52 protein-coding genes and 1 other RNA gene (2 of these 53 running past the window's edge) are annotated in these 56,249 nt (G+C 67.5%); 33 read left to right on the top strand and 20 right to left on the bottom strand.

What is annotated here, in order from left to right; all coding sequences use genetic code 11:
- Nucleotides 1-92, bottom strand: partial view of a hypothetical protein gene (locus tag Q8K84_RS14510; RefSeq protein ID WP_304753808.1) — the 5' portion only. It extends 70 nt beyond the left edge of the window; 92 of the gene's 162 nt are visible here — the first part of the coding sequence; it begins with the start codon at nt 90-92; its stop codon lies off the left edge, out of view.
- 95 nt (nt 93-187) lie between these two features.
- On the opposite strand from Q8K84_RS14510, the gene Q8K84_RS14515 reads away from it, so the two are divergent.
- A complete protein-coding gene (locus tag Q8K84_RS14515; protein WP_305283418.1) occupies nt 188-619 on the top strand; it encodes a PaaI family thioesterase in 432 nt (143 codons plus the stop codon).
- A 3-nt stretch (nt 620-622) separates the two neighbouring features.
- On the opposite strand, the gene Q8K84_RS14520 is transcribed toward Q8K84_RS14515, so the two are convergent.
- Genes Q8K84_RS14520 through Q8K84_RS14530 form a run of 3 tightly spaced genes read right to left on the bottom strand, consistent with a single transcriptional unit; the run spans nt 623 to nt 3,048 of the window.
- A complete protein-coding gene (locus Q8K84_RS14520) occupies nt 623-1,096 on the bottom strand; it encodes a molybdopterin-dependent oxidoreductase (RefSeq protein WP_305283419.1) in 474 nt (157 codons plus the stop codon).
- Nucleotides 1,093-1,710 (bottom strand): glutathione S-transferase family protein, encoded by a 618-nt coding sequence (locus Q8K84_RS14525; protein WP_305283420.1) that lies wholly within the window; start codon nt 1,708-1,710, stop codon nt 1,093-1,095. Before Q8K84_RS14525 ends, Q8K84_RS14520 begins: the two co-directional genes overlap by 4 nt.
- 60 nt (nt 1,711-1,770) lie before the next feature.
- Nucleotides 1,771-3,048 (bottom strand): NupC/NupG family nucleoside CNT transporter, encoded by a 1,278-nt coding sequence (locus Q8K84_RS14530; protein WP_305283421.1) that lies wholly within the window; start codon nt 3,046-3,048, stop codon nt 1,771-1,773.
- Between the two features lie 169 nt (nt 3,049-3,217).
- On the opposite strand from Q8K84_RS14530, the gene Q8K84_RS14535 reads away from it, so the two are divergent.
- The 3 genes from Q8K84_RS14535 (at nt 3,218) to Q8K84_RS14545 (ending at nt 4,926) form a co-directional block, all read left to right on the top strand.
- Nucleotides 3,218-3,637, top strand: a complete 420-nt coding sequence (locus Q8K84_RS14535) for an organic hydroperoxide resistance protein (RefSeq protein WP_305283422.1) — start codon at nt 3,218-3,220, stop codon at nt 3,635-3,637.
- Nucleotides 3,634-4,125, top strand: a complete 492-nt coding sequence (locus Q8K84_RS14540; RefSeq protein WP_305283423.1) for a MarR family winged helix-turn-helix transcriptional regulator — start codon at nt 3,634-3,636, stop codon at nt 4,123-4,125. The genes Q8K84_RS14535 and Q8K84_RS14540 overlap by 4 nt, the downstream gene beginning before the upstream one ends.
- 144 nt (nt 4,126-4,269) lie before the next feature.
- The gene (locus Q8K84_RS14545) at nt 4,270-4,926 is read left to right on the top strand and encodes a DedA family protein (RefSeq protein WP_305283424.1); all 657 of its coding nucleotides are present in this window, start codon (nt 4,270-4,272) and stop codon (nt 4,924-4,926) included.
- Between the two features lie 49 nt (nt 4,927-4,975).
- Here Q8K84_RS14545 and Q8K84_RS14550 read toward each other — a convergent pair whose 3' ends face one another.
- The gene (locus tag Q8K84_RS14550; RefSeq protein ID WP_305283425.1) at nt 4,976-7,048 is read right to left on the bottom strand and encodes a S46 family peptidase; all 2,073 of its coding nucleotides are present in this window, start codon (nt 7,046-7,048) and stop codon (nt 4,976-4,978) included.
- Between the two features lie 162 nt (nt 7,049-7,210).
- Here Q8K84_RS14550 and Q8K84_RS14555 point away from each other — a divergent pair, with 162 nt between their 5' ends.
- The 5 genes from Q8K84_RS14555 to Q8K84_RS14575 all read left to right on the top strand — a co-directional run bounded on the left by Q8K84_RS14555 (nt 7,211) and on the right by Q8K84_RS14575 (nt 12,678).
- A complete protein-coding gene (locus Q8K84_RS14555) occupies nt 7,211-8,353 on the top strand; it encodes an ABC transporter permease (protein ID WP_305283426.1) in 1,143 nt (380 codons plus the stop codon).
- Complete coding sequence (locus Q8K84_RS14560) at nt 8,350-9,099, top strand: ABC transporter ATP-binding protein (RefSeq protein WP_305283427.1); 750 nt, start codon at nt 8,350-8,352, stop codon at nt 9,097-9,099. Before Q8K84_RS14555 ends, Q8K84_RS14560 begins: the two co-directional genes overlap by 4 nt.
- A gap of 3 nt (nt 9,100-9,102) precedes the next feature.
- Nucleotides 9,103-10,077: an HlyD family secretion protein gene (locus Q8K84_RS14565; RefSeq protein WP_305283428.1), complete on the top strand. Its 975-nt coding sequence runs from the start codon at nt 9,103-9,105 to the stop codon at nt 10,075-10,077.
- Nucleotides 10,078-10,159: 82 nt separating this feature from the next.
- Complete coding sequence (locus Q8K84_RS14570) at nt 10,160-11,065, top strand: SDR family NAD(P)-dependent oxidoreductase (protein WP_305283429.1); 906 nt, start codon at nt 10,160-10,162, stop codon at nt 11,063-11,065.
- Nucleotides 11,066-11,235: 170 nt separating this feature from the next.
- The gene (locus tag Q8K84_RS14575) at nt 11,236-12,678 is read left to right on the top strand and encodes an MFS transporter (RefSeq protein ID WP_305283430.1); all 1,443 of its coding nucleotides are present in this window, start codon (nt 11,236-11,238) and stop codon (nt 12,676-12,678) included.
- Here the strand turns inward: Q8K84_RS14575 and Q8K84_RS14580 are convergent.
- Nucleotides 12,675-13,823, bottom strand: coding sequence for an Mrp/NBP35 family ATP-binding protein (locus Q8K84_RS14580; protein ID WP_305283431.1), 1,149 nt, complete (start codon nt 13,821-13,823; stop codon nt 12,675-12,677). The genes Q8K84_RS14575 and Q8K84_RS14580 overlap by 4 nt on opposite strands.
- Nucleotides 13,824-14,157: 334 nt before the next feature.
- Between Q8K84_RS14580 and hflK the strand changes: the two genes are divergently transcribed.
- Entirely contained in the window at nt 14,158-15,171 is a 1,014-nt protein-coding gene (gene hflK / locus Q8K84_RS14585) for an FtsH protease activity modulator HflK (RefSeq protein WP_305283432.1), read from the top strand.
- Nucleotides 15,168-16,064, top strand: a complete 897-nt coding sequence (gene hflC, locus Q8K84_RS14590; protein WP_305283433.1) for a protease modulator HflC — start codon at nt 15,168-15,170, stop codon at nt 16,062-16,064. The genes hflK and hflC overlap by 4 nt, the downstream gene beginning before the upstream one ends.
- Nucleotides 16,065-16,119: 55 nt before the next feature.
- Here hflC and Q8K84_RS14595 read toward each other — a convergent pair whose 3' ends face one another.
- Both Q8K84_RS14595 and serB read right to left on the bottom strand, forming a co-directional pair.
- Nucleotides 16,120-16,791, bottom strand: a complete 672-nt coding sequence (locus Q8K84_RS14595; protein WP_305283434.1) for an HAD family phosphatase — start codon at nt 16,789-16,791, stop codon at nt 16,120-16,122.
- Between the two features lie 49 nt (nt 16,792-16,840).
- A complete protein-coding gene (gene serB, locus Q8K84_RS14600; RefSeq protein WP_305283435.1) occupies nt 16,841-17,734 on the bottom strand; it encodes a phosphoserine phosphatase SerB in 894 nt (297 codons plus the stop codon).
- Here serB and miaA point away from each other — a divergent pair.
- The 5 genes from miaA to ssrA all read left to right on the top strand — a co-directional run bounded on the left by miaA (nt 17,733) and on the right by ssrA (nt 22,491).
- Nucleotides 17,733-18,653, top strand: coding sequence for a tRNA (adenosine(37)-N6)-dimethylallyltransferase MiaA (miaA, locus tag Q8K84_RS14605; RefSeq protein WP_305283436.1), 921 nt, complete (start codon nt 17,733-17,735; stop codon nt 18,651-18,653). The two genes, serB and miaA, sit on opposite strands and share 2 nt — an antisense overlap.
- Before the next feature lie 187 nt (nt 18,654-18,840).
- Nucleotides 18,841-20,643 (top strand): acetolactate synthase 3 large subunit, encoded by a 1,803-nt coding sequence (locus Q8K84_RS14610; RefSeq protein WP_305283437.1) that lies wholly within the window; start codon nt 18,841-18,843, stop codon nt 20,641-20,643.
- Nucleotides 20,644-20,732: 89 nt separating this feature from the next.
- Nucleotides 20,733-21,281, top strand: coding sequence for an acetolactate synthase small subunit (gene ilvN, locus Q8K84_RS14615; protein WP_305283438.1), 549 nt, complete (start codon nt 20,733-20,735; stop codon nt 21,279-21,281).
- A 24-nt stretch (nt 21,282-21,305) separates the two neighbouring features.
- Entirely contained in the window at nt 21,306-22,118 is an 813-nt protein-coding gene (locus tag Q8K84_RS14620; RefSeq protein WP_305283439.1) for a hypothetical protein, read from the top strand.
- 12 nt (nt 22,119-22,130) lie between these two features.
- Nucleotides 22,131-22,491, top strand: a transfer-messenger RNA (tmRNA) gene (gene ssrA / locus Q8K84_RS14625).
- Nucleotides 22,492-22,516: 25 nt separating this feature from the next.
- On the opposite strand, the gene Q8K84_RS14630 is transcribed toward ssrA, so the two are convergent.
- Nucleotides 22,517-23,617 carry a hypothetical protein gene (locus tag Q8K84_RS14630; protein WP_305283440.1) on the bottom strand — a complete coding sequence of 367 codons (1,101 nt, stop codon included), beginning with the start codon at nt 23,615-23,617 and terminating at the stop codon, nt 22,517-22,519.
- 12 nt (nt 23,618-23,629) lie between these two features.
- Nucleotides 23,630-25,030, bottom strand: a complete 1,401-nt coding sequence (locus tag Q8K84_RS14635; RefSeq protein WP_305283441.1) for an MBOAT family protein — start codon at nt 25,028-25,030, stop codon at nt 23,630-23,632.
- 141 nt (nt 25,031-25,171) lie between these two features.
- Between Q8K84_RS14635 and Q8K84_RS14640 the strand changes: the two genes are divergently transcribed.
- The 11 genes from Q8K84_RS14640 (at nt 25,172) to Q8K84_RS14690 (ending at nt 37,087) form a co-directional block, all read left to right on the top strand.
- The gene (locus Q8K84_RS14640) at nt 25,172-25,678 is read left to right on the top strand and encodes an SspB family protein (RefSeq protein WP_305283442.1); all 507 of its coding nucleotides are present in this window, start codon (nt 25,172-25,174) and stop codon (nt 25,676-25,678) included.
- Nucleotides 25,679-25,683: 5 nt separating this feature from the next.
- The gene (locus tag Q8K84_RS14645; protein WP_305283443.1) at nt 25,684-26,154 is read left to right on the top strand and encodes a PaaI family thioesterase; all 471 of its coding nucleotides are present in this window, start codon (nt 25,684-25,686) and stop codon (nt 26,152-26,154) included.
- A gap of 1 nt (nt 26,155) precedes the next feature.
- Nucleotides 26,156-26,941 (top strand): C13 family peptidase, encoded by a 786-nt coding sequence (locus Q8K84_RS14650; protein ID WP_305283444.1) that lies wholly within the window; start codon nt 26,156-26,158, stop codon nt 26,939-26,941.
- Between the two features lie 79 nt (nt 26,942-27,020).
- Entirely contained in the window at nt 27,021-29,183 is a 2,163-nt protein-coding gene (locus tag Q8K84_RS14655) for a serine hydrolase (RefSeq protein WP_305283445.1), read from the top strand.
- Nucleotides 29,184-29,383: 200 nt separating this feature from the next.
- Nucleotides 29,384-31,027 carry a flagellar basal-body MS-ring/collar protein FliF gene (gene fliF, locus Q8K84_RS14660; RefSeq protein WP_305283446.1) on the top strand — a complete coding sequence of 548 codons (1,644 nt, stop codon included), beginning with the start codon at nt 29,384-29,386 and terminating at the stop codon, nt 31,025-31,027.
- Nucleotides 31,024-32,070, top strand: coding sequence for a flagellar motor switch protein FliG (fliG, locus tag Q8K84_RS14665; RefSeq protein WP_305283447.1), 1,047 nt, complete (start codon nt 31,024-31,026; stop codon nt 32,068-32,070). The genes fliF and fliG overlap by 4 nt, the downstream gene beginning before the upstream one ends.
- Nucleotides 32,070-32,720, top strand: coding sequence for a flagellar assembly protein FliH (locus Q8K84_RS14670; RefSeq protein ID WP_305283449.1), 651 nt, complete (start codon nt 32,070-32,072; stop codon nt 32,718-32,720). The genes fliG and Q8K84_RS14670 overlap by 1 nt, the downstream gene beginning before the upstream one ends.
- Before the next feature lie 19 nt (nt 32,721-32,739).
- Nucleotides 32,740-33,075 carry a flagellar motor switch protein FliN gene (fliN, locus tag Q8K84_RS14675; RefSeq protein WP_305283450.1) on the top strand — a complete coding sequence of 112 codons (336 nt, stop codon included), beginning with the start codon at nt 32,740-32,742 and terminating at the stop codon, nt 33,073-33,075.
- Between the two features lie 27 nt (nt 33,076-33,102).
- Nucleotides 33,103-34,473 carry a sigma-54-dependent Fis family transcriptional regulator gene (locus Q8K84_RS14680; RefSeq protein ID WP_305283451.1) on the top strand — a complete coding sequence of 457 codons (1,371 nt, stop codon included), beginning with the start codon at nt 33,103-33,105 and terminating at the stop codon, nt 34,471-34,473.
- Between the two features lie 28 nt (nt 34,474-34,501).
- On the top strand, nt 34,502-36,583 hold the full coding sequence (gene flhA / locus Q8K84_RS14685; RefSeq protein ID WP_305283452.1) for a flagellar biosynthesis protein FlhA: 2,082 nt from the start codon (nt 34,502-34,504) through the stop codon (nt 36,581-36,583).
- Between the two features lie 108 nt (nt 36,584-36,691).
- Nucleotides 36,692-37,087 (top strand): DUF4282 domain-containing protein, encoded by a 396-nt coding sequence (locus Q8K84_RS14690; RefSeq protein ID WP_305283453.1) that lies wholly within the window; start codon nt 36,692-36,694, stop codon nt 37,085-37,087.
- Between the two features lie 5 nt (nt 37,088-37,092).
- Here Q8K84_RS14690 and Q8K84_RS14695 read toward each other — a convergent pair whose 3' ends face one another.
- From Q8K84_RS14695 to Q8K84_RS14710, 4 genes are all read right to left on the bottom strand, one after another.
- Nucleotides 37,093-38,163, bottom strand: a complete 1,071-nt coding sequence (locus tag Q8K84_RS14695; protein ID WP_305283454.1) for an endo-1,4-beta-xylanase — start codon at nt 38,161-38,163, stop codon at nt 37,093-37,095.
- The gene (locus Q8K84_RS14700) at nt 38,160-38,576 is read right to left on the bottom strand and encodes a flagellar FliJ family protein (protein WP_305283455.1); all 417 of its coding nucleotides are present in this window, start codon (nt 38,574-38,576) and stop codon (nt 38,160-38,162) included. The genes Q8K84_RS14695 and Q8K84_RS14700 overlap by 4 nt, the downstream gene beginning before the upstream one ends.
- Nucleotides 38,573-39,910 carry a flagellar protein export ATPase FliI gene (gene fliI, locus Q8K84_RS14705; protein ID WP_305283456.1) on the bottom strand — a complete coding sequence of 446 codons (1,338 nt, stop codon included), beginning with the start codon at nt 39,908-39,910 and terminating at the stop codon, nt 38,573-38,575. Before fliI ends, Q8K84_RS14700 begins: the two co-directional genes overlap by 4 nt.
- Before the next feature lie 93 nt (nt 39,911-40,003).
- The gene (locus Q8K84_RS14710) at nt 40,004-41,146 is read right to left on the bottom strand and encodes an SDR family oxidoreductase (protein WP_305283457.1); all 1,143 of its coding nucleotides are present in this window, start codon (nt 41,144-41,146) and stop codon (nt 40,004-40,006) included.
- A gap of 319 nt (nt 41,147-41,465) precedes the next feature.
- Here Q8K84_RS14710 and ctrA point away from each other — a divergent pair, with 319 nt between their 5' ends.
- The 5 genes from ctrA (at nt 41,466) to Q8K84_RS14735 (ending at nt 47,998) form a co-directional block, all read left to right on the top strand.
- Nucleotides 41,466-42,161: a response regulator transcription factor CtrA gene (gene ctrA / locus Q8K84_RS14715; protein WP_293316510.1), complete on the top strand. Its 696-nt coding sequence runs from the start codon at nt 41,466-41,468 to the stop codon at nt 42,159-42,161.
- Between the two features lie 157 nt (nt 42,162-42,318).
- Nucleotides 42,319-44,712, top strand: coding sequence for a M20/M25/M40 family metallo-hydrolase (locus Q8K84_RS14720; protein WP_305283458.1), 2,394 nt, complete (start codon nt 42,319-42,321; stop codon nt 44,710-44,712).
- A 43-nt stretch (nt 44,713-44,755) separates the two neighbouring features.
- On the top strand, nt 44,756-45,112 hold the full coding sequence (arsC, locus tag Q8K84_RS14725; RefSeq protein WP_305283459.1) for an arsenate reductase (glutaredoxin): 357 nt from the start codon (nt 44,756-44,758) through the stop codon (nt 45,110-45,112).
- A gap of 189 nt (nt 45,113-45,301) precedes the next feature.
- Entirely contained in the window at nt 45,302-46,672 is a 1,371-nt protein-coding gene (locus Q8K84_RS14730; protein ID WP_305283460.1) for a peptidoglycan DD-metalloendopeptidase family protein, read from the top strand.
- Nucleotides 46,673-46,765: 93 nt separating this feature from the next.
- Nucleotides 46,766-47,998, top strand: a complete 1,233-nt coding sequence (locus Q8K84_RS14735; RefSeq protein ID WP_305283461.1) for a TetR/AcrR family transcriptional regulator — start codon at nt 46,766-46,768, stop codon at nt 47,996-47,998.
- A 287-nt stretch (nt 47,999-48,285) separates the two neighbouring features.
- Here Q8K84_RS14735 and Q8K84_RS14740 read toward each other — a convergent pair whose 3' ends face one another.
- The 3 genes from Q8K84_RS14740 to ubiG form a co-directional block, all read right to left on the bottom strand.
- On the bottom strand, nt 48,286-49,371 hold the full coding sequence (locus tag Q8K84_RS14740; RefSeq protein ID WP_305283463.1) for a Zn-dependent alcohol dehydrogenase: 1,086 nt from the start codon (nt 49,369-49,371) through the stop codon (nt 48,286-48,288).
- A 144-nt stretch (nt 49,372-49,515) separates the two neighbouring features.
- Entirely contained in the window at nt 49,516-50,499 is a 984-nt protein-coding gene (locus Q8K84_RS14745) for an alpha/beta fold hydrolase (protein WP_305283464.1), read from the bottom strand.
- 66 nt (nt 50,500-50,565) lie between these two features.
- Nucleotides 50,566-51,324, bottom strand: coding sequence for a bifunctional 2-polyprenyl-6-hydroxyphenol methylase/3-demethylubiquinol 3-O-methyltransferase UbiG (gene ubiG / locus Q8K84_RS14750; RefSeq protein ID WP_305283465.1), 759 nt, complete (start codon nt 51,322-51,324; stop codon nt 50,566-50,568).
- 159 nt (nt 51,325-51,483) lie between these two features.
- Between ubiG and Q8K84_RS14755 the strand changes: the two genes are divergently transcribed.
- A complete protein-coding gene (locus Q8K84_RS14755; protein ID WP_305283466.1) occupies nt 51,484-52,734 on the top strand; it encodes an aspartate kinase in 1,251 nt (416 codons plus the stop codon).
- On the opposite strand, the gene Q8K84_RS14760 is transcribed toward Q8K84_RS14755, so the two are convergent.
- The 3 genes from Q8K84_RS14760 to Q8K84_RS14770 form a co-directional block, all read right to left on the bottom strand.
- Entirely contained in the window at nt 52,731-54,149 is a 1,419-nt protein-coding gene (locus tag Q8K84_RS14760) for an MFS transporter (protein WP_305283467.1), read from the bottom strand. The two genes, Q8K84_RS14755 and Q8K84_RS14760, sit on opposite strands and share 4 nt — an antisense overlap.
- Before the next feature lie 87 nt (nt 54,150-54,236).
- Complete coding sequence (locus Q8K84_RS14765; RefSeq protein ID WP_305283468.1) at nt 54,237-55,931, bottom strand: alpha/beta hydrolase; 1,695 nt, start codon at nt 55,929-55,931, stop codon at nt 54,237-54,239.
- 86 nt (nt 55,932-56,017) lie between these two features.
- Nucleotides 56,018-56,249: the 3' portion of a heavy metal translocating P-type ATPase gene (locus Q8K84_RS14770; RefSeq protein WP_305283469.1), read on the bottom strand. It continues 2,096 nt past the right edge of the window; 232 of the gene's 2,328 nt are visible here — the last part of the coding sequence; the start codon falls outside the window, past its right edge — the gene reads right to left on this strand; the stop codon is at nt 56,018-56,020.

A 56,249-nucleotide genomic window follows, 5' to 3' on the forward strand; every position in this document is an offset into this window, starting at 1 on the left:
TTGAGGGGCGCCGGGATGGGCAGGAGTCGCACCGCATAAAGGGCCAGGCCCAGCAGCACGAGAACGATGACGATCAGGATGAGCAATGACATGCCAACCTAACCTCTGCAGTGGGGAAAGGTTCCGGGCGCGACCTGTACAAAATCGCCCTCTGGTCGATCACCGGTTTCGGTTCTAGCGTCTGTCCATGGCCACCACCACGAACACCACCAGCCGCGAGCGCCTGAACGACGCCAATCTGGGCAAGCTGCCGGGTCATCTGGGGCTTGAGATTGTCGAGGTTGGTGACGGCAAGGTCGTAGGGACCTTCAAGGTTCGGCCTGACCTGGTGGCCCATACCGGCTTCCTGCTGGCTGGCTCGGTGCTCACCGTCGCCGACATCCTCTGCGCCTATGGCGTCTCCACCGCCTGGCCTGAGGGCGCCAACGGTTTCACCACCGCCGAGGTGAAGTGCAATTTCGTCGGCACCCTGCGCGAGGGCGAGGTGCGCTGCACCGCCACCCTGCTGCACGGCGGGCGCACCACCCAGGTCTGGGACGCCCGGGTTGAGGACGCCGCCACCGGCAAGCTGATGGCCGCCTTCCGCTGCACCCAGATCATCCTTTATCCGCGAGTCTGAGGACTACTCGGCGATCCGGTAGTCCATCGCCACCACCCGGCGGACGCTGCGCCAGGACTTGATGTCGTCGGCGATCACCAGGCGCCGCGGCCCTTCGCGCTCGGGCAGGGGCTGGCCGTCAAGGGTGTCGGCCAGGATCGCCACGTCCCTGTGCAGATCCTTGTCGGCCTCGACGGCGGAAACCACCGCGGCGTAGCCATCGGCGCCGCGGACCACGAGGTAGCCCTTCATCGGCTCACCATGGGCGCGCATGCCCACCGGCAGGCCGGCGGCGCGCATCACATAGGCCAGCGGCGGGCCTTCATAGAGGCTCGGTCCGGCGTCGTCGGGCACGCTTACCTGGGCGCGGGGAAGATCGGCCAGGGCGGCGGCGCTGAGCGTCACCTGCGTCCCGTCAGCCCGGGAAATCGTCACGTCCTGAGCGGCCGCAGGCGCGGCAAGGGCCAGGAGCAGGCCCGCGAACAACAGAGGCTTCATAGGGCGGTCTTTACCGAGTCACGGGCGCGCATGGCCTCAAGCCAGCGGTTTACATGGGTCAGTTCCTCGGGCGGGCGGAACTTGATCATGCGGGCGAAGTCGATGGAGGCGAAGGCGACGATGTCGGCGATGGTCAGCCGGTCAGTGGCGATCCACGCGCTCTCAGCCAGGCGGCGGTCGAAAAGTTTCAGCGCCCGGGTCCCACTCTCGGCATTGGCCTCGCCGATGGCCGGGTTCTGCTTCTCGAGCACGCCCAGCGCCGGATGGGTGTGGCGCACGGCCATCATCAGCGGCGTGGCGACCATCATCTCGGCCCGCCGCGTCCACATCTCGATGATCGCCGTCTCCTTGGGATCACGCCCCATCAGGTTCGGCTCAGGATAGACGCTCTCGAGGTAGCGGCAGATGGCCAGGGATTCGGTGATGCAGGTCCCGTCGTCCATCTCCAGCATCGGCACATTGGCCAGCCCCGCCTTGGCCAGATAATCGGGCTGCTTGTGGGCGCCTTCCAGCAGGCTGACCGGAACGATCTCGACGTCCTCGATGCCCTTTTCGATCATGAACAGGCGCACGCGGCGCGGATTGGGCGCGCGCTGGGTGTCGTAGATCTTCATGCTTGTTCCTCCGACTTTAGCGCCAGAGGTGGCGCCGTGACGCCCGGGCGGTCAAGGCGCCTACAGGCCAAACAGCTCCCGAGGCATGGCTCCGACCACGGCGGCGGTCATGCAGGTGGCCAGGAAGCCGGCCAGCAGCGCCTTCCAGACCATGCCGATGATCTCGGCCCGCCGCTCGGGCATGAGCACGCCCATGCCGGTGACGGTGATCCCGACCGAACCGATATTGGCGAAGCCGCAGAGCGCATAGGTCATGATCATGCGGGTTCGCTCGCTCATGGCCTCGGCCGGTACGCCGCCCAGCTGGATGAAGGCGATGAATTCGGTCAGCATCAGCTTGACGCCCAGGAGATAGCCCGCCTGGGGCGCCTCGGACCAGGGCACCCCGATCAGCCAGGCCAGCGGCGAAAAGACCACGCCCAGGACGCGCTCGATCGTCAGCGGCGCCCCCAGCACATCGGGAAAGATGGTGAGCAGTCCGTTGCCGATGGCGACGAAGGAGACGAAGACGATCAGGATGGCCGAGATGTTCAGGGCCACGGTCAGGCCGTCCATCGTGCCCTTTGAGATGGCGTCGATGGAGGAGTCGTATTTCAGCAGCGAGCCATAGTCGGCGAAGTAGCCCCCCTGCCCCTTTTTCTCAGGCACCATGATCCGGGCCAGCAGCACGCCGGCCGGCGCCGAGACAATGGACGCCACCAGTACATGGGCCGCCGCATTGGGCAGCACGTCGCGCAGGATGGTGGCGTAGGCGACCATAGTCGAGCCGGCCACGGTCGCCAGTCCCACCACAATCATCAGGAACACTTCAGAGCGGGTCAGCTTGTCGAGATAGGCGCGGATGACGATCGGGCTCTCGATCATGCCGAGGAAGATGTTGACCGCTACGGCCAGGGCCGAGGCGCCGCCCAGGCCCATGGTCTTCTGGAAGATGAAGCCGAAGCCCTGAGTGATCCATTTGAGGACCTTCCAATGCCAAAGCAGGGCGGAAAGCGCCGAGATCACCAGGATCAGCGGCAGCACCTGGAAGGCGAAGACAAACAGGGCGCCCGGATCGGTGACCGGATAGGGCTGGGCCCCGCCGGCCATATAGCCGAACACGAACTGGGTTCCCTGGGCCGTCGCCGCCGCCAGACCATCGACCCCGGCGTTGATCGCCCGGACCACGGATCTGGCGCCCGGCAGCCCAAACAGCCCCAGGACCAGCATCACCTGCACGGCCACGGCGCCCAGGGCCAGGCGCCAGGGGAAACGGGAACGATCCTCGGACAGGGCCCAGCAGACCACCAGGATCAGGCCAAGGCCCAGCAGGCTCTGGGCGTTTTCCAGTCGGAACATCAAGCCTCCCCGAGCCTGGCGCCTGAGTCGTGGCACCGTCGCCATGTCCTTGAAGAGCAAGGCCTTGTCCGGCGCAAGGGAGGACACGCTGAAGAAAGCCAGGCGCCTCCCCTTGATGCATTTTGTATTGCACACAATATAATAGCTTCAAATATGATTGGAGAGCCCCATGTCCGCCCTGTATGAAACCTCCGCCCGCGCCGTCGGCGGCCGCGAAGGCCATGTCGAAACCGATGATGGCCTGCTGAAGCTGGACCTGGCCCTGCCCAAGGCCCTCGGCGGCAAGGGTGATGGCGCAAACCCCGAGCAGCTCTTTGCGGCCGGCTATGCGGCCTGTTTTGAGAACGCCGTGCGTCATGTGGCCCGCCAGCAAAAGCTTGGCCTGACCGACGCCGCCGTGACGGCGACCGTACAGCTGCACCCCCGGGACGGCGGCGGCTTCGCCCTCGGCGTCGCTCTGGCCGTCGAGGTCGAGGGGCTGGACGAGGCGCAAGGGATCAAACTGGTGGAGACAGCCCACCAGGTTTGCCCCTATTCCAATGCGGTGCGCGGCAATATCGACGTGCAGCTGACCACGACGGTGCGGTGACGAACAACCAGACCCGATCCGATCAGGGCGCGAGCGGCGAAGGGGTCGATCCCCTTCGCCTGGATCTGCAGCTCTGCTTCGCCCTCTATGGCGCCAGCAACCGGGTGACCCGCCTGTACCGGCCCCTGCTGGCGCCGCTGGGCCTCACCTATCCGCAGTATCTGGTCATGCTGGTCCTTTGGGAGCGGGCGCCGCGCAGCGTGGGCGACCTGGGTCAGGCGCTCGACCTGGACTCCGGCACGCTCACTCCCCTGCTCAAGCGCATGGAGACCCAGGGGCTGGTGGGCCGCGCCCGCGATCCCCGGGACGAGCGTCGGGTGATCGTTTCCCTCACAGAAAAGGGGGCCGCCCTGCGGGGGCCGGCCGGCGCCGTGCCCGGACAGCTGGTCTGCCGACTGGGGGGAGATCTGGGCGATCTGGCCGCCTTGCGGACGGCCCTGCAGGCGCTGAATCGGCGCCTCGACGCCGCGGACGGGGCCCTGCCCTAGGGCGGAGCCGCCCTGCACGTCTGAACGGCGCCGGACGATGATCGATCCTCAGTCTGGGCGACCTTTAACTCACTGACAGATTTTGCCACTAGGATGCCACGACGTCGGGTCAAGCTGGATCCGAACGCCGACAGGAAACCACTGATGGACGCCATGCTCGAAACCGTCGCGGAGTTTATCCGCGTCAATCATGGCTGGGCGGGCCTCGTCCTGGGCCTTTTCATCATGCTTGAGTCCCTGGTCATTGTGGGGGCGCTCATTCCGGCCACGCCCCTGCTGGTGCTCACGGGGGGCCTGCTGGCCACGGGCGTGCTGGATCCCGTTTCGGTGCTGATCGGCTGCATCACCGGCGCCATTGTCGGGGACGCCATTTCCTTCTTCATCGGCCGCAAGCTTGGCATGCGGGTGCTGCGGCACCGCTGGCTGAAGCGCTACCGTCGCCAGTTCGCCCTGACGCGGCTCTATTGCCGACGTTATGGGGTGATTTCGATCTATGCCGGCCGCTTCATCGGCCCGATGCGCGCCTTCGTGCCCGCCGTGGTGGGCATGCTGCGGATGCCGGTCCGGGACTTCCAGATCGCCAATGTGATCTCGGCGGTCATCTGGGTCTTCGCCGCCCTGGCGCCGGGCTACCTCACCGCCAAGGGCCTGGAGCAACTGGATGTCTTCGACCAGTTTGATCCCCTGACGCTCGGGGTCATCGCCCTGGTGATCGCCGGCGGCGTGGGCACCATCGGCTGGCGGCTGCTGCGCAAGCGGGCCAAGCGCCGGGCGCCGATCCTGGACGTGCCCGGCCTCTGAGGCTGGAGACCCGCGGGCGAGGCCAGGGCCCCACCCGCAGGATCAGGCCTTAGCGGCCCATCAGCTCGTCGAGCAGGCCGGTCAGGCCATAGACCTTCTCCAGCGCCTCAGTGGCCGCCGATGAGGCCGCCACGACCGTGCGGTTGAGCGTTCCGTCATAGCCATAGTCGCCACCGAGGGAATGGATGTTGCCGTCAAAGGCCGCGCCCAGAACCTCACCTTTGGCGTTGACCACCGGCGAGCCGGAATTGCCGCCGATGATGTCGTTGGTGGTGACGAAGTTGTAGACCGTGTCCGGGTTCAGCTTGTCCTGCGCGGCGATCCAACGGGGCGCCAGGGCGTAGGGTTCGGCGCCGGTGGCCCGCTGATAGAGGCCCGAAAACGTCGTGGTGGCCGGGATGGTGACGCCCCGGTGGGCCCAGCCCTGAACCTGGCCATAGGACAGGCGCAGGGTGAAGGTGGCGTCGGGATAGACCGCGTCGCCGTAGGCCGCAAAGCGGGCGGCGGCGACCCGCTCGGCCGCCCGGGCGGTCGGCGCCTCCACATCGGTCTCCCAGGCCTCGCGGACCTCACGGGCCATGGGGTCCATGCGCAGGACGAGCTGGATCATCGGATCGTTCGAGGCCTGGACGGCGGCGAGACCGCCTTCCCACAGGGTCTTGCGAACCGCCGGGTCGTCGAGGCGCGAGGTGGCCAGGGCCTGGGCCAGCCCCTCGGGGCTTTGCTTGCCGAGCAACTGCTGGACGCCGGGGTGGTCGGTGGTCAGATATTCCCGGGTCTTGGACAACCAGAAGCGCAGGTAGAGCGCCTCCAGGCTCTTATCCACAGGCCGCTCATCGAGCAGGCGCTTCTCCACCAGGGGGAGCCGCGCCTCGGAGAATTCAGGCAGGCGCTCGGTGTTGGGCTTGGTGCGTTCCTGCGCCGCCCGCACCAGGGTCCGGGCGTAGCCGAACAGGTCCGAGGCGCCGCCGGCGGCGGCCTCGATCTGGCGATAGGGCAGATAGTGCTCGGCATAGGCGGCCTGGGCGGCCTCGATCTCGCTCCACGGATCGCCGATCTCACGGGCCAGGGCCGGGTCGGCGGCGACCTTGGCCTTCAGCTCCGCCTCGGCCGCCCGCTTGGCGTCCATGAAGGCCGGATCGTTCAGGGCGAACTGGCGGCCAAAGAAGACCTTGAAGCTGTTTTCGACCCCGAACAGCGGGTCGGTGGCGACGCGCTTGTTCTCAGGGCTGGCCTCGGAAAACGCGATCAGCCGACCGCGCAGTTCCGAGCGCTGCAGCTGGCCCACGGGGATGGCCAGATCCCGCTGAGTCTCCAGCTGGGCCACGGTCAGAAGCCGGCCGGTCGAGCCGGGATTGCCGGAGACGAAGGTCGCCTCACCCTCTTCCGGCGCCCGGGCGACCCAGGTCAGGTGCTGGGGCGTCTCGACCACCTTGTCGTCCTCGTAGAGGCGCAGGAAGGCCACATCGAGGTTGAAGCGGGGGAAGTTGAAATTGTCCGGATCGCCGCCGAAGAAGGCCGTGGCGATCTCCGGCGCGAAGACCAGGCGCACATCGGCGTAGCGGCGGTACTTGTAGAGCTTGAACTGGCCACCGCGATACAGGCTGACCACCTGACAGCGGTAGCGATCATCGCCAGCGCAGGTCTCCTGCTCCAACTTGGCCACCGCGGCGTCGCGGGCGCGGTTGAAGGCCTGGCCGGACAGTCCGGCGCCCGCGGCGCGGATGGTGTCAGTGACGTCGGTGATTTCGGCGAGGATCTCGGCCTGTTGCCCAGGGCACTTGCGTTCCTGCTCCCGGGCGCTGGTCAGGAAGCCATCCTGCACATAGTCGGTCTCCGCGCTCGACAGGTCCTGGACGCAGTCGACGACACAGTGATGATTGGTCAGCACCAGACCCTGGCCCGAGACCACCGAGGCTGAACATCCATTGGTCAGGCGCACCGAGGCGGCGCGAACCTTGTCCAGCCAGGGCTGATCGATCGTCACCCCATAGGCGGCCTCGACCTTGGCGGCGGGAAAGTTGTCGAAGGTCCACATGCCTTCGTCGGCCTGGGCGGCGCCGGCCGAAAGGCCGAACAGAAAAACGCCTGTGGCGGAGGCGGCGAGCAGGGCTGATTTCATCGATCAACACTCATGAAAATGGGGCCTGGGCCCTAAGGGGCCCACCTGTCACCGAGGTAACAGGCAGCGCGGCGGCTGGCTACGACGAGGCCCTCGCCTTACCTCGAATTAACTTGGGTTGCAGCCCCGCTCCGGCCACTTCTGGCGGCAGGAGGACCGGGGATGTCACTGGCTTTGGCCACATTGATCTACGAATGGCGCCGCTATCTGGCCGCGGTGATCGCGCTGGCCTTTTCGGGCCTGCTGATCCTGGCCCAGGTCGGCATGTTCACCGGCATCGTGCAGGCCGCCACCGCCACCATCGACCGTTCGCGCGCTGAGCTGATGGTGCTGCCCGCCAAGTCCGAAAGCCTGATCAATTCCGGCTCCAACGGCCTGCCGCGTCGCCTGGCGCCAGAGATGTACCTGCATCCCGAGGTGGTCCAGGTCGCGAGCCTGGACGGCTCTGGCGGCCGCTGGATGAACACCCCGGAGGACGGAGAAAAGCAGGTCACCCAGTGGATTCAGCTCGACATTGTCGATCCAATCCCGGGCGCGGTCACCCTGCCGGTGGACTATCCCGAGGACGTGCGCATCGCCCTGCTGGAGCCCTTCGCCGCGGTGATCGACCGCAGCACCCAGGCTCGGCTCGGCGTCACCCTGAACGATAAGGCGACGATCAACGGCAAGACCGTCACTGTCCGCGCCTTCCTCGATGGCTATCCCTCGATCAACCAGCCTGCGGTGGTCGTGTCCCGCGACACCCTGCGGCTGCTGGGCATGGCTGATGACGGCGAGAAGGTCGGACCCTTGATGGTCCAGATCAAGGACCCGGCCCGGGCCGTCCAGGTCCGCGACGACCTCAACGCCGTGGCCGAGGGACGCTACCGGGCCTGGACGCGCCAGGAGCTGGCCCAGGCCAATGAGGGCGCCCTGATGAAGGAGCAGATCATCGGCATCATGCTGGGGTTCTCGGTCTTCCTCGGCTTCCTGATCGGCGTCGGCATCACGTCTCAGACCCTGCGCGGGGCGATCATGGCCAACATCAAGGAGTTCGCCAGCCTGCGGGCGCTGGGCGTCTCCATGGGCGCCCTGCGGCTGATTGTGCTGGAGCTGTCCTTCTGGGTCGGCCTGGTGGGTCTCGCGGCCACGGCGATCTTCACCTTCCTGGTCTCGCTCCTGGCCAAAAGCGTGGGCCTCCCCATGGGCTTTCCCCTGGGCTGGGTGATCGGCGTGGCCATCCTGCTTCTCGTCATCTCGCTGGCCTCGGGGCTGATGTCCCTGGGCGTCCTGAAGAAGAGCCAACCGGCGGATCTGCTGCGATGACCTATGCCCCACACCGCGACGACGCCATCCGGGCCACCGGCCTGTCCAAGCGCTTCAAGACCGGCCGGACCTATATCGAGGTGCTGAAGTCAGTGGACTTCGACGCACGCCACGGGGACCTGACCATGGTCATGGGGCCGTCCGGCTCGGGCAAGTCGACCCTGGTGGCCTGCCTGTCTGGCCTACTGCGTCCGGACGAGGGTCAGGTCCAGGCTCTGGACCAGGATCTCTGGGACCTGCGCGCCGGACGGATCGACAAATTCCGGCTGGATCACTGCGGCTTCATCTTCCAGGGCTTCAACCTGTTCTCGGCCCTCACCGCCCTGGAACAGGTGACAACCGTGCTGAAGCATACGGGCCTGTCCAAGCGCGAGGCCCGGGACCGGGCGACGGTCTCCCTGGAGGAGGTGGGCCTGGGCCACCGGCTCAATCAGCGGCCCTCGGAACTCTCGGGCGGCGAGAAGCAGCGGGTGGCCATTGCGCGCGCGCTGGCCAAGGCCCCGCGCCTGTTGTTCGCCGATGAACCCACCTCGGCCCTCGACGGCGAGAACGGCCAGATCGTCATCAAGCTCCTGCAGCGGGCGGCCAAGGATCACGGGGCCGCTGTGATCTGCGTCACCCACGACCCGCGGCTGGAAGCCTATGCCGACCGCATCATCCATATCGAGGACGGCGCCATTCTCGACGACCGGCGCGTCACCTCCGGCGCGCAGACCGCGCCCCATTCCCATCTGATCGAGGCCTGACACATGCCCGCCCTGCTGCGCCGCCCCATCTTCTGGATCGTCATCGCCGGCCTTATCCTGCTGGTCGGCGGCGGTCTATTCCTCAACAGCCAGGCCCAGGCCCGCAAGGCCGAGGCGGCCAAGACCGCCGAAGCGGCCGCCCCGGTCAGCCCCTATGTGGCCATCGCCAATGGCAAGGCCGACGTCGAAGGCGGCCTGATCCAGGTGGCCGCCCGCAGCGCCGGCATTGTCCGCGAGGTCCTGGTGCAGGAGGGCGACAGCGTCAGTGAGGGCCAGATCCTGGCGCGCCTGGAGGACGATGAGCCGCGCCTGTCGGCGGCCCGGGCCCGGGCCGAGGTCGAGCAGGCCCGCGCCCAGATCGCCCTGACTCAGGTGGAGATCTCCACCGCCAGCCGGGAGTTCGACCGCCTCGACACCCTGTCAGCCTCCAACTTCGTCGCCGGGCAGCGCCTGGACCAGGCCCGGGACGGCATCCGCCAGGCCGAGGCCCGCCTGCGCGCCCAGCGGGCCGCCGTCGCCACGGCTGAGGCGCGCCTGGCCGAGGCCGGCTACAATCTCGAGCTCACCATGATCCGGGCCCCGGCCGACGGGGTGATCGTCCGCCGCTACGCCAATCCGGGCTCGGGCGCCTCAACCCTCAACGTCTCCAACATGTTCGACCTGGAGCCGGCCGGCCAGCGGATCGTCCGGGCCGAGATCGCCGAGGGCGCCCTGCCGCATGTGAGCCTTGGCCAGACTGTCGAGATCGCCTCGGAGGCTGACCCGACCAAGACCTTCAAGGGCCAGGTCCTGCGCCGCGCCGCCGTGTTCGGCGCCCGCAAGCTGGTCTCCGACGACCCCACAGAGCGCGCCGACGAGCGGGTGGTCGAGGTGGTGGTCAGCGCCGATGGGGCGCCCTTCCTGGTCGGCCAGAGGGTGCTGGTGAAGTTCCTGAGGCCCGCCCAGAGCGCCGCGGCGAGCGCAGTTCCCGCCTCGTAGTTCGCGCACCAGCGCCTTGACGGAGAAGGGGTCAGCCGCGCACAACCGCGCCAATTCCTTCACCTGACTTCGGGAGACTTCCATGGCGGACATCCGCTTCGACGGCAAAGTGGCCATTGTGACGGGCGCGGGCGGCGGCCTGGGCCGACAGCATGCTCTGGAACTGGCCCGGCGCGGCGCCAAGGTCGTGGTCAACGACCTGGGCGGTTCGGTGGACGGCTCGGGCGGGTCTTCGAGCGCGGCTGACGCCGTGGTTGACGAGATCAAGGCCGCGGGCGGCGAAGCCATCTCCAACGGCTCCTCGGTGACCGACGACGCCGGCGTGGCCCTGATGATCAAGCAGGCCATGGATCAGTGGGGCCGGATCGACATCCTGGTCGCCAACGCCGGCATCCTGCGCGACAAGTCCTTCGCCAAGATGGAGATCGCCGACTTCGAGCTGGTGCTGAACGTCCACCTGATGGGCACCGTGAAGCCCGCCAAGGCCGTCTGGGACATCATGCGCGAGCAGAACTACGGCCGCATCGTGGTGACCACCTCGTCCTCGGGCCTCTATGGCAACTTCGGCCAGTCCAACTATGGGGCCGCCAAGCTGGGCATCATCGGCTTCATGAACACCCTGCGTCTCGAGGGCGCGAAGAACAACATCCACGTCAACGCCATCGCGCCTGTGGCCGCCACGCGGATGACCGAGAACCTGATGCCGGCCGCGGTGCTGGAGCGCCTGAAGCCGGAATACGTCACGCCGGGCGTGGTCTATCTCTGCTCCGAAGAGGCGCCCACGGGCGCCATCCTGACGGCCGGCGCAGGCGCCTTCGCCCTGTCGCGCATCTATGAGACCGAGGGCGTCTATCTTGGCGAGGGCGGCCTGTCGGTCGAGGAAGTCCGGGACAACTGGTCCAAGATCTCCGACCCTGAAGGCCATGCGGCCTATGCCGCCGGCGGCGAGCAAAGCCAGAAATTCTTCCGGAAGTTGTCGGGCGGCTGAGGCCTGACAGAGTAGCGAATAACCACGGGCGGCTTCATCCAGGAGCCGCCCGTTTTCTTTTGTCCGCAACCCCAAATGGGCCTTGCCTTGACGCAGGTGAACGCGCGTAACCTATGACCTGCGGATAACGCCCGTCAGAGGCGTCACCATAGTTCAGGGGAGACGCCCAAGTGGCCAACACCGACGCAGCCGCGCCTGCATCCGCGCGACAGCTCAAGCTGTCCACCATCCTCGCCTTTGCGTGCACCAGCCTGCCCCTGTCGGCGCTGACCATCGCCATGTCGGTCTATCTCCCCCGCTATTTCGCCAGCGAAATCGGCATCAGCCTGCTGGCGGTGGGCACCGCCTTCGCCTTTGTGCGAATGATCGACATCCCCCTCGATCCCCTGCTGGGGCTGGCCATGGACCGGACCCGGACGCGGTTCGGCCGCTACCGACTGTGGACGGTGATCGGGGCGCCCGTCCTGATGCTGGCCATCTTCATGCTGTTCATATCGCCCTCCGGCAGTGTGGGCGGGCTGATCTTCTGGCTGCTGATCCTCTACATCGGCACGTCGATCCTGCACCTGTCCCACGCCGCCTGGGCCGCGACCCTGGCGCCGAAGTACAATGATCGCTCGCGGGTCTTCGCCATCATGACCGCCGTGGGCGTCCTGGGCGCCCTTCTGGTGCTGTTGATGCCCTTCATCGTGGCCGCTCTTGGCCGCGATGAATCCGAAGGCGTGCCAGCCATGGGTTGGTTCGTCATGATCCTCACCCCCCTGGCCGTCTGGCTGGTGGTCGCCCTGACGCCCGAGAAGATCTCCCCTGACGTGCCGGGCCAGCAGAAGTTCCAGCTCAAGGAATACTGGCGACTGATCGCCCGGCCCTCCATGGGCCGGATCGTCCTGGCCGACCTCTGCCTGTCGCTGGGCCCCGGCTGGATGAGCGCGCTCTACCTGTTCTTCTTCACCGACTCCCGGGGCTTCACCACCAGTCAGGCCAGCGCCCTGCTGGCGGTCTACATCCTGGCCGGCTTCGGCGGCGCGCCCCTGCTCGGCCGTCTGGCCATGCGGATCGGCAAGCACCGCGCGGTGATGGTCGCCACCACCGGCTACGCCCTGGCCCTGGTGGCCCTGCCCTTCCTGCCCAAGGGCGACATGATGGTCGGCGCCTTCCAGATGTTCACCGCCGGCTTCCTGGCGGCGGGATTCCAGGTGCTCACCCGGGCCATGACCGCCGACGTCGCCGATGAGGTCCGTCTGGAACAGGGCAAGGAGCGCTCTGGCCTGCTCTACGCCATCACCACCCTGACCTCGAAGATCTCGGGCGCCTTCGCCGTCTTCCTGACCTTCACCGTCCTGGACCGTGTCGGCTACAACGCCACCGACGGCGCAACCAACTCCGCCGAAGCGATCCGCGGCCTGGAACTGGCCTTCCTGATCGGCCCCATCTTCTTCGTGGCGCTGGGGGGGCTCTGCTTCATCGGCTACAAGCTCGGCGAGGAGCGTCACAGCGAGATCCGCCGTGAACTGGACGAGCGCGACGCTCTCTATGACACCGCCCCGGTGCTGGAGACCCTGGCCAGCGAACCGTCCATCCCCACCCCGCTGGTCGAGCCCCGCAAGGGCTAGCCGCGGGCCAGGCCAAGCCGGGTGCGCAGCATCTCGGCGGCCTGGCGGAACACCTTGGCCGGCCCGCTGTCGGGCGCCGTGGCCACCAGGGGGCGACCGTCATCGCACCCTTGGCGCAGGGCCACATCGATGGGCGCCTGACCAAGCATGGGCACCCCCAGGCGGTCGGCTTCGGTCTGGCCGCCCCCCTGGCCAAAGATCGGAATCGGCGTGCCGGTGGCCGGGTCGGCGAAATAGGCCATGTTCTCGATCAGCCCCAGGATCGGCGTCGCCGTCTTCTGGAACATGGACGCCGCCCGGCGGGCGTCGATCAGGGCGATTTCCTGAGGCGTGGTGACAATCACCACGCCGTCCAGCTTAAGCTTCTGGATCAGGGTCAGCTGGATGTCGCCGGTGCCCGGCGGCATGTCGACCACCAGCACGTCGAGGGGCGCGTCCGGCTCCCCCCAGGCCACCTCATGCATCATCTGGCGCACGGCCGAGGAGGCCATCGGGCCGCGCCAGATCATCGGCGCGCCTTCGTCGACCATGAAGCCGATGGACATGACCTTGATCCCCCAGGCCTCCAGCGGGATCAGTTTCTTTTCGGGATGATATTCCGGATCGCCATCCACCCCCAGCATGCGCGGCGCTGACGGGCCGTAAACATCGGCGTCCAGCAGGCCGACCCGCAGGCCAAGCGCCGCAAGACTGACCGCCAGGCTGACTGAAACGGTGGACTTGCCCACGCCGCCCTTGCCGCTGGCCACCGCGATCACGCGCCGCACATGAGGCGGTCGGATCGCCCCGGGGGGCGGACCCGGCGTCGCCTGAGGATCGGCGGTCAGCTTCACCCCCTTGCGCACCCGGGTGACCCCCTCGGCCGGCGGCGGCGGCGGCTCATCGCCAGGGAGATTGGTGAGCACCACCTGGGCCCGCTCCACCCCCGGCGCCTGGCTCAGCACGGCCTCGGCCGCGACCCGCACCGGTTCGTAGAGCTCCAGCATTCCGGCCGGCGCCTCCATCATGAACCCGACCCGGCCGTTCCGCACGGAGAGGCCCTGGACCAGGCCCGCACTCACCAAACCCTTCCCGCTACGGGGGTCCAGCACCCCCTCAAGGAGGCTCAGCATGGCGTCGCGGTCAGGCAGGCGTGATGTGTTCATGTCGTCTTCGGCTTGCGTTGGCGGCTTGGCCGTCACATATCCGGCTGCAAGCGCCGGTTTACAAGTCCGCCTCGGTGGACTGAACATCGCGGCCGCGCCGAGTTACGCCGACCCACGACGTCCCCGACGACGCGACCCAGAAAGACGACGCACAAATAGAATGCCCTGGAATGACAACGTAAACCCCGGTCCCTGGGGAACCCCGCCACAGCAAGGCGGAGGCTCCGGCGGTTCGGGTGGCCCTGGCGGTCCCAAGCGGCCGGGCCTTGGCGGCGGCGGTCCCCGCGGTCCTCGCGGGCCGCAGCCCGATCTGAATCTGTTGCTCGAGCGCCTGATGGCCCGACTGCGACAGTTCTTCAGCGGTCCCGGCGGCGATCAGATCCGACCTGGCGCCATCGCGGCCGTAGCGGCCGTGGCCTTCGCCCTATGGGCGCTGTCGGGACTGTACCTGGTACAGCCCAATGAGCAGGCTGTGGTGACCACCTTCGGCGCCTATTCACGCTCCGCGGGCCCAGGCCTGAACTACAGCCTGCCCGCCCCGATCGAGCGGGTGGAGAAGGTGCCGGTCACCTCCCTGAACCGGATCGACATCGGCGGCACCTCCGAAGCCGCAAACGCTCAGGAAAGCCTGATGCTGACCGGCGATGAGAACATCATCGACCTGAAGTTCAGCGTCACCTGGCGGGTGGCCGACGCGCCGCGCTTCATCTTCACGATCCGCGATCCCGAGGAGTCCGTGAAGGCGGTGGCCGAGAGCGCCATGCGCGAAGTGGTTGGACGCTCACAGCTGGACTACATCCTGACCCGCGGCCGTGGCCCGGTTCAGGCCCAGGCCGCCGAACTGATGCAGCAGACCCTGGATTCCTGGGGCGCCGGCGTCAGCGTGGTCGAGGTCCAGATCCGCAACGCCGATCCGCCGGCCGAGGTCATCGCCGCCTTCCGCGACGTGTTCAACGCCAGCCAGGACGCGGAGTCCGCCCGCAACGAGTCCGAGGCCTACTTCAACCGCGTGGTCAACGAGGCCAAGGGTGACGCCGCGCGCATCACCCAGGCCGGTGAAGCCTATCGCGAGCAGGCGGTCCGGGAAGCGACGGGTGAAGCCTCGCGCTTCGACCAGATCTACGCCGAATACCGTTCCGCCCCCGGGGTCACCCGCGAGCGCCTCTACATCGAGACCATGCAGCGCGTTCTGCAGAACTCGAACAAGGTGATCGTCGACTCCAATGGCGCCTCGGCCCCAATCATCCTGCCGCCTGACGTCTTCCGGCCGCGCACGAGCGCGCCCACTGCGACCGCCACGCCGGCCGAAACCGGCTCGGCCGCCCCCGGCGCGAGGAGCAGCCAATGATGGACCGTCGTTACATCCCCTACGCCATCGCCGCGGTGGTGGCCCTGATCGTGCTGGCCAACACCTTCTTCATCGTCGATCAGCGCGAGCAGGCCATCGTCGTCCGGCTCGGCGACCCCGTCCGGGTCGTGAACGCCGGTCCTGAGGCCACGGCGGGTCTGAAGGTCAAGGTGCCCTTCATGGAGCAGGTGCTGCGGTTTGATAAGCGCAACATCGCCCTGGAGACTGAAGAGGAAGAGGTCATCGCCGCCGACCAGGAGCGCCTGGTGGTCGACGCCTTCATCCGCTACCGGATCAGCGAACCCCTTCAGTACTACCGCACTCTGCGTGACGACCGCACGGCCGGCGACCGTATCCAGCGTCTGGTCAATTCGTCCCTGCGCCAGGTCTTGGGCTCAGCCCCCTCCAGCGACATCATCTCCGGCGCCCGCTCAGGGGTCATGGCCAACACCCTGGCCGATGTCCGGGCCCGGGCGGCCTCCTCGCGGCTTGGCATCGAGGTGATCGATGTCCGTATTCGCCGCGCTGACCTGCCGCAGGAAAACATGGCCGCCACCTATCGTCGGATGGAAACGGCCCGTCAGCAGCAGGCCGCCCAGATCCGCGCCGTCGGTGAACAGCAGAAACGCGAGCGCATCGCCGAGGCGGACAAGGAAGTGACCATCACCCTGGCCACCGCCCAGGAAACCGCGGACCAGACCCGAGGTGAAGGCGATGCGCAGCGGACGCGCATCTACGCCACCAGCTTTGGTCGCGATGCGGGCTTCGCCTCCTTCTACCGCTCGATGCAGGCCTATGAGGCCTCCATCGGCCAGGGGGACGCGACCATGATCCTGTCGCCCGACAGCGCGTTCTTCCGCTACTTCGAGCGAGGTCCCGGCGGCGCCCGCTAGGCGCCCGTCAGGCCAACACGATCAGCCCTCGATCCCTCGCCGGATCGGGGGCTTTTCATTTGCCGACCATCACGGCGAGTAGATCGCGCACCTCGTGCAGGTCCCGGGCGATCCGCACGCACAGGCCGCGCATCTCGTCATTGGGCTCCAGCATGTCGGGGACCATGATGGTCATCATCCCAGCGGCGGCCGCCGCCCGCACGCCGTTGTGGCTGTCCTCCAAGGCGATGCAGTCGCGCGGGTCCATGCCCAGGGCCGCGGCGGCCTTCAGATAGGGCTCGGGGTGCGGCTTGCCCTGAGTGACGCTCTCGGCGGTGATGAAGGCGTCGAACCGCGAGAGCAGGCCCGCATGGCCGAGGTGCGTCTCCACCGACCTCATTCGTGAAGAGGTGGCGACGGCCCGCGGCGCGCCGACGGCGTCCAGGTGATCGAGCATCTCGATGACGCCGGTCTTCAGGGCGACGCCGGCCTTGTGGGCCTCGACAAACCGGGCCCGGACATCAACCACATAGTCATCCAGCACGAAGCCCGCACCGAAGTGGTCGATGAGGATGCCGTCGCTGGCCGCGTGGGTCAGGCCGACCATGCTCTGGAACACCGGAAACGGCATGTCCCGCCCCATGGCCCGGGCGGCGCCTTCCATGGCCTGGAGCATCAGGCGTTCGGAATCGATCAGAAGGCCGTCCATGTCGAACACGACGGCGGCGCAGGGGCGAGGAAGCGTCATGGGCAGGCTCTTAGTCCAGAGAGCACGCCAAGCGAAATCAAGGCCTGCTTCAGTCGGTGACAAAATCCGCGGCGCCGTAGCCCTGGAAGTAGAGCAGCGCCGTCAGATCCGCATGATCGACCTTGGCATGGGCCTGGGCGGCGACCACCGGCTTGGCCCGATAGGCGACCCCAAGGCCCGCGGCCTCGATCATCGCCAGGTCATTGGCCCCATCGCCCACCGCCAGGGTCGCCGACAGGTCCGCATTGATCGCGCCAGCCTCTTCACGCAGGGCCGCCAGCTTGGCCTCTCGGCCGAGGATCGGCGATCCCACCTCCCCGGCCAGGACCTCGCCCGCCTCGATGAGGGTGTTGGCCCGTTGAGCGTGGAAGCCCGCGGCCTGGGCCACCCGGCTGGTGAAAAAGGTGAAGCCGCCGGAGACCAGCACACAGCGTGCGCCGCCGGCCGCCATGGTCCGCACCAGGATCCGCGCCCCGGGATTGAGGACGACACGCTCGTCATAGGCCCGCTGCAGATCAGAGAGCGGCAGGCCCTTCAGCATGGCCACCCGCTCACGCAAGGCGGCCTCGAAATCCAGTTCGCCGCGCATGGCCCGCTCGGTGATCTCCGAGACCCGATCCTTGACGCCGGCGAAGTCGGCCAGCTCGTCGATGCATTCGCAGCCGATGATGGTCGAATCCATGTCGGCGATCAGCAGCCGCTTGCGCCGCCCAGCCCAGGGCTGGACGCAGACATCCACCGGCATGGCCGACAGGGCGTCTTCTGCGGCGGCCCGCACCGGCGCCAGCGCCTCGGCCTCCACCAACAGGTCAACGGCGCCGGGACCCAGCGGCCGGGGTTCCTTGACGCGAGCCTGCGCGCCTGCGAGCGCTTGGGTGAGTTGAACGGTGGCCGCGGCGAGCGCGGACTCCTGCGGACTGACGAGGGTGAGAGCGATTTCCATGGAGCCCCGCATCTGGCTGATCGGCGGGCCGACGGCAAGCGGCAAGACGGCGATCGCCCTGCGCCTGGCCCAGGAAATCGGCGGCGAGATCGTCAACGCCGACTCCATCCAGCTCTACGGCGACCTGACCATTCTGAGCGCGCGACCGACGCCGCATGAGATGGCCCAGGCGCCCCACCACCTGTTTGGGGCCGCCGATGGCGCAGAGGCCTGGTCCGTGGGCCGCTGGTTGCGCGCGGCCCTGCCGCTCATCACCGAGATCCAGGCCCGGGGCCGGTCTCCAATCCTGGTGGGCGGCACGGGACTCTATTTTCGTAGTCTGACCGACGGCCTCGCCGACATCCCAGCCGCAGCGCCAGCGGTCCGCATCAGGGTCGAGGCCGAGTTCGAGGCGCTCGGCGAAACCACCTTCCGAGCCCGCCTGGCCGAAGTCGACCCGGCCGCGGCGGCGCGCATCGCGCCCGCCGACCGCCAACGGCTGGTGCGCGCCTGGCAGGTCTATCTCAGCGCCGGCCGCGCGCTCTCAGACCTGCAGGCGGAAACCGCCGCCCCCCTCGGGCCCGAGGCCTGGCGGGGCGTCGTGGTTGAGCCTCCCCGCGAGGCGCTCTACGCCCGCTGCGACGTCCGCCTCGCCGCCATGTTCGAGGCTGGCGCCGTCGAAGAGGTCTCAGCCCTGCTCGCCCGGCGCCTCGACCCCGCCCTTCCGGTCATGAAGGCGCTGGGTCTGCGGGAGATCGCCGCCTGGCAGGCCGGCGAGATGACCCGCCATGAGGCGCTGGCCGCCGCGCAGCAGGAAACCCGCCGCTACGCCAAGCGACAGGCCACCTGGTTCCGCAACCAGACCCCGGACTGGCCACGGGTCACGGCGACAGAGCCTGAGGCGCAGTGGGGGCAGTTTCTTGCTCTGGGCGCGCCTTGACGCCCTGGCCCGCGCATGCGATGAGCGGGAAACCTTATATCTGGAGAACGCGCGTGCGCGTCAGCATCGTACTTGAGTGGCGACCTTAGACGAGCCGATTTCGATCGGCGCGAACAAGGTCGCTTGCACCAGGCCCCCAGCGGGCCTTTTTTATTGCCCTGAAGGCCAGCCTAAGAAGGCCACTGCCATGACCGCCCACCAGACCATCACCGCCCCCGAGGCCGCCGAAACCGAAATGATGAGCGGGGCCGAAATCGTCGTCCGCTCGCTCCTCGACCAGGGCGTAGAGGTCCTGTTCGGCTATCCGGGCGGGGCGGTGCTGCCGATCTATGACGCGCTGTTCGCCGAGCCGCGGCTGCGTCACATCCTGGTCCGCCACGAACAGGGCGCCACCCACGCCGCCGAGGGCTATGCCAGGTCCACCGGCAAGCCGGGCGTCGTCCTGGTCACGTCGGGCCCCGGCGCGACCAATGCGGTCACCGGCATCGTCGACGCCCTGATGGACTCCATCCCCCTGGTGGTCATCACCGGCCAGGTCGCCACCCACCTGATCGGCACCGACGCCTTCCAGGAATGCGACACGATCGGCATCACCCGCTCGATCACCAAGCACAACTATCTGGTCAAGAACGTCGATGATCTGCCGCGGATCATGCACGAGGCCTTCCACATCGCCACCTCGGGCCGCCCCGGCCCCGTGGTCATCGACATTCCCAAGGACGTGCAGTTCGGCAAGGCGGCCTATCAGGGTCCCCAGGCCGTCACCCACGCCCACGACTACCGTCCGCAGGTCAAAGGCGACGCCGGCCGCATCGCCGAGGCCGTCACCCTGATCGCCCAGTCCCGCCGGCCGATCCTCTATACCGGCGGCGGCGTGATCAATGCCGGCCCCCGGGCCTCGGCCCTGCTGCGGGAGTTTGCTGAACTGACCGGCGCGCCGGTGACCTCGACCCTGATGGGCCTGGGCGCCTTCCCGGCCGCCGATCCCAAGTGGCTGGGCATGCTCGGCATGCACGGCAGCTTCGAGGCCAACCACGCCATGCACGACTGCGACGTCATGGTCGCCCTGGGCGCCCGGTTCGACGACCGGGTCACCGGTCGCCTGGACGCGTTCGCCCCCACCTCGCGCAAGATCCACGTGGACATCGACGCCTCGTCCATCGGCAAGAATGTCCGCTGCGACGTGGCCATTGTCGGCGACGCCGCCAGCGTGCTGGAGGACATGATCGCCGCCTGGAAATCCATGCGCCTGTCGATGGACAAGACCGCCCTGGCCGAATGGTGGCGCGAGATCGAGGCCTGGCGGGCCCGCGACTGCTTCGCCTACACGCCCGATTCCAAGCTCATCAAGCCTCAGCAGGCGGTCGAGCGGCTGTACCATCACGCCAAGGACAAGGACGTCTACATCACCACCGAGGTCGGCCAGCACCAGATGTGGGCCGCCCAGTATTTCCGCTTCGAAGATCCCAACCGCTGGATGACCTCCGGCGGCTTGGGCACCATGGGCTATGGCCTGCCGGCCGCCGTGGGCGTGCAGATCGCCCACCCGGACTCACTCGTCATCGATATCGCCGGCGACGCCAGCGTGCAGATGACGATGCAGGAGATGGCCACCGCCATTCAGTACGACCTGCCGATCAAGATCTTCATCCTGAACAACGAATGGATGGGCATGGTCCGCCAGTGGCAGCAGCTGCTGCATGGGGAGCGCTACTCCCACTCCTATTCAGAAAGCCTGCCCGACTTCGTGAAGATGGCCGAGGCCTTCGGCGCGGTGGGCCTGCGGGCCGAGCATCCAGACGAGCTGGACGACAAGATCGCCGAGATGATCTCCGTCCGCCGTCCGGTGCTGTTCGACTGCCGGGTCACCAAGGAAGAGAACTGCTTCCCCATGATCCCATCAGGCAAGGCGCACAACGAGATGATCCTGGCCCAGGAAGCCCGCGACCTCGGCTCCATCATCGACGACGCCGGCAAGCGGCTGGTCTGAGGCGGTCGCATGGCGCGGCGGCTGGGGGCTGGTTGCCCTCGGCTCTCGCCTGTGACACCTGAACGGCCGAGCCTAGAGAAGAGACCTTGATGCCCGATCCCCAGCCCGCCTCCGTCTATGACCTCGACCACAAGGCCGAGGTGGAAAATCTCGCCACCTTCGCCGTGCTCGTGGACAACGAGCCGGGCGTCCTGCACCGGCTGGTCGGGCTGTTCGCCGCCCGGGGCTACAATATCGAAAGCCTGACGGTCGCCGAGACCGATCGCAACGCCCACACCAGCCGGGTGACCATTGTCACCCGCGGGACCCCTCATGTGCTGGGCCAGATCGAGGCTCAGCTGCAGAAGATGGTCTCCACCCGCCACGTCCAGGACGTGACCCGCGATCCCAACGGCCTGGAGCGGGAGCTGGCTCTGGTCAAGGTGAAGAGCCTGGGCGCCGAGCGGGTCGAGGCCCTGCGGGTGGCCGACATCTTCCGCGCCCGGGTGATCGACACCACCCACGAGAGCTTCGTCTTCGAGATCACCGGCGCCCCCAACAAGATCGACAAGTTCGCCGAACTGATGCGGCCGCTCGGTCTGGTGGAACTGTCGCGCACCGGGGTGCTTTCCATCACGCGGGGCGCAGACGGCATGTAGGAGGCGAGCGTGGTGGCGATTGCGATGCGACGGGTCGCCCTGGGGCTGGCCCTAAGCCTGTTCGCCGCGGCCCCGAGCCTTGGCCAGACGTCGAGCGAGGCTCCCCCTGGCGCCGCCTCGCCCTACCCGCCGCCGGATCCGCGCGCCTGGTGGGCTGACGACCGCCCCGCCCCATCCGACGCCGCCGACCCCATGGCCCGCCGCCGCCTGCCCCGCAGCGGGCCCCCGCCTGTGGTCACCCCCATCGAGCCGACCCTCTACCGCCTGTGGGGCCTGCCGCCCTTGCAGACCCAGGTGGTCTATGGGGGGGAGGCGATAATCGAGGTCTGGCGCCGGCCGTCCAACAGCGTCGAGCAGATGGTCGTCCGCCTGACCGCCCGGCGGGACGGCAAGGCCTTCGTTCAGGTCCGCGCCGGCCGCGCCTGCTGCGAGCCAGACATCGCCCGCCGGGTCGGGTTCGACGTGGAGCTGGCGGCCGGCTACCGGACGCTTATCCAGGAGCTGGCGGCCGCATCGGTGTGGGACAGCCCCCGGGACGCCGTCGCCCAGGAAGGGAACGCCAGCGTCGGCTCCATCTGCCTGGACGGCGTCGCCTACGACCTGGTCCGCCTGACAGAGCGCCAGGGCGGCGTACTGCGGCGCGACTGCGACGAGGCTGAGGTGGGTGAGGTCGCCGAACTTCTGGAAGCCGCCCTCGGCGCGGCCCTGGGCCACGAGCCGCGGATCGATGTCCTCCTGCCCCAGGGCGCTGATTTCGCCCGGGAGCGGGCCGCCTACGAGGCCCTGATCGCCGGGGGCGGTCGCATCAAGCCCGCTGATCGCCCGCCAAACCCCTGAGGTTTCGCGAAAGGCCTTCAATTTCAGCCGGCCTCGCCCTATATTCAACCTGTCCGGTTCGCCGGACTATGGAGATAAACGCGCACGTCATAAGCGGACTGGACCCGGGTGCGATTCCCGGCGGCTCCACCAAACCCTTCTCCGGGTATCGCCGGAAAGTCTGGGGCCGATCAGCATCGACAGACGTCTAAAGGTGTTGCTTTCTCTCGGCTTGGCCCACCGTTTCGGGCCTTTATCTAAATGCGAACGATAACTTCGCTGAAGAAGTCCGTCTGGCTGCGTAAGCGGTCCGATAGATTTCGACATAAACTCCTAGCGTCTTAGCAGCGTTAGGCGGGGCCGGGAGGGGGCCTTGCAACAGAACCCCTCCACCTTTCTCATAGTTGTTTGACGGCAGATCAGCCAAAACCGGCCGGTCGCTGGCCGCTGCACATCGCGTTGCGCTCTGCCGGCAGCAGCATGACAATGTCCGGCGCCTCGTCTTCGATGACCCGCCAGTCGAAACCACACTCATCCATGTGAATCCAGATCAGGCGGCCGACCCGGTCGGCGATCAGCGAGGGAAAGAAGTCGGCCGTATAGCTGTCGCCGATGATCACGACCGTAGGACCTGACGCTCCGCGCTCCACAGCAAAGGCCGGCATCGGCCCGCCATAGGCCTTAAGCTCCTCGCGGACTGTCCCAGGGGGCAGGCTGGTGCGGTGGTGGATGGTCAGGGTCTCAATGGCGGGCGGCATGCCGGCCATACGCGGCAGATCGCCATCGTCGGTACGCATCTCGCCCCAGGTCAGCTCCGCCTGCGCCCAACCCCATCCCGGCTGATCAACAGCCGCAACCATCCGGTTATAGGCCGCCAGGGCGCCCCACGGGGTCCAATGGCTGTCATACAGGCGATAGGCGCGGTCCAGCGCCGCGGCCTCGCGCAGCGCAGGCCTCAGGTCGACCGCCGGCGCTCCGCAGTCAGCGATGCCCTGCAGGATTAGGTCGTGATCGCTCGGCGTCGTCGCCGGACGCGCCCACGGCGGGGTCTGATCGGTCAGGATCGTTCCCGGCGAGGGCGCCAGGCCTGTGGCGAAGACGATTTGGCGGGCGGCCAGTCGACGTGCCACCTGACAGACAAAGTCTGCGTAGTCGGCGGCCCGCTCGGGGTCGACATCCTGGCCGGTGGAGCGCAGCAGCCCGTCGGTTAGGAACATCTGCCCGCCCTCCCCCATGACGGCCATGGCCTGGGCCGGCGCAGTGACCCCGAGGCGACGCTCCAGCCGGGCGCCGAGCCAGATCGCCGGCTCACGCAGGGCGAAGTGGTCGGCGAGAAAAGCGTCCACCGCCCGAGGCGCGTGTCGCCAAGCCGTTAGGTCCTGCGGCCAGTTCGGCGGCGGGGCTAGCATCCGGTTTTCCTCGCGCGAGACCGTCTGCAGAGGCAGGAGCGGCATGGCCAAAACCGGCAGCGACAGCACCGCCATGACGCCGAGGATCAGGAATCGGCGAGGATCAAACACGGGCCATCCTCCTTAGAACCGGAAATAGAGGAAGGGGCTGTATGTGCCCTGGGCGACCCGCAGCAGCGCCAGGACCAGCAGCAGGGCGACCGCGGCCGTATCGATCCAGGCCCGCGCCGTGCGCCCCTGGCGCACCCGCCAGGAGAGGCCGAACACCGCCAGGGCCCCCGCCATCGGGATCAGCCAGTAGTGAATGGGCTGGAAGGCGAGGGTTGTGGCGGCGCTCATCTCGCCAAGACCATGCCGGCCAGCCATGCCCGCCCAGATCTCTCCGGCCCGCGCCAGGCTCTCGGCCCGGAAGAGCACCCAGCCCAGAATGACGACCAGGAGGGCGTAGGCAAAGGCCGCCGGACGCGGGATCGCCTTGAGCCACCGGCCCAGGCCCGCCCGCTCTAGAACAAGGAACGCGCCGTGCCACGCGCCCCACAGAACGAAGGTCCAGGCCGCCCCGTGCCAGAGGCCGCATAACAGAAAGACCACCACCAGATTGCGCCAGGTCTTCCAGGCTGGGCCCTGGTTTCCTCCCAGGGGGATGTAGAGATAGTCCCGGAACCAGGTGGACAGACTGATGTGCCAGCGGCGCCAGAACTCGGTGATCGAGGTCGAGGCGTAAGGGGTGCGAAAGTTCCGCGGCAGGCTGAAGCCGAAGATGATCGCCAGACCGATGGCCATGGTCGAATAGCCGGCGAAGTCGAAATAGATCTGCAGGGTGTAGGCGACAGCCCCCAGCCAAGCTTCGGCGAGGCCCGGCTGGGCGGTCTGGTCGAAAACCGCGTCGGCCACTGGGGCCAAGGTGTCGGCGATCAGCAGTTTCTGGGCCAGGCCGATGATAAAGATCCGCGTCCCGGCCGAGGCGCGGCCTAGGCTGTGACGGCGCAGGACCAGTCGCCTGGCGATGGTTTTGTAGCGGACGATCGGCCCGGCGATCAGCTGTGGGAACAGCGCGATGTAGAGGGCCACCTGGGCGAGGTTGCGGTTGGCCGGAAACCGCCGCCGGTAGGTGTCCATGAGATAGGACAGGCAGTGGAAGGTGAAGAAGGAAATGCCGAGCGGCAGCGGGATTTGCGGCCGGGGCACGCTCCACCCGGCCGGCGCGAGGATAAGATTGAAGCTGTCGGCCAGGAAGCCTGCGTACTTGAAGAGGCTCAGGGAGCCGAGATTGACGCCCACCGCCAGGATCAGGGCCGTTTTGCGCGATGGCCCGTCGCGGGCGTCTATGGCCAGGGCGGCGCCGTAATTGACCACGGTCATGGCGGCCATCAGGGCCACATAGGCCGGCTCGCCCCAGGCGTAGAAGATCAGCGAAGCGGCGATCAGGACCGCGTTGCGGGTCGCCATGGTGCGACTGGCGAAATAGGCGGCCAGACACAGCGGCAAGAAGACGAAGAGAAAGCTCGGCGACGCGAACAACATGACTGGCCCCCGCCGAGCCGAGACTTTAGCCAATCGAAATCGGTCCGCCAACCGCCCTGAAGACGGCCGCGGCGCAACGCGCGCTTGCGCCGCGGCGCCGAAACGCTACCCTCCGGCCAGCAGATCGCAGGCGGAGACCCCATGGCCCAAGAGCCCCCGGCCCAAGACCAGATGCACTACGAGGCGATGGCCCAGGAGGCTCTGCGCGGGGTGGTGAAGGCCGCCCTGAAGCGTGCGGCCTCACCTGAAGGCTTGCCCGGCGCGCACCACTTCTACGTAACCTTCAAGACCGACGCGCCAGGCGTCTCGGGCCCTGTGGACCTGCTGTCCAAATATCCCGACGAGATGACCATCGTCCTCCAGCATCAGTACTGGGACCTGGCGCCCGGCGAGACCTTCTTCTCGGTGACCTTGAAGTTCGGCGGCCAGCCCAAGCGGGTCTCGGTGCCCTATGCGGCGGTGTCGCGGTTCTACGATCCCAGTGTGCAGTTCCTGCTGCAGTTCGAAGCCGCGAGCGATGGCCCAGCGCGGGTCGCAGCGGCGGTGGTCGGCGCTGGGGAGTCCGCCTCGGACACCGACCCCTCAGACGAGCCCCCGGGGGATCCCGCCGAAAAGGTCGTTTCGCTTGACCAGTTCCGCAAGAAATAGGGCCCATGACCGACGTCGCCGCTCCTGAGCCTGAAGCGCTCACCGACGAGGCCATCCTGGCCCGTTTTCTGCGCACCAAAAACCAGCCCACCGGCTCCCAGACCCTGGGCTTCAGGATGGTGGCTGTCAGCCAGGCCGAGAAGAGCGTCGAGGTCGCCTTCGACGCCAAGGCTGAGCTGCTGCTCAATCCGATGAAGCAGATCCAGGGCGGCTATCTGTGCGCCATGCTGGATGAGGCCATGTCCGTGGCCTGCATGGTCGCCTCAGGCATGACCCACGTGGCTCCCACCCTTGAGATGAAGACCAGCTTCCTGCGGCCGGCCATGCCCGGTCAGATCAAGGGGATCGGCCGGGTGGTGAAATGGGGCCGCAGCATCGCCTTCACCGAAGGCGAGCTTTACGATTCCGACGGCCGGCTCCTGGCCAAGGCGACGGGAACGGCCCTGCCGACCCCGTTCAAGTCCTACAAGAGCTGACTTGCCCCGCCCGCGCGCAGGTCTGAGGTTTCGGATCTGCGCCCTGGCGCTCGGCCTCGCCTGCGGCCTGTTTGCAACCCGCCCCGCCCTGGCCGCCCCGTTCGAAACCTGGGCCGCCGTGGTGGTGGCCGGCGACGCCAAGGGGTCTTTGGGCGGCCCGACCGAAGCCTTCGACAACGCTCGCCGCGATATCGCCAAGGCGTTTACCGGCCTGGGCCTCGCATCCGCTCAGATCGCGCAGTTCTCCGTGAGACCGGAGGCCGAACGCGGGGCCCGGCCACAGAAGGCCTCGGCCCGGGCGATCTACCAAACCCTCAGCGACCTGGCGCCGGCCGCGGCGGGCTGCCTGGTCTATTTCACCTCCCATGGGGACCCCCGGGGCGTGCTGGTGAACGACGAAATCCTGCCGCCCGCCATCCTCGGCGCGATGCTGGACCGCAGCTGCGGGACCAAGCCCACCGTGGTGGTGATCTCCGCCTGCTTCTCAGGGGTCTTTGTGCCGGCCCTGGCCAAGCCGAACCGAATGATCCTGACCGCCGCCCGGCCAGACCGGACATCGTTCGGCTGCGGAGAGGCTGACACTTATCCCTATTTCGACGCCTGCTTCCTCGGCGCCCTGGATGAGGTCGGCGACTTCATCTCGCTCAGTCGCGCCGTGGTGTCCTGTGTGGGCGAACGGGAGCAGGCGGAGGGCCTGTCCCCACCCTCTGAGCCGCAGGTGTGGATTGGTCCACAGCTTCGACCGCTTCTGCCCCTGCTGACCTTCTCTGCGCCCCCATCCCGGTGATCCAGCGCCTTGGACGCCCAGGCGCGGCGCCCTAGAAGGGAAGCTCGTGGGGAAATTCCAGACAAAGCGAGTTCCGGTGATGCGCTTCTTGCCCAAGCTTGCTGTGGCGATGCTGGTTGCGGCCCTGTGCCCACCGGCCCTGGTCCGGGCTCAGCCCGCCCTGCCCGAAGCTCCCGTCCCCTATGAAGCCCTGGCCAAGCCGGCGCCCCGACCGGCCGCGCGGCCCCGAGCCGTGGCGCCAGCCGCCCCCGCCCAGCCGGCGCAACCCGGCGAAGCGTCAGGGGCCGCGGCGCTTGCCGCGACGGGCGCCGCCACCATCGATCCGGCGCGGCTAGAGGCCTATCTGGACGGGGTGATCGGCTCGGCCATGGCCAAGGACAGGATCGCGGGCGTCACGGTTTCTGTAGTCCAGAACGGGCAGATCATTCTCAAGAAGGGCTATGGCCACGCCAGCCTGAGCCCCCTTCGGCCGGTGAATCCCGACCAGACCCTGTTCCGCATCGGCTCCATCTCCAAGACCTTCACCTGGATCCTGCTGATGAACGAGATCCAGGCTGGGCGCATTCGCATCGACGCCCCGATCAACCTCTATCTGCCTGAGGCTCTGCAGATCCGAGACCAGGGCTTCACTCAGCCGATCCAGGTCGCCCATCTCCTGGACCATTCTCCCGGCTTCGAAGACCGCATTCTGGGCCAGCTGATGGAGCGCAACTTCGATCGCGAGCGTCCGATGGCCCAGTATCTGCGCCAGGAGCGGCCCCGCCGGGTGCGTGAGCCTGGGCAGTTTCCGACCTATTCCAACTATGGGGTCGGCCTGGCCGGTCAGGCCCTCGTCTATGTCTCCGGCCAGCCCTTCGAAGAGCTGGTGGAAAAGAGGATCACCGGTCCCCTGGGGATGAGCCGCACCACATTCCGCGAACCCCACCCGCCCCGCGAGGGCATCCCCGCGCCGATGGCCCCAAGTCTCGCCCGGAACCTCTCAGAAGGCTTCCTGTGGTCGCCGGCCAAGGGCTTCGAGGCCCGCCCCTTCGAATACCTCGGCCATCTGGCCCCGGCGGGATCGGCCTCCTCGACGGCCGCGGATATGGCCCGCTTCATGATCGTGCTGCTGGATGACGGGGTCTATGGAGTCGCCGCGCCGGCCGCGCCATCGGCGACGGGAACCGCCCAGCCGGCCCAGCCCCCCTCCATCTTCGGCCCGGCCACGGCGCGGGCCTTCCGGACGCCCCTGCGGCCGAACGAGGCGGGGATCAACGACTGGCCGCACGGCTTCATCGCCTATCCGCTACCTGGGGGGCGAAAGGGCTATGGCCACGCTGGAGGCACCCTGTCGTTCAGCTCGAACATGGTGGTGGCCCCCGAACTCGATCTCGGCGTCTTCATCAGCGTCAACACCGAGAACGGCGCCGAACTGGCCACCCGGCTGCCGGCCCAGGTGGTCGCCCAGTTCTATGGACCCGCCGCGCCGCCGCCCCAGGGCGGAGACCCCGACCTCGGTCGCGTCGCCAGGCTGTATGAGGGGCACTATCTCGGGACGCGCCGGGCCTATGTGGGCCTTGAGCGGTTCGTCGGTTTCATCCTGTCAGGGGTCAGCGTCCAGGTCAGTCGCGATGGCCGCCTGATCACCAGCCGCCTCGGCGGCGCGCAGACCTGGATCCCCGAGGGTGATCCCGGGGAAGGTCGGTTCATCTCGACCACCGGTCCAGACCGGCTGGTGTTCGATCTGGCGGGCGGCAAGGCCGCCGCCTTCCAGGGCACCTACAACGATGTCCGCTTTCAGCGGGTTGGCCTCTGGAGCCGGCCCTCGGTCCTGGCCTTGCTGGCTGGTCTGACCTCTATCGCGGCGATCGCCACCTTCGTGGGTCTGGCCCTGCGCAATCGCCGGGACTTGCGGCAGACCCAGATTCAGAGCCAGGCGAGCCTCGTGCAGACGATCCAGGCCGTCCTATGGCTGCTCGCCCTAGGCCTGTTCGGCTCATGGCTCACGGGCGCGTCCGATACAGCCAAGGTGGTCTATGCCTGGCCAGGGGCCCGGCTGATCCTGGCTTCGGCCTGCGCCCTGGTGGCCTCGATCCTGACCATCATCACCCTGGCGTCTCTGCTGAGCATCTGGCGCGGTGGCCGTCGCCTGGACAGCTGGCCGGTGGCGCGCAAGGTCGGGTTTACAGCCACAACCCTGATCTATGTCGCCTTCGCCGTTGTGCTCTTCCATTGGGGCGCCCTGACCCCCTGGAGCAGCTGACCTCCAACATCGCCAGGATGGGGCGTGATGCGAGACACAAACTCAGCCCCAGGTGCGACATCACGTCCCGGCGCCGATCTGGTCGCTCAGCGGCCTAAGGCCAAGTCTTAAACGCGGCGTTTACCATCGACTGGGTAAATCCTGCCTAGCAGCCGGCCCAAAGTGGGCGCCGGTCGCAGGGTTTTGGGGTTCGACGCGCCTTGAATCAGTTTGTAGCCGCCTTGCAAAGGTTCGGGATCGGCCGGCTTGCCGCTATTCTCGGCATCGGCGTCGGCGTGGCTGCGGCCCTGGTCGCCCTGACCATGAACCTCGGCCAGCCCAAGGCCCTGCTCTACGCCAATCTCGACATGCGCGAGGCCGGCTCCATCACCCAGGCCCTCGAACAGGCTGGGGTGAAGTATGAGGTCAAGGGCGACGGCTCCACCATCATGGTCAACCGCGACCAGGTGGCCTCGACCCGCCTGCTTCTGTCCGGAAAGGGCCTGCCAACCGCAGGTTCGGTCGGCTACGAGATCTTCGACGACACCAACGCCCTGGGCCAGACGGACTTCGTCCAGCAGCTGAACCGTCAGCGCGCCTTGGAAGGCGAACTGGCCCGGACCATTCGCAGCCTGGACGGGGTGACCTTCGCGCGCGTGCATCTGGTCCTGCCCAAGCGTCAGCTGTTTGAGGACGCCGCCGAGGAGCCCTCAGCCTCCATCACCATGGGCGTCGGCGGGCGCGCCCCTACCCCCGAACAGGTCCGTGCGGTTCAGAACCTGGTGGCCGGCGCCGTGCCGAGAATGACCCCGGACCGGGTCACTGTCGTCGACCAGAACGGCAAGACCCTCTCCGCAGGCGGCGAAGGCTTCGCCGGCGAGATGGCCGAAGGTCGCAAAAATGAGGTCGAGCAACGGATCGCCAAGACGGTCAAAGCCCTGGTCGAAAGCGTCGTGGGGCCTGGCAAGGCGCGAGTGAACGTCACCGCCGAACTGGATCTGGCCCGGGTGACGGTGCAGCAGGAAACCTACGACCCCGACGGTCAGGTTGTGCGCTCCGAGCAGACGGTCGAGGAAAACGCCAACGAGAATGAGCCCAACAACAACGGCATGGTCACCGCCGACGCCAATATTCCAGGCGGGTTGGGTGGGGCCGAAGCCGGCGCCATGGGTTCGGCCAGCGGCCGCACGGAATCCACCACCAACTACGAAATCTCCAAAACCGTCCGCACCGAGGTCAACGAGCCTGGCAAGGTTCAGCGTCTGTCCGTTGCGGTGGCCGTGGATGGCGTCCGCCCGGTGGGCGAGAATGGCGCGCCCGGCGAATATGCACCGCGCAGCGAAGACGAAATGGCGCGCATCGAGGAACTGGTCCGCACAGCGGTTGGCTTCAACGAGGCCCGGGGCGATCAGGTGACCGTGGTCAACATGCCCTTCGACGCCCCGGCGGAGATGGGCGGGGTCGAGTCCTCCAATCCCCTGACCGACTTCGACAAGAACGACATCATGCGCGCCGTGGAACTCGCGATCCTGGCAGTCGTCGCCTTGCTGATCGTCTTCTTCGTGGTCCGCCCCCTGCTTAAAAGCGCCAGCGGCGGTGGTCGCGAACTTACCGGTCCGACCCAGACCATCACGCGGCTGGTGACGACAACGGCCGATGGCCAGCCTGTCCAGATCGCCGTCGATCCCGCCACTGGCCAGCCCCTCGCCCTGCCGAGTCCCGACGCGCTGGAACAGAAGATCGATATCGCGCGCATCGAAGGCCAGGTGAAAGCCTCGTCGGTGAAGCGCGTCGCCGATTTCGTCGACACTCACCCGGAACAGTCAGTGGCGATCCTCCGCAGCTGGCTGCATGAATCCGCATGACCGGTAGCGTGCGCGGCGGCGGCGGCCGCAACAAGACTATCAACGAGGTCAGCCAGCTGACGGGGCCTGAAAAGGCGGCCGTGGTTCTGTTGGCCCTCGGCGAAGATCACGGAGTCATCTGGCAGAGCCTGGACGAGGAGGAGATCAAGGAGGTCTCCCAGGCCATGGCCAGCCTCGGCACCGTGGCGGCCAATGTGGTCGAGGCCCTGCTGGTGGAATTTGTTGCGGGCATGTCTGGCGCCGGCACGATCATGGGCTCCTTCGAACAGACCCAGAAGCTGCTCACCGCCTTTCTGCCTCCCGACAAGGTCGAGGCCCTGATGGAGGAGATCCGCGGGCCGGCGGGTCGGACCATGTGGGACAAGCTCGGCAATGTGAACGAGGCCGTCCTCGCCAACTATCTGAAGAACGAATACCCGCAGACCGTCGCCGTCATCCTGTCCAAGGTGAAGGGCGAGCACGCCGCGCGGGTTCTGGCCTCCCTGCCCGAAGATTTCGCCCTGGAGTGCGTCACCCGCATGCTGCGCATGGAACCGGTGCAGCGGGAAATCCTGGACAAGATCGAGCAGACCCTGCGGACCGAGTTCATGTCCAACCTGGCGCGCACCTCCAAGCGCGACAGCCACGAGATGATGGCCGACATCTTCAACTCCTTCGATCGGCAGACCGAGTCCCGGTTCATGGCCGCCCTGGAGGAGCGCAACCGCGAAAGCGCCGAGCGCATCCGGGCCTTGATGTTCGTCTTCGAAGATCTGTCGAAGCTTGATCCTGGCGGCGTGCAGACGCTGCTGCGTGGCGTCGAGAAGGATCAGCTGGGCCTGGCGCTGAAAGGCGCCTCTGACGCCCTGCGCGAAATGTTCTTCTCCAACATGTCCGAGCGCGCGGCGAAAATCATGCGCGAGGACATGGAAGGCATGGGCCCGGTCCGTCTGAAGGATGTCGACCAGGCCCAGATGAAGATGGTTCAGGTGGCCAAGGATCTGGCGGCCAAGGGCGAGATCATGCTGGTCGGCGCCGGCGGCGATGATGAGCTGATCTACTGATGACCGAGCCCATCCTGCGCAAATTCGATTTCGACACCGTGTTCGACGACGCTGGCGGCGTGGCCCAGGCCTCGACGCGGCCGAAGCGCATCTACCCCCTCGAAGAGGTCGAAGTCATTCGCGCCGAGGCCTATGCCGAGGGCGAGCGCGCGGCCATGGCCCGGGTGGAGGCGCAGCAGGCCCAGGCCCTGTCCCACGTCGCCCAGGCCTGCCAGGCCGCCCTGCCCCGGCTCGCCGAAGTGGCGCATGCCCACCGGATCGGCTCGGCAGAGCTGTCCCTGGCCTGCGGTCAGGCGATCGCCGACGCCGCCCTGGACGCCTTTCCAAGGGTGCCCCTGCAGGCGGCGCTGGATGCCTTGGCTCGGGAAATTGAAAGCGCGCCACGCCTGCTGGTGACGGTGTCGGCCGATCTGGCCGAGGGCCTTGAGCCCATGCTGGCCGAGGCCGCCCACGCCATTGGCTTCGCCGGACAGATTCAGGTGCGCAGCGATCCGGGCATGGCGCCAGCCGCCTTCGCCCTCGATTTTGGCGACGGGGCCGCCCGTTTCGATCCCGCGGCGGCCGCCCAAAGGGTGGCTGAAGCCCTGCAGGCGGCTCTGGCGTCTGAAGGTCTCCACGCCGAACCCCTCATTCCCGGCGGCGACGCCTGAAGGATGAAAGGAACAAGTCATGTCTGACGAACTGAAACTCCAAGAGCTGGGCCCCGGGGACCTTCCCGCCATCGACTTCGGCCACGAGGGTGAGGAGAAGGCCGCCAGCGATCTGACGCCGGTCTTTGATGTGCCGGTCAGCATCTCGGCGGTTCTGGGCCGGGCGCAGATGTCCGTCGCCCAACTGTTGCAGCTGTCCTCAGGCAGCGTCCTCGAGCTTGACCGCAAGGTCGGCGAGGCCATCGACATCTATGTGAACAATCGCCTGGTCGCCCGGGGAGAGGTCGTCATCGTCGACGAGCGTCTCGGTGTGACGATGACGGAAATCATCAAGGACGGCGACACGGCGGCCTGAATTGGCGGCGCGTAAGGAGATTTGAAGATGCGGCTTCTGGTCGTCGGAAAACTGGACGGACAGCTCTCTGCGGCGGTGAAGATGGCGATGAGCGCCGGCGCCAAGGTGAGTCATGTGGAGACGATCGCGGCCGCCACCCACGCCCTGCGCGCGGGACAGGGAGCCGATCTGCTCCTGGTGGACTACGACCTCGACATCGCCGCCCTGATCGCGGCCAACGAGGCCGAGAGGATTCGGGTGCCGGTGGTGGCCTGCGGGGTCGGCCCCGATCCGGCCCGGGCGGCGGCCGCCATTCGCGCCGGCGCCAAGGAGTTCATTCCGCTGCCGCCGGAGGCCGCCTTGATCGCCGCCGTCCTGGCCGCGGTCTCTGACGACAACCGTCCCATGGTGGTGCGCGATCCCGCCATGCTGACGGTGCTGAAGCTTGCAGATCAGGTGGCGGCGTCCGAGGCCTCAATCCTGATCACTGGCGAAAGCGGCTCGGGCAAGGAGGTGGTGGCCCGCTATGTCCACCAGAAGTCCCGCCGGGCGACCAGGCCGTTCATCTCGGTCAACTGCGCGGCCATCCCGGAAAACCTGCTGGAAAGCGAGCTGTTCGGGCATGAGAAAGGCGCCTTTACCGGCGCGCTCGCCCGTCGGATCGGCAAGTTCGAAGAAGCCAATGGCGGCACCCTGCTCCTGGACGAAATCTCGGAAATGGACGCCCGCCTGCAAGCCAAGCTGCTGCGCGCCATCCAGGAGCGCGAGATCGACCGGGTCGGCGGCGCCAAGCCCGTCAAGGTCGACATCCGCATTCTGGCCACCTCGAACCGCGACCTGGCTCAGGCGGTCAAGGACGGGACCTTCCGCGAGGACCTGCTCTATCGCCTGAACGTGGTCAATCTGCGCCTGCCCGCGCTTCGGGAGCGTCCGGGGGACATCGTTATCCTGGCCGAGTTCTTCGTGAAGAAATACGCCGCCGCCAACGGCGTGCCCGAGAAGCCCCTGTCCGAAGAAGCCCGCCGGCGGCTGGCCGCCCATCGCTGGCCCGGCAATGTCCGCGAGCTGGAAAACGCCATGCACCGGGCGGTGCTGCTGTCTGTCGGTGACGAGATCACCGAGGAGGCCGTCCGCCTGCCCGATGGGCAGCCGCTGTCGCCCGCCGACGCCGGGACCCGGACCGCCCAGGCCGCCAGCTTCGCGGCCGAAGCGATCCAGCGCAGCTTCGTTGGGCAGACCGTGGCCGAGATGGAGCAGCAGTTGATCATCGACACCCTGGAGCATTGCGCCGGCAACCGCACCCATGCGGCCAACATCCTGGGAATCTCGATCCGCACCCTGCGCAACAAGCTGAAGGAATACACCGAAGCCGGCGTGTCGGTGCCCGCGCCGCAAGGCGCCGGCGCCCACGCCGCCTGAGGCCCGATCGGAAAGTCGAGACGACCTGATGGCCCAGATCAACGCCGCCCCGGCGCCCACAGCCCGCGATATTCTGGGCTGGCTCACCCGTGGGGAAGTCGCCCTGGCCATCGGGGCGGTGAGCATTATTGTCCTGCTCATTCTGCCCATTCCAGCCTTCCTGCTGGACGCCCTGCTGGTCCTGTCGATCACCAGCGCGGTGCTGATCCTGATGACCTCGCTGCTGATCAAGAAGCCGCTGGAGTTCAGCGCCTTTCCGACGGTGCTGCTGGTCACCACCCTCTATCGCCTCGGCCTCAATATCGGCTCCACCCGCCTGATCCTGACCCACGGTCATGAGGGCACCGACGGCGCCGGCAAGATCATCGAGGGCTTCGGCGCCCTGATGATGGGGGGCAATTTCGTCATCGGGGTGATCGTGTTCGCCATCCTGGTGATCGTGAATTTCGTGGTCATCAGCAAGGGTTCGGGACGGATCGCCGAAGTGGCCGCCCGCTTCACCCTGGACGCCATGCCCGGCAAGCAGATGGCCATCGACGCCGACCTCTCGGCCGGGCTGATCGAGGACGAGGAAGCCAAGCGCCGCCGCAAGGAGCTGGAGCAGGAATCCACCTTCTTCGGGGCCATGGACGGCGCGTCGAAATTCGTCCGCGGCGACGCCATCGCCGGCCTGATCATCGTCGCCATCAACATCCTGGGCGGTATCCTGATCGGCGTGATGCAGCATGGCATGCCCGTCGGGGCCGCCGCGGCCTCCTACACGATCATGACCATCGGCGATGGTCTGGTCAGCCAGATCCCGGCCCTGATCATCTCCATCGCCGCCGGCTTCCTGGTGTCCAAGGCCGGCGTCGAGGGCTCGGCCGACAAGGCCCTGGTGGCCCAGCTGGCCATGAACCCCGTCGGCCTGGGCATGGTGGCGGCGTCGTCAGGCATCCTGGCCCTGGTGCCGGGGATGCCGGTCCTGCCTTTCGCCGCGGTGTCGATCGCTGCAGGCGCCCTGGCCTATTACCGGGGCCGCAAGTCCCTGGAGCCTGAGCCTCCGCCCGTCATGGAGCAGATGACCGAGCCCCAGGAAGAGCCGATCAGCGAAACCCTCGCCATCGACGAGATCAAGATCGAGCTGGGCTATGGCCTGCTGCCGCTGATCAACGACCTGGAGGGCCGCAGGCTCACCGACCAGATCCGCGCCCTGCGCAGGACGCTGGCGGCCGAATACGGATTCGTCATGCCCTCGGTCCGTATCCTCGACAATATGCGCCTGCCCTCCCAGGGCTACTGCATCCGGATCAAGGAGCTGGACGCCGGCGAGGGCGAGGTGCGCCTGGGCGCCCTGATGGCCATGGACCCCCGCGGCGGCCAGGTGGAAATTCCCGGCGAGCACATGCGCGAGCCCGCCTTTGGTCTGCCGGCCACCTGGATCGACGAGGCTCTGCGCGAGGAGGCCACCTTCCGCGGCTACACCATCGTCGATCCGGCCACGGTGCTGACCACGCACCTGACCGAGATCCTCAAGGACAACATGGCCGAGCTCCTGTCCTACGCCGAGGTGCAGAAGCTGCTGAAAGATCTGCCGACTGAGCAGAAAAAGCTGGTCGACGACCTCATCCCGTCCATCGTCACCGCCACCACGGTTCAGCGGGTTCTGCAGGCCCTGCTGCGCGAACGCGTCTCGATCCGCGACCTGCCGGCGATCCTGGAAGGAATCGGCGAGGCCGCCCCACACACGGCTTCGGTGGCGATGCTGGTGGAACAGGTACGCGGCCGGCTGGCCCGCCAGCTTTCCTACGCCTATCGCGGGGACGACGGCGCCCTGCCCATCGTCACCCTCTCGGCCGAGTGGGAGAACGCCTTCAGCGAAGCTCTGATCGGGCCTGGGGAAGAAAAGCAGCTCGCCCTGGCGCCCTCGCGGCTCCAGGACTTCATCCGTGGGGTGCGCGAGGTCTTCGAGCGCGCCGCCCTGGGCGGCGAGACCCCCGTCCTTCTCACCAGCCCGGCCATCCGCCCCTATGTCCGCTCCATCATCGAGCGCTTCCGCGGCCAGACCCCAGTGATGAGCCAGAACGAGGTCCATCCCCGCGCCCGGCTGAAGACTCTGGGCACGATCTAGGTCGTCGAGGGCAAGGCGCAGCTTTTCCAAAGTTGCCCGGAACGCTTGCGGCTGATAGCGGTTTGGCGCGCGGGACGCCCTCCTGGTCCCTGAAGCGTTGGATGACGAATGGCCAGCAGATCCAAACCAAAGCGCGGCGCCGGGGCCTCCCTGTTCTGGGACCTCCTGACGTTCGACCGGCTCATGACGAACTCTGTGATCCACCTGATCTATTGGGCGGGCCTTGGGGTGATCGCACTCGGCGCCTTCGGGACCATTGGCGCGGCGGTGGGCGTGGCCCTGCGCGAAGAAAGCGTAATGGGCCTTATGCTGGCCATCCCCGTCCTGGTGGCGGGCCTCCTGGTGGTCGGCGCCCTGATCCTTCTGTGGCGTTCATTCTGCGAGTTCTATGTGGCGATCTTCCGCCTGAGCGATGATCTGCACGTGCTGCGTCAGCAGGCCGACGCTGAGCGGCTGAACCCACCGCGTCCACAGGCGCCGCGCCCGGCGCCGCCACAGCACTGAACTTTTTAGCCGACCTGGGCGGCCCAGGCGACGGCGGCGGCCTTTGGCCGGCCCTGGTCGTCGAAGGGCAGCGGCGTATCGCCGGCGTCTTCGCGTTTCAGCCATGACTCGCTGTCGCGCAGGCCCCAGAAGCTGAAGGCGAACCTCTGCCGGGACGGCAGGGCCATGAAAGCCTCGGCGGCCTCCGCATAGACCCCCGCCTGCTGGCGTTCCAGTTCGAGGCGGTTCAGGCGCAGGCCCTTGGCCCGGCTCAGGGACACATCAAATTCCGACACATGCACCTGCAAGCCAAACTGGCCCAGCTCAGCGATGGTGCGGGCGATCTCCCCAGGCGCCTGATCGGCGGCCACATGGGTCTGGGTGCCAACCCCATCAATCGGCGCCCCGGCCGCCAGCAGCCGCTCCACCAACCGCAGGAAGGTGGCCCGCTTCTTGGGAATCCATTCGAGATTGTAGTCGTTGAGGAACAGCTTGGCCGCCGGGTCGGCCTCCCGGGCGTTCTGGAAGGCCAGCACCATGTGATCAAAGGCGCCCAGCCTCTGGCTCCACAGGCTGTCGCGCCAGCCCTCTCCGTCCTCGGCCACCGCCTCATTGACCACGTCCCAGCCGACCGCCTGACCCCGATAGCGTCCGACCACGGCATGGATGTAGTTTCGATAGGCCCCGGCGAAGCTCACCCGGCCTTCGTCCAGACGCTCGAAGGCCGGAGAGGTCTGGGCGTACCAGACAAGGGTATGGCCAAACAGGCCAAGGCCATGGGTTCGGGCGAAGGCGGCGATGGCGTCCGGCGCCTCGAAGCGGAAGGTCCCATCGTCGCGGACGATGTACTCCATCTTCATCTCCCACTCCGGCGTGAGCTGGGAGGCCTGGGCGGCGATCAACCGGGCTAGGTTGGGATCGGTCAGGTGAACAGCCTGAACAGCTGTCCCGACCGGAAAAGGCGCGATGGACCTGAGCGGCGGGAGACTCACCGTCGGCGTCTGCGACTGAGCCGCGGGCTGGCAGGCGCCCAGCGCCAGGGCCGAGCCCAGCAAGCTCCGACGGCTGAGGCCGTACAGGGAGGTCGGCAGGCTCATCGGCGGCCGGCGGCGGCCCGGCGCAGGCCCATTTCGTCCATGGCCGCGGCATCCCGTCGGGCCAGTTCGCGCAGCTGGGTCAACCGAATCTCCTCGGCCACCTGCTCGTACTTCTTCTGCTCTTCAAAGGCGCCGTTCAAAGCGTCCCTCGCCCCCTGTTCCTCCAGGGCCAGGGCCTTCAGCTGCTCAAACAGGACTGCTCGCCTGGCCCGCAGGCCGTCGAGGAAGCCAATGTGGTACCAACCGGCATCGGCGTTCGACCGGGCGTTCTGCGCCTCGGCCTCCCCCTCGGCTTCCAGCATCAGCAACCGCATCTCGATATCGGTGCGACGCTGGTTGATCTCAGCCATGCGCTTCTGCAGCACCTCCACCTCATAGGTGGAGAGTTTCACGAGAGACTTGGCCCAGCTCATGCGGCGACGCCTTCAAGGATGTGGGCCAGGGCGCCAAACGAGTCCTCGAGACTCGTCGCCTCATCCTGGTCCTGGCTGAGGAACCCTTCCAGGGCGGGGTTCAAGGCGATGGCCTGGTCCACCTGCGGGTCAGAGCCCGGCCGGTAGGCGCCGATACGGATCAGCTCCTCCATATTGGCGTAGGCTGAGAGCGCCTGGCGGGCGGCGGTGACGATCTGGCGCTCGTGGGGCTGATGGCAGCCGGGCATGGTCCGGCTGATCGACTTGAGCACATTGATGGCTGGGAAGCGGCCGCGCTCGGCGATGGCCCGCTCCATGACGATGTGGCCGTCCAGGATCCCGCGGACCGCATCGGCGATCGGCTCGTTGTGATCATCTCCGTCCACCAGCACGGTGAACAGGCCCGTGATGGGCCCCGCCCTTGTGCCGTCGGGACGGATGGGGCCTGGGCCGGCCCGCTCCAACAGCTTGGGCAGTTCGGTGAAGACGGTCGGGGTGTAACCCTTGGTGGTCGGCGGCTCGCCAGCGGCCAGGCCGATCTCCCGCTGGGCCATGGCGAAGCGGGTGACGGAGTCCATCAGGCAGAGGACTTCCAGGTCCTGGTCACGCATGAACTCGGCGATGGCCAGGGTCATATAGGCGGCCTGGCGACGCTTCAGGGCTGGCTCATCCGAGGTGGCGACCACCACGATGGCCCGACGCAGGCCCTCCTCGCCAAGGGTCTCCTCGATGAACTCCCGGACCTCCCGGCCCCGCTCGCCGATCAGACCCACGACGACGGCGTCGCAGTCGGCGTTGCGGGCCAGCATGGACAGCAGCACCGACTTGCCCACGCCGGAACCGGCGAAGACCCCCAGGCGCTGACCCCGGCAGCAGGTGGTGAAGACGTTCATCGCCCGGACGCCCAGGTCCAGGCGGGCGCCGACCCGGTCACGGGCATGGGCCGGCGGCGGCGGCGCACGCAGGGGATAGGCCGCCAGACCCTGCGGCAGCGGCCCCTTCCCGTCGATGGGCTCTCCGAAAGCGTCGATGATTCGGCCCAGCCAGGCCTTCGTGGGACGCACCGCAGAGCCGCCGGGCTCAATACGGATTTCGGCCCCAGGCGCGACGCCTTCAACGGCCCCGAAGGGCATCAAAAGGGCGCGGGCGTCACGAAATCCGACCACTTCGGCGGGCAGCGGCGGAGCGCCCAATCGCTCGATCTCGGCCCGTGCGCCGATCGCCAGCCGCGTGACGCCGCCGCGAGCCTCGATGAGAAGCCCGTTGACGGCGGCTACACGGCCGGAAACGCAAAGTGGGTCAATACGCTCGACGGCGGCGACGAGACTGCGCAAAGGCGGGGCCCCCGGAAATCACTGATCTCCAGGGTCTCCCGCCCGGCTTAATCCCAGGTGAAGATTCGTAAACGAACCCGGGAGCCGAACCCCTTAGCGAAGGGCTCTCGCGAGGCCGAGCGCCTCGCGGGGGTGGCGGATGGCGAGCCTGGCGGCGGCCATCGGCCGGCGTAACGCCGCCCGTGCGACCATGGGCCGCGCCAGCCTGGCGGCGATCGGTCGGGCGTTGCGAGAGATCGGCCCCCGGCCGAGGTAAGCGGCGGCGGCGACCAGGGCCAACAGCCCGACGCCCACGGTCACCCCCGGATGCTGCTGGGCGCGGGTGTAGACACTGAACCGACGCCCGCCATGGGCGTCGGTACGGACATGCCCGTCCTTCCCCGCCGCATAGAGGTTGTCGCCGGCAGGCTTGTCGCCCTTGCGAGTTGAGAGCTTTGGGATGGCCAGGGCGAATAGCCGGTCGGCGAGACGCGGCACGCCCCCGCCCAACAGCACCATCTGCCGGCCGCCTGACCCTACGGTCACATGGCGGATAGGATTTTGGGCCGCATGCAGGATCGCATCGGCCACCACCTCCGGCGCATAGACCGGGGGCGGAACGCGCGGCGCCTTGTCCATGTAGTTGCGGGCATGGTCGGCGAAGGGGGTGGAGATGCTGCTCGGCTTGATCAGGGTGACGCTGATCGGCGCCTTGGCCCGGGCCAGTTCCATCCGCAAAGCGTCGGTAAAGCCCTTCACCGCGTGTTTGGACGCCGAATAGGCTCCCATCATTGGGACCGAGACGTCAGACAGCACCGAGCCCAGATTGATAATCGCGCCTCCGGATCGGCGGCCCTTGAGGTGCTTCACCGCCTCCAGCGATCCATTGACCACGCCGAAATAGTTGGTGCGGAACACCCGCTCATGATCCTCCAGGGGCACGGTCTGCAGGTCGCCATAGAGGCCGACACCGGCGTCATTGATCCAGGTGTCGAAGCCACCGAACCGCGCGATGGCCGCTCGGGCGATGGCCTCGACCTGGGCCGGGTCGCCGACGTCGCCGGCGACGGCATGGGCCCGGCCGCCCGCGGTGTTAATTTCCTCGGCGATGGTCTTGAGCGCGCCCTCATTGCGCGCGGCGAGCACGACAGCTGCGCCGGCCTTGGCCGCCCGCCGGGCGGTGGCCAACCCGATGCCAGACGAGGCGCCCGTGATCACGATGACCTGTTCGGACAGGGGCTTCAGCTTGACAGGCATGGGGAGTCCTTTTGGCGGCAAGGGTCTGGGGCTTGCCCAGGCAAACGGCCAAGGCGCGCCCCCGTTCCCCACCTTTGGACCGGCCACGCCACGACCCAATTCGCCCCGACCGTCCAATCACAAAAGATTCAACTGGACTGCGACCCGCCGCCGCGTCCCAGCCCTTGCCGCTGATTCTCAAATCGGATTAACCAATTGCTCAGAGGCCCTTCAATATTAACCGGTCTTAAATTAACTCACCGGCAAGATTACCGGGAGGGGCTTGGAGGGTTTCCGAACCGGAGACATCCAAGCTGCGCTGTCGTTCGAGGAGGGACTGATGCGCGTTCTATTGATTGAGGATGACAGCGCCACGGCGCAGAGCATCGAACTGATGCTGAAGTCAGAAGGCTTCAACGTCTATACGACCGACCTGGGAGAGGAAGGCGTCGATCTGGGCAAGATCTACGACTACGATCTCATTCTGCTAGATCTCAACCTGCCCGACATGAGCGGCATGGATGTGCTGCGGACCCTGCGGGTGGGTAAGATCAACACCCCGGTCATGATCCTGTCCGGCTCGGCCGAGATCGACACCAAGGTCAAGACTTTCGGCGCCGGCGGCGACGACTACATGACCAAGCCCTTCCACAAGGATGAGCTGATCGCCCGCATCCACGCGGTGGTCCGGCGCTCCAAGGGCCACGCCCAGTCGGTGATCCGCACCGGCGACATCGTGGTCAACCTGGACGCCAAGACCGTTGAGGTGAACGGCGCGCGGGTCCACCTGACCGGCAAGGAATACCAGATGCTCGAGCTGCTCTCCCTGCGCAAAGGGACGACGCTCACCAAGGAAATGTTCCTGAACCACCTCTATGGCGGCATGGACGAGCCCGAGCTGAAGATCATCGACGTCTTCATCTGCAAGCTGCGCAAGAAGCTGGCCGCGGCCGCCGAGGGCAAGCACCACATCGAAACTGTCTGGGGCCGCGGCTATGTGCTGCGCGATCCCCAGGAGGCCGCCGTCGCCGCCTGATCGGCGCGAGGCCTGAACCACGAGTGCTGAAACGCCCGCCGCTCCTTCCGGCGGGCGTTTTTGCGTCCGCCGCCCACCCCAGCTGGGCGAGCGAAGATAGTCAGTCCCGGAAAACAGGCTAGGTTCCCCGCCAAGAACAAGACAGGGACGACGCGCCATGGAACGTACGATCGCGCTGGTGGCCTGCCTGATCCTGGGGTTGGCGATCAGCTGGCTCGGGGAACGAGGCCCTCGCCCCTTGCCCGCAGACGCCCCCGCCGAGGTCTTTTCAGCTGGCCGGGCCCGGGCCGATATCGAAGTCGTCGCCCAGGCTCCCCATCCCACCGGCAGCCCCGCCAACTTCGCGGTTCGGGAGCACCTGACCGCCCGAATGACGGCGCTTGGCCTCGCGCCCCGTGTGACGATCGCTCGTCCGTTCATGTCCCGGGAGGTCGGCGGCAAGACCTTCGTCACCGGCGCGCGGATCGAAAACCTCGTGGGGGTCCTGCCGGGTCGCGATCCTAAGGCGCCCGCCCTGGCGCTGATGGCCCACTATGACAGCGTGCCGCGCTCGCCCGGCGCGGGCGACGACGCCGCCGGCGTCGCAGCCATCCTCGAAGTCATCAGCAACCTGCGCGCCCGGGGGCAGCCAGAGCGCAACGTGGTGGTGATCTTCACCGACGGCGAGGAGATCGGCCTGCTGGGCGCCCGGGCCTTTTTTGAGCAGGACCCCTTGGCCCAGACCATTGGCTTCGTGATGAACCTGGAGGCCCGAGGCTCGGCCGGGCGGGTCACCATGTTCGAGACCGGCATGAATGGCGGCCCGACCGTTGAGCTGTTCGCCCGGGTCGCGCCGGGCTCTCCGTCCAACTCCCTGGCCGTGTTCGCCTATGAACGCATGCCCAATGACACCGACTTCTCGATCCCCCGGGACCAGGGGATCGCAGGCCTGAACTACGCCTTTGCGGGACGGCAGTTCGACTATCACAGCCCGACGGCCACGCTGGAGAACCTGTCCCTGAGGTCCGTGCAGGACCTGGGCGACCAGGCCCTGGCCGCCGCTGTCGCCGCCGCCTATTCCGACACCTTGCCGGTTCAAGGGCCAGACAGGGTCTATGCGCCCCTGCCTGGGGGAAAGACCGTGGCCTACGCCCCAGCCCTCGGCTGGGGCCTTCTCGGCCTGGCCGCCCTGCTCCTGACCCTGGCCCTGGCGAGAACCCGCAAGCTCGCGGACTTCCGCCTGATAGACGTCGGCAAGGGCGCCATGGCCGGCGTCTATGTGCTGCTGGCCAGCGCCGTCGTCCTGCGGTTCGCCAGACAGGCCACCGGGGTCGGGACAGGTTTTCTCGAACAGCGTGAGCTGCTCGCCCAGGCGGCCCGGTTCGAGGCGGTGGTCGTCCTTCTTGGGCTCGGCGTCATCCTGTTGGCCGCAGCGGCCCTGGCCAAGGGGGGCATGCGCTTGACCACGGCCCTGCTGACGCTAGGCGCGGCCCTTGGCTGCCAGGTGTTCGGGGGCTGGGACCCCGTCGCGCTGGGCCTTGGGGTGGCCGCCGCCCTGACCGCCCTCGTCGCCTTCGGGCGACCGGCGCAACGCAGCGCGGGCTGGGCGGGCCTTCTGGCCACGGGCCTCATGGGCGGCGTGGCCCTGCAGATCGCGGCGCCGACCACCAGCTTCCTAATCTCCTGGCCCCTGCTCCTGGCCTGCGCAGCCGCCGCGCTGAGCCATCTGGGGGCCGCCAGGACCCTGGCCCTGCGTCTGCCTCTGATCGCGATCGGGGCGGTAGGCCTTGGCTGGCTCGGCTTCGCGATCCACGCCGTCTACGTCAACCTCGACGTGGTGGAGCTGCTTTCGCTGACCGCCTGGCTCGCAGCCTTCCTGCTCTGGCCGTTCGCCCACCCGCGGATGGGCGGCGCCGGCCGGATCACCGCCCTGCTGGTGCTCGGGGCCGGCCTCGTGGTGCTCGCCATCGTTCGGTTCGACCCGCCGTGGTCGGCGCGCTATCCGCAGGTCACCATGGTCCAGCACATGGTCGATCAGACCGAGGGGCGGGCCCACCGCCTGGAGGCCGCCCCAGGGCTTACCGCCTGGAGCCGTCGGGCCCTCATCGCCGACGGGGGCGAGATCGCGCCCCTGGACGCCAGCCCGGTCTGGCGACGGCCCGTTCAGGCCGCGGCCGCAGCCATGCTGGATCTTCCAGCTCCGCAGCTGGCCCTCGACGGCGGTGGCGGGCGACAGGTTCTGTCAGCCACGCCACCCCCCGGCGCCGCGACCCTGATCCTGGAGCTGCGCGTCTCCGGCCCCGTCGATGAGGTGCGGCTGAATGGCGTGCCCGCGCCCCTCCTGGCCGAGCCTGGGCAATGGTCGCAGTTGCGATGGGGTGCGGAGACTCAACCCGTACAGATCAGCTTCCGGCCCGGGGCGCCGTCGGGTCAGCTCGAGGTGCGATATGGGGCGGTGACGCCCGGATGGCCGGCTGGGGCTACGCCTCTTCCGCCCCGTCCCGCTGACCTGATGGCCTTCGACACATCGGATTCCTCGATCGTGACGGGATCAAAATCGCTTTCTTGGTAAGGCTTTGCTTGGTTCGAGCGCCGGGCTCGGCTATCCCTTGGGCATGAGCCGACCCGACGTGGTGATCTATCACAACCCCGCCTGCGGAACCTCGCGGAACACCCTCGCCCTCCTGCGGGAAAAGGGCGTCGAACCGACCGTCGTGGAATATCTGAAGGTCGGTTGGACCCGGGATCAACTCCAGGACCTGGGGGATCGTTCCGGCGTCGGCGTTCGCGACCTGCTTCGCGAGCGGGGCACCCAGGCCGCAGAGCTTGGCTTGACCGATCCGGCGACGTCGGACGAAGCCATTATCGCGGCGATGATTCTCGACCCCATCCTCGTCAACCGGCCCATCGTCGTGACTGAAAAGGGGGTCGCCCTGTGTCGCCCCCCTGAACGCGTCCTGGACCTGCTGTGAGGCGATTCATCCTTCAGGCGACCCGTTTCCCCCGTGGCGCGCCAAGGGGCGACAAATTGACCAATCTCCCTAAAGTTACCAACGGTTAACCGCATGACCCGACTCTGGCATGGCCTACCACTTGCTGTATCTCGTCGTGTCAGGTCATTGGTGACCCAGACTGTGGCGTCGTTGGAATCCGGGGGCACGATGCAAGAGTTCGATCCTAGACGTCCTACGCTGCGCTACGCGCCCCGCCTGATGGTGGGGATCGGCGGCATCTGCGCCCTGGCGATGGGCTGGAAGCTGACCGCCGCCGAGGCCACCGCCCCCGTTCCACCCCTGCTGGACTCAGCGGCCATCAGCGCCCTGCAGCATGAGGCGTTCGCCAGGGCCGAGGCCTTGCCGGGCTTCGCCCGGCCCGAGAATGTCGCCGTCAAGGTTCTGCCTGGCGACACCCTTGAAGCCGCCGTCGCCCGCACCGGTGTCTCCATTGAGGAGGCGCGGCTGGCGGTCCGCACCCTGGGCGAGGCCATGGACACCGTCCATATCAAGGCCGGCATGACCTTTGACGCCGCAATTGCGCGACCGCAGGACGAGGCCGGACAGGCTCGCCTGATTGGCCTCTCGCTGCGGACCGGCCCAGCCACCGCTGTCACCCTGTCGCGCACCTTCGACGGCGCCCTGCGCCTGCGCGAGATGGAAGAGGCGATCCGCAACGAGACCACTGTCGCCCAGGGCGAAATCCACGGCTCCCTCTATGAGAGCGCCGCCAAGCTGGGCGCCAACTCCACGGTCACCGCCAAGGTCGTGAAGCTGTTCGCGCACAAGCTGGACTTCCAGCGCGACATCAAGGCTGGAGACGAATTCAAGCTGGTCTTCGAACGCAAGGTCACCGAGAGCGGCCGGATCGTCGAAACTGGCGAGCTCGAATACGCCGAGGTCAAGGGCGTCAAATTCTACCGCTTTGAGCGCAATAATGGCGACGTCGACTATTTCGACGAGAGCGGGAAGAATATCCGCGGCTTCCTCCTGCGTACGCCGGTGGACGGCGCCCGCATCACCTCCAATTTCGGCCCTCGCCGCCACCCGGTGCTGGGCTTCCGCCGCAGCCACCAGGGCGTGGACTTTGGGGCCGGCACCGGCACCCCGATCCTGTCGGCCGGCGACGGTGTGATTGTCGAGGCTCGCCGCTGGGGCGGCTATGGCAACTGGGTCCGCGTCCGCCATGCAGATGGTTGGGAGACCGGATACGCCCACGCCTCCCGCTTCGCCAAGGACATCCGTCCCGGAATGCGTGTGAAGCAAGGCCAGGTCATCGCCTATGTGGGCTCCACCGGCATGTCGACCGGCCCCCACCTGCACTACGAAGTCTGGAGAAACGGCCAGCGGGTCAATCCCATCGGCGCCAAGGTGCCTCAGGGCACCATCCTGGCCGGCGGCGAATTGGCGGCATTCAAGGCCAAGAAGACCCGGATCGACACTCTGCTGGCCAGCTCCAGCCCGGCCAAGGACGCCGAGGCGGTCAAGCTGGCGGCCGCGGAGATCGACACCGTCGCGTTGGCGGATCTGCGGCGCTGAACCTGCGCTGTCCTGACCTAGCGTCAGGGTTTCGCCGGCCGCGTCGCGGGCCTAAGCTGGCGTAACGAGCGAACGTCACCACTCGGAGGCTCCGTGACCGTCGCGACCCGTCCACCGACCCGCGCCCGCTACGCCGCCCGCCGCGACGCCATTCTCAGCGCCGCTTGCAAGGTGTTCATCGACCAGGGCGTCAGCGGTTTCACCCTGGCGGCTGTCGCCAAGCGGATGGACCTGCATCCGGTCAGCCTGACCTACTACTTCAAGCGCAAGGAAGATCTGGCGGCCGAGTGCATGCGGCTGACCCTCTCGCGGTTCAACGCCATGCTCGAAATCGCCGAGCGCGAGGAGACCGCCCAGGCCAGGTTGCGGGCCTTCGTCGGCGCCTATTTCGAGACCCGCCGGGGGATCGTGCTGGGAGAAGCGCCGCGCCTCCTGCCGTTCGGTGAGATCACCCAGATCGGCGCGCCCGGCGACGAGGAACTGGTCGAGGCCTATCGCGCCCTGCGCCAGAGGCTCGCCCGGCTGTTGCGGCCCACCGACGCGCCGTGGCTCACGGGTCCGCGGCGCTACATGCTGGCCCACCTGATCATCGATCAACTCTGCTGGTCCGACACCTGGATCGCCGGTTATGAGATCGCCGACTTTGGGCGCGTCGCCGAGAAAATCTCCGATGTGATGATCAATGGTCTGGCCGCCCCCGGTCAGGCCCAGCCCCACCGGACCCTGCTGGACCTGGGCGCGCCGCCGGCCCTCAATGACGAGGTGACCCGCGAGCGGTTCCTGGTGGCGGCCACAGAGATCATCAACCGCGAGGGCTATCGCGGCGCCTCCGTCGACAAGATTTCAGCCTATCTCAACGTCACCAAGGGGTCATTCTACCACCACAACACCGACAAGGACGAGTTGGCGCGGGCCTGCTTCGAGCGCACCTTCGACCTGATCGACGAGGCCAAGACCCGCGGCGGATCCGAGCCCACGGGCTGGGAGCGCCTGTGGCTGATCGCGGCCTCTCTCACGGCCCATCAGACCAGCGGCGAGCGGGGCCGCATGCTGCGCCACTTCGCCTTGTCCGCCATGCCGGGCGAACTCCGCCGGTCAATTTCTGGCCGCTTCCAGCAGATCGCCAACGCCTTCTCCGGCATTATCAGCGACGGCATCGCCGACGGCTCCATCCGGCCCGCAGACCCTCTGCTGTCGGCTCACCTGGTGATGGCGATGTTCAATTCCGTCCTGCTGCTGGAGCATTGGGGCGAGGACGCCACCGTCGATACGGTGATCAGCGCCTATGTGCGCCCAGCCCTGATGGGCTTCTTCACGCCCGAATAGGGGCTCTGGAGCGCGTTCCGCACGGGTTGGGCCCGGGTTTCTGGATTGAGTGCGCGCGCTTTTGAATCTGGAGCATAGAAAAAGGGGCGGCCGCCGCCGCCCCTTTTGGACGCCCCCAGAATCGTCGCGGACCAATGCCGCCGCGCCCGATCTCCCCCCTAGGAACGTCGTTGACCGAACCTCAGTTGATGAAGCTTGCCCTTGCCCCACGCGAGGAACAAGCCTGCACGCCTATTAAGGGAATGGGGCGGGCCAAGTCTGGTCCCGCCTGCTCCCACATCGAGCGATCAGGCGTCGAAGACGATGACAGAGCGGGCGATTTCCCCACGCTTCATTTCGTCGAACGCTTCATTGACCTGCTCCAGCTTCAGGCGGCGCGACACGAGGTCATCAAGTTTGAGTCGGCCTGACATGTAGAAATCCACCAGCCGGGGCATGTCGACGGGGAAGCGGTTGGACCCCATCATCGAACCCTGGATGCGCTTCTCCCCCAGGAAGGCCGCGCCCATCAGATTGATGGTCTGGCCCACCGGGATCATGCCGATGATGTTGGCGGTGCCGCCGCGACGCAGCATGTTGAAGGCCTGCTCGGCGGTCTTGGCCAGGCCAATGGCTTCGAAGGCGTGATGCACGCCGCCCTTGGTCATCTCCATCACCGCCTTCACCGCATCGGTGTCAGCCGCGCAGATGAAGTCCGTCGCCCCGAACGCCATGGCCAGGTTCTGCTTACCCGGCACCATGTCGATGGCGATGATCCGGCCGGCGCCGGCGATGGCCGCGCCGTTGATCGCCGAAAGGCCGACGCCGCCGCAGCCGATAATGGCGACCGTCTCGCCCGGCCGCACATTGGAAGTGTGGATCACCGCGCCGACACCGGTGGTCACCGAACAACCGATCAGGGCGGCGCGGTCGAAGGGCATGTCCTTGCGGATGGCTACGCAGGCATGCTCGTGGATCAGCATCTGCTCGGCGAATGAGGACAGGTTCAGAAACTGCGGCAGGCCGACCCCATTCTGCATCAGCCGCGGCTCTTCGTCCTTGTCACGCTTGGTGTCAGGGGAGACGCAGAGGCTCATCCGGCCGGTGAGGCAGGACTCGCAGTGGCCACAGTAAGCCGACAGGCAGGTGATGACGTGGTCGCCCGGCTTCACCGTGCGGACTTCCGAACCCACCTGTTCGACGATGCCGGCGCTCTCGTGGCCCAGCACAGCCGGCAGCGGGTGCGGATAGGAGCCCTCGATGAAGTGAAGGTCGGAATGGCAGACGCCGGCGGCCATGGTGCGGATCAGCACCTCATGGGGGCCAGGCTTGTTGATCTGGACGTCTTCGATCTGAAGCGGCTTGCCCACTTCGCGCAGAACGGCGGCCTTCATGTCGTGCTTCCCCATAAGAGCGCCCGCTGACCGGGCCGGTTCAGGGCCACTGAACGGGCCCCCTTGAGAAGAGTTATCGCCGTTCAGGTCACAGGGGCCAAGAGGGTTTTGCCGCTAGAGCCCGGGTGCGATGACCCCTACCCGTCAGGCGGCCTCACGGGTGGGCGACAGGCCAGGCCAGGATCGGTCCCGCAGCCCCGCCGGAAGACGGGCCCACAGCCCTGCCCCGACGTTCGCCAGGCTGGGAACCGCCAGAACAGGCCAGCGGACCTGCGGGAACCGGCGGCGGGGCGCCGGAAGACAGGCGTCCAGACTGGCCAGCAGCCGCTCCGCGGGCCCATCATTGATGAAGTGATCGGCGCCAGGGACCCGCTCCAGCCGGATCGACCTGCGCGCCCGGGTCTCGGCCACCAGCCGCTCGGCGGCCTCCAGCGGGGCGAAGTCGTCCCGGTCGCCGTGGATGAGATGAATCGGGATCGGCAACCGGCCCAGGGCCTCGCGAACCGGCGCGAGGCGCTCAGGTTGGCCGGTGACCTCCAGCACAGCATTGCGCAGGTCCCGCGGGATCAGCGAAAGCGCCCGGCCGCCGGTGTCCAGCAGCCACCGGGCGGTGGGCCCAGGCTCGCCATAATAGCCCGAAAGCAGGACAAGCCCGCGCACGCGACGACCATGTCGACGGGCCATCAAGGTGGCGATGGCCGCCCCATAGGATTGCCCCACCAGCAAGATCTGCTGTCCCGGAGCGGCCTTCAGCAGGGGAGACAGGGCGAGCGCCTGCACATCAAGGTCTGGCACATGGTCGCTGGGCTGAGAGGCGCCGAAGCCCGGGCGATCAACCACGATCATCTCCCGGTCCGCCGGCAGGGCGGCCAGCACCGGCGCCCAGTATTCCGCCCATGAGGGTGATCCCGTCACCACCACGATCTTCCAGGGCGCCGGCAGGTCCCGCGGGCTCTCCAGCGCCGAGATGCGCCACCCCAAATCGCCTCCAGCCTCAAAGCTGGTGCGCCGAACCAGTGTGTCCGGATAGTCCTTGGACATGGGGACATGCTCGGTCCGGCCAAGCATGGCGGAGGCAAAGCACGCCCAACCGACGCCGACGACACCCTTGGGCCTTTTGCGAGGCACACGATACTCCCTGGTCAAGCCTGATTGCAGCAATGAACGCTCAGGCCGTCTTCGGGTTCTCAAAAATCAGGGCGCCGCCCGGGTCACCGTCATCATGTAGTTGACCTCGCTGTCGCGGGCCTGAGACCAGCGACCGGTCAGGGGGTTGAAGACCACGCCATAGGGCCCCTCGACGCTCACCGGCTCGGCGGCCAGAAACCCGCGCAGCTCATCGGGCGTCAGGAACTTGCGCCAGTCGTGGGTGCCGGCCGGCAGCCAACGCAGGATGTACTCGGCCCCGACCTTGGCCAGGGCCAGGGCCTTCAAGGTCCGGTTCAAGGTGGCGACGATCATGATCCCCCCCGGCGCCAGCAGCTGGGCGCAGCTGCGCAGATAGGCGCCGGGATCAGCCACGTGCTCGATCACCTCCATGTTGAGGATCACGTCGAAGGGTGCGGTCCCCTCGGCCAGAAGTTGTTCGGCCGTGGCGCAGCGATAGTCGATGGTCAGGCCCTGCTCGGCGGCATGGGTGCTGGCTGTGCCGATATTGCGCTCCGAGGCGTCCACGCCGGTGACCGCAAAGCCCAGCCGGCTCATGGGCTCCGACAACAGCCCGCCGCCGCAGCCGATATCCAAGAGACGCAGGCCCTCGAACGGCCGCCGCGCCAGAGGATCACGGCCGAACCGGGCCAGCGTCTTGTCGCGAATGAAGGTCAGCCGGGTCGGATTGAACCGGTGCAACGGCGCGAACTTGCCATGCGGGTCCCACCATTCGGCGGCGATGCGGGAGAAACGCTCGACCTCTTCGGGATCGATGCTGGAGCGAAGATCGGGGCTTGCGGACATAGGCTCACATATAGCGTGCGGCGAGGCTTGCGGAAGGGCGGCGCGTCGACACGGCCGTGGAGGCCGCAGCGCCACGGGCTGTGACTTGCGAATGTTACATTGCAGGCCGGCTTGGCCGTCGGTAGAAGGGCGGCCTTCTGTAACGGGGGTCGATCCGGCGTGGCCCGTCTGGTGATGAAATTCGGCGGCACCTCGGTGGCCGACCTTGAGCGTATCCGGCGCGTGGGCCGGCTCGTGGCCGCGGAAGTGGCTGCTGGCCACCGCGTGGCCGTGGTGGTCTCGGCCATGTCAGGCAAGACCAATGAGCTCGTGGCCTGGACTGACGGCGCGGGCGCCGCAGCCGAGGGCCTGACGCCGTCCGATGATGAGTACGACACTGTCGTCGCCTCCGGCGAGCAGGTGACCGCCGGCCTGCTGGCCATGACCCTTCGCAATATGGGTCTTCCCGCCCGCTCCTGGCTGGGCTGGCAGATTCCGATCATCGCCGATGACGCCCATGGCCGGGCCCGCATCGAGGAGATTCCGCCCGAGAAGCTGGCCGCGGCGCTGGACGCCGGCGAAGTGGCCGTGATCGCCGGCTTCCAGGGCGTGACCCGCGAGGGCCGCATCGCCACCCTCGGCCGCGGGGGGTCCGACACCAGCGCCGTGGCGATCGCCGCGGCCCTGAAGGCTGAACGCTGCGACATCTATACCGACGTGGACGGGGTCTACACCACCGACCCGCGGATCGAGTCCAAGGCCCGCAAGCTGTCGAAAATCTCCTTCGAGGAGATGCTGGAGATGGCTTCCCTCGGCGCCAAGGTGCTCCAGACGCGCTCGGTGGAGCTGGCCATGGCTCAGCACATGCCGGTGCGCGTGCTATCGAGTTTCGTAGAACCCGGAGAGGCCCCCGGTCAGGGCACCATCGTCTGCGACGAGGAGGAGATCGTGGAAAAGCGCATCGTGAGCGGCGTCGCCTATAGCCGCGACGAAGCCAAGATCAGCGTCTTCGGCCTGCCCGACCATCCCGGCGTCTCCTCGGAGATCTTCGGGCGGCTGGCCGACGCCAATGTGAATGTGGACATGATCGTCCAGAGCCACGCCCGCACCCAGGACACGGCGAACATGGAGTTCACCGTCGGCAAGCGGGACGCGGCCCGGGCCATCGAGATCATGCGACAGGCCAAGTCGGTGATCGGCTTCGAAGACGTGGCGGTGAACGAGGACGTGGCCAAGGTCTCGGTGATCGGGGTGGGCATGCGCAGCCACGCCGGCGTGGCCAAGACCATGTTCGGCGCCCTGGCCGAGAAGGGCGTCAACATCCAGGTCATCTCCACCAGCGAGATCAAGATCAGCGTGCTGATCGACGCCGCCTATACCGAACTCGCCGTCCGCGCCCTGCATGCGGCCTACGAGCTGGACAAGCTCTAGGCGATCGGCCCGACATCAGCCTGGGCGTCCTGCTTCTGGCTGAGGCGCCAGGCGGTGAAGATGGCGGCCGCGGCGACCGGCGTCGCGGCGGCGAACACCCAGAGCGCCGCGGCGCTGGCGCTGGTGAAGGTCAGGGACTCGCCGAAGCCTGCGAGATTGGCCAGGGCGCCTGCCACCGCTGCGCCGACCGCCGCGCCGGTGAACCGCACCGTATTGATCGCCCCGCCCCCCAGGCCGCGCTCATCGGCCGGCAGGGCTGCGAGCACCATCTGGTTGATGAAGGCCGAGGACAGGCCAAAGCCTGACCCCAAAAGGACTGCGGCGAGCAGCAGGGTCCACAGCGGCCCCTCCGCGATGACGAAGATGCACAGGCCGATGCCCAGGGCGGCCAGCACCGCGCCCAGCCGCACCATCCGCCCCCGCCAGACACCGGTCAGGTGGGCGATGGCCAGGGCCGAACCGGTCCAGGCCAGGGCCTCGACCCCGATCACATAACCCGCCGCCAGCGCCGAATAGCCCCGGGTCGTCTGCAGGATGGCTGGCCCATAGACGGTGAAGCCCATGGAGGCGGCCGTCATCAGGAACATGGTGGCGAACCCCAGGCCGCCGATGGTGCGAAAGTCGCCAGAGCTCTGCGGGAGCAGGCGGACCGCCGATCGGGCGTCGATCTTGACGCTGAGCGCCAGAACCCCAAGACCCACGGCGATCAGGATCACCGCCAGGCTGAAGACGCCCAGGACATCGGCGGCGGCGATGGCGCCGACGCCCCCGGCGATCAGCAGCAATTGCAGGGCTGGCACGCCGCCGCCCTCCCCCTTCTCGCCCTTGGGCAGCAGGAACAGCGCCGCCCCGGCCACCAGCAGGCCCTGGATCACAAACGACCAGAAGGCCCAGCGCCACAGGCCCGCATCGGCGAACACCCCGCCCATCAGAGGCCCGATCAGGGTGGCGATGCCCCAGATCCCAGTGGCCGCAGCATAGACTCTGGGCAGGGTGCGGTCGGGGAACAGGAGGCCGATGGCCACCGAGCTGAACCCGGCCAGCCAGCCACCGCCCAGCCCCTGGACCAGGCGCCCGGCCAGGAAGGTCCAGATGTCCGGCGCCGCGGCGCTCATCAGACAGCCGAAGGAATAGATCACCGCCGAGAGCGCGAAGGCGCGCCTGAGGCCCGTGCGCCCTGACAGCCAACCTGCGCTGGCGCCCGCCACCACGGAGCCGAGCAGAAAGCCGGCCGTCGCCCAGCCGAAATAGGCGTAGCCGCCAAGATCGGCCCCGACGCTGGGCATGATGGTGGCGGTCACCAGGCTGTCGGCCGCATGCAGCCAGACCGCCAGGCAGATCAGCACAAACTGGGCGAACCGACCTTCGGCCAGGACGTCTTTCCAGCTCCCGGCGGCGGGGGCGGCGGTGAGCATGGGGAGAGGCTTTGACCTACGAAACGGCGGAGGCCCTCCGCTAGACCCGCCCGGGCGTTTGCGCAACCTCGCCCCTAGACCACAGCCTCAGGCCCCTGGAGCCCAATGGGTGGCCGTGCCGCCGACAATGTACCAGGTGATCAGCAGGGCGCAGATCAGGGCCCCTGGAACGTAGCTGTTGGACCGTCGATAGGTGAAGGCGCCGATCACGCCGATCAAACCGAGCAGCGGGGCGAACTGGATGGCGATGATGGTGTTCAGCGGCTCGGCCGGCGTCAGCAGCCGTCCGGTCAGGAACAGGGCGCCATATTCGAGGGCAAGCAGGGCGACGAAGCCAAGGCCCATGGCCAGGGCCCAGGCCGCCATCTCCGCGCCGGCGCCCTGGCCGCGCAGGCTGATCCGGGCCGCGACGGACCGCTGGCTGACCAGGAAGAACAGCGTCCAGGGGCCAAGATAGGCCAGGGCGTAGGCCAGCTGGCGGCCATCCAAGGGTTTCAGCGCCAGGACCCAGAAGCGGAAGTCGGTCTTGAAGAGGGCGTCGCAGGCCAGCACCGCGCCGTAGGCCATGCCCACGGAGGCCGCTGCGATCAGGGGCGCAACCAGCCAGCGGTGCTGGAAACGTGGCGTCGGTCCCCGCACCAGGAGCGCCAGACCCAGGGTGATCATCGCGTTCAGCAGGGCCCAGGCCAGGAGCTGGTTGGTGACCTGCTGAGGAAACAGCGGCCCGGCTGCAAAGAGCTGGCCCAGCGCCATGAACGGAAAATAGGTCAGGGCTGGAACCGCCGCCGTCAGGGCGAAGACGATCCACCAGCGTCGGTCGCGGCGCTCGCCCCTCGGCTCAGCGGCCGGAAGGCGGGCCAGGTGGCTGAGCGCCTGGAAGGTCCCCAGGATCAGCAGGATGGCGCCCACCAGGCCCGCCAGCGTCCCCAGCTCCTTCCAGAACCAGATCTGGTTCTGCGCTGGCAGCGGTCGAGCTTCCCCCTCCAGGGTCTGTTGCAGCCAGTCCACCACAGCCCCCACGCCGGAACCCGAAAAATGCTCCCAGGGGTGGGTGATGGGCGGGACCTGCAGCCAGCGGGCGTCGCCGGCGGCGATATCCCCATAGACGCGGCCGGGCTGCACCGGACCACCTGTCTCGAACAGGGCTTGGAGCCGGGCGGAATTCACGATCCCGCCCCCCGTCGGGACCTGCCACATCAGGTCGGGAAACTCGTCATACTGGCCAAAAACCACAGCCAGATTGCGCGGAAAGCTCCGCCCCTCGCCCTCGGGCGCGCCGAATATGCCCGGCGTCGAGCCGACCAGGACCATGGACCGGTAGCCGTCGGGATTGGCCTTGGCCGCAAACAGCAACGGCGCCCCGCCGAGGCTGTGGCCGGCCAGGCCGATATTGCCCCGATCGACCATGGGCAGGCCGCTCAGATAGGCGAAGGCTGCGGGTCCGCCAAAGGCGTGGGCGCCCACCGTGCCTTCCGAGTATCCGTGGCCGGACATGTCCATGGCCAGGACGACGAAGCCGCGCCGCGCCAGTTCAATGGCGAAGGCCGACTGCATCTCGCGGGTGTTGATGTAACCGTGGCTAAGCAGCACCGCCGGCGCCGGGCGATCCGCTGTGGCGTCAGTCGGGACATAGAGCAGGCCGCTGAGTTGCACCCCATCGCCGGCTGGAAAGCGCACGTCGCGCACCTCCATCCCGCCGGAGGTCTGAACCAGATGGGCCGCCCAGCCGCCGCCCAGCGCCAGGACCCAGCCCAGCGCCAGCAGCGTCAATCCAAGACGCATGGCCCCCTCCCCGAGGACTTATCTTTGTTGGCCGCGAGGATGGCCCCGCCGTCGCCCGCCGTCCAGGAGGCTTCGTCCGACTGGCCTCAGAACTTCAGCCCCCGCAGGCGCAGGGCGTTGCCCACCACGCTGACCGAGGACAACGACATGGCCAGGGCTGCGATCGCAGGGGACAGCAGCAGGCCAAAGACCGGGTAGAGCAGGCCGGCCGCCAGGGGAACGCCGGCGGCGTTATAGGCGAATGCGAACACGAGGTTCTGACGGATATTGCCCATCACCGCGCGGGATAGACCGACTGCACGCATGACGCCTGACAGA

The organism is Phenylobacterium sp., from assembly GCF_030679875.1.
Classification (GTDB): domain Bacteria; phylum Pseudomonadota; class Alphaproteobacteria; order Caulobacterales; family Caulobacteraceae; genus Phenylobacterium.

Coding starts and splice junctions, on each gene's coding strand:
- Q8K84_RS14515 (WP_305283418.1), top strand. CDS start 188: ATGGCCACCACCACGAACACCACCAGCCGCGAGCGCCTGAACGACGCC.
- Q8K84_RS14520 (WP_305283419.1), bottom strand. CDS start 1,096: ATGAAGCCTCTGTTGTTCGCGGGCCTGCTCCTGGCCCTTGCCGCGCCT.
- Q8K84_RS14525 (WP_305283420.1), bottom strand. CDS start 1,710: ATGAAGATCTACGACACCCAGCGCGCGCCCAATCCGCGCCGCGTGCGC.
- Q8K84_RS14530 (WP_305283421.1), bottom strand. CDS start 3,048: ATGTTCCGACTGGAAAACGCCCAGAGCCTGCTGGGCCTTGGCCTGATC.
- Q8K84_RS14535 (WP_305283422.1), top strand. CDS start 3,218: ATGTCCGCCCTGTATGAAACCTCCGCCCGCGCCGTCGGCGGCCGCGAA.
- Q8K84_RS14545 (WP_305283424.1), top strand. CDS start 4,270: ATGGACGCCATGCTCGAAACCGTCGCGGAGTTTATCCGCGTCAATCAT.
- Q8K84_RS14550 (WP_305283425.1), bottom strand. CDS start 7,048: ATGAAATCAGCCCTGCTCGCCGCCTCCGCCACAGGCGTTTTTCTGTTC.
- Q8K84_RS14555 (WP_305283426.1), top strand. CDS start 7,211: ATGTCACTGGCTTTGGCCACATTGATCTACGAATGGCGCCGCTATCTG.
- Q8K84_RS14560 (WP_305283427.1), top strand. CDS start 8,350: ATGACCTATGCCCCACACCGCGACGACGCCATCCGGGCCACCGGCCTG.
- Q8K84_RS14565 (WP_305283428.1), top strand. CDS start 9,103: ATGCCCGCCCTGCTGCGCCGCCCCATCTTCTGGATCGTCATCGCCGGC.
- Q8K84_RS14570 (WP_305283429.1), top strand. CDS start 10,160: ATGGCGGACATCCGCTTCGACGGCAAAGTGGCCATTGTGACGGGCGCG.
- Q8K84_RS14580 (WP_305283431.1), bottom strand. CDS start 13,823: ATGAACACATCACGCCTGCCTGACCGCGACGCCATGCTGAGCCTCCTT.
- hflK (WP_305283432.1), top strand. CDS start 14,158: ATGGCCCGACTGCGACAGTTCTTCAGCGGTCCCGGCGGCGATCAGATC.
- hflC (WP_305283433.1), top strand. CDS start 15,168: ATGATGGACCGTCGTTACATCCCCTACGCCATCGCCGCGGTGGTGGCC.
- Q8K84_RS14595 (WP_305283434.1), bottom strand. CDS start 16,791: ATGACGCTTCCTCGCCCCTGCGCCGCCGTCGTGTTCGACATGGACGGC.
- miaA (WP_305283436.1), top strand. CDS start 17,733: ATGGAGCCCCGCATCTGGCTGATCGGCGGGCCGACGGCAAGCGGCAAG.
- serB (WP_305283435.1), bottom strand. CDS start 17,734: ATGGAAATCGCTCTCACCCTCGTCAGTCCGCAGGAGTCCGCGCTCGCC.
- Q8K84_RS14610 (WP_305283437.1), top strand. CDS start 18,841: ATGACCGCCCACCAGACCATCACCGCCCCCGAGGCCGCCGAAACCGAA.
- ilvN (WP_305283438.1), top strand. CDS start 20,733: ATGCCCGATCCCCAGCCCGCCTCCGTCTATGACCTCGACCACAAGGCC.
- Q8K84_RS14620 (WP_305283439.1), top strand. CDS start 21,306: ATGCGACGGGTCGCCCTGGGGCTGGCCCTAAGCCTGTTCGCCGCGGCC.
- Q8K84_RS14635 (WP_305283441.1), bottom strand. CDS start 25,030: ATGTTGTTCGCGTCGCCGAGCTTTCTCTTCGTCTTCTTGCCGCTGTGT.
- Q8K84_RS14640 (WP_305283442.1), top strand. CDS start 25,172: ATGGCCCAAGAGCCCCCGGCCCAAGACCAGATGCACTACGAGGCGATG.
- Q8K84_RS14645 (WP_305283443.1), top strand. CDS start 25,684: ATGACCGACGTCGCCGCTCCTGAGCCTGAAGCGCTCACCGACGAGGCC.
- Q8K84_RS14655 (WP_305283445.1), top strand. CDS start 27,021: ATGCGCTTCTTGCCCAAGCTTGCTGTGGCGATGCTGGTTGCGGCCCTG.
- fliG (WP_305283447.1), top strand. CDS start 31,024: ATGACCGGTAGCGTGCGCGGCGGCGGCGGCCGCAACAAGACTATCAAC.
- Q8K84_RS14670 (WP_305283449.1), top strand. CDS start 32,070: ATGACCGAGCCCATCCTGCGCAAATTCGATTTCGACACCGTGTTCGAC.
- fliN (WP_305283450.1), top strand. CDS start 32,740: ATGTCTGACGAACTGAAACTCCAAGAGCTGGGCCCCGGGGACCTTCCC.
- Q8K84_RS14680 (WP_305283451.1), top strand. CDS start 33,103: ATGCGGCTTCTGGTCGTCGGAAAACTGGACGGACAGCTCTCTGCGGCG.
- flhA (WP_305283452.1), top strand. CDS start 34,502: ATGGCCCAGATCAACGCCGCCCCGGCGCCCACAGCCCGCGATATTCTG.
- Q8K84_RS14690 (WP_305283453.1), top strand. CDS start 36,692: ATGGCCAGCAGATCCAAACCAAAGCGCGGCGCCGGGGCCTCCCTGTTC.
- Q8K84_RS14695 (WP_305283454.1), bottom strand. CDS start 38,163: ATGAGCCTGCCGACCTCCCTGTACGGCCTCAGCCGTCGGAGCTTGCTG.
- Q8K84_RS14700 (WP_305283455.1), bottom strand. CDS start 38,576: ATGAGCTGGGCCAAGTCTCTCGTGAAACTCTCCACCTATGAGGTGGAG.
- Q8K84_RS14710 (WP_305283457.1), bottom strand. CDS start 41,146: ATGCCTGTCAAGCTGAAGCCCCTGTCCGAACAGGTCATCGTGATCACG.
- ctrA (WP_293316510.1), top strand. CDS start 41,466: ATGCGCGTTCTATTGATTGAGGATGACAGCGCCACGGCGCAGAGCATC.
- Q8K84_RS14720 (WP_305283458.1), top strand. CDS start 42,319: ATGGAACGTACGATCGCGCTGGTGGCCTGCCTGATCCTGGGGTTGGCG.
- arsC (WP_305283459.1), top strand. CDS start 44,756: ATGAGCCGACCCGACGTGGTGATCTATCACAACCCCGCCTGCGGAACC.
- Q8K84_RS14730 (WP_305283460.1), top strand. CDS start 45,302: ATGCAAGAGTTCGATCCTAGACGTCCTACGCTGCGCTACGCGCCCCGC.
- Q8K84_RS14740 (WP_305283463.1), bottom strand. CDS start 49,371: ATGAAGGCCGCCGTTCTGCGCGAAGTGGGCAAGCCGCTTCAGATCGAA.
- ubiG (WP_305283465.1), bottom strand. CDS start 51,324: ATGTCCGCAAGCCCCGATCTTCGCTCCAGCATCGATCCCGAAGAGGTC.
- Q8K84_RS14760 (WP_305283467.1), bottom strand. CDS start 54,149: ATGCTCACCGCCGCCCCCGCCGCCGGGAGCTGGAAAGACGTCCTGGCC.
- Q8K84_RS14765 (WP_305283468.1), bottom strand. CDS start 55,931: ATGCGTCTTGGATTGACGCTGCTGGCGCTGGGCTGGGTCCTGGCGCTG.